The sequence below is a fragment of the Methylocella sp. genome, from assembly GCF_041905455.1.
Classification (GTDB): domain Bacteria; phylum Pseudomonadota; class Alphaproteobacteria; order Rhizobiales; family Beijerinckiaceae; genus Methylocapsa.
The window spans coordinates 55,581-110,174 of record NZ_JAYRLA010000012.1; the positions used below are offsets into that span (position 1 = coordinate 55,581).

The window sequence follows — 54,594 nt, forward strand, 5'->3', positions numbered from 1 at the left end:
GAAAGCCCGCGCGCGCGAGCCGCGCGAGGATCTGCGGCGCCGGCGCGCTCGCGCGCAGGAGCGGCGGCGCGCCCCGCTCGACGAAGGCGTCGGAGGCGAAGGCGCCGCGGGCGTCGGGACGCAGTCGCCCGATCCGGTTGCGCGCCACGGCCTCGACGCCGACGCGCGCCCGCCGCCGCGCGAGGCCGAAGCAGAGGATGGCGTCGGGCTCGAGCGCGCCGGCCGCCGCCTCCAGCGCGCGCCCGACTTCGGCGAACGATGCGGGCAGCACGCTCAACGAGAGCTCGACGCCGAGACGGGCGAGGCGCGGGCGTCGACGCTCCAGCGCCGCGACCATCGCCTGCGTCGGATTGCGCGGCGCGCCGGGAAAACCTGCGAAGCCCGTGACGAGGATGCGCGTCCGGCGCGCAGGAGGGCGCGGGGGAGCGTTCACGACTTCGCGCTCCGGCGCAGACGGCTTGCGCGCCGCAGGGCCGCATTGGCGACACGTTCGAGCGACATAGGAGAAGAGGAGCGCCTCGTTAAGGCTTCGTCAACGCGCCGGCGCTCAAACGGAGGCGGCCGGGCCCGAGGGATGCGGCGGTTCGAGAGGCCAGGATGCAGCTATTGCCCCAGACGCGCGGCGTTCGCGGCGCCTTCCTCGCCGCGCTCGCGGGGGCGGGATTTTGCGCGCTCGCCCTCGCCGGCTGCGGCGGCGGCGATTTCGACGGCGAGGCCGCCGGCCCGCGCCCGGTCGCGATGTTCGTCGTTTCGACCCGCAAGGGCGAGACGGACGCCCTGAGCGAAGCCTCCAACGACGGCGTCGGGCGGGCCTCGCTGCAGTTCATCGGCGTTCCGCCCGGCCACCGGACCGGCCAGCTCGAACGCCCCTCGATCGGCGCGCCGGATCCCGAGCGCCATTTCGCCCTCATGAAGCGCCGGCCGCTCGACGAGGCGGCCCTCTCCGCCGCGCTCGCCTCGCATCTGTCGGGCCGCGTCGGATCGAACCGCGACGTGCTTCTTTATGTCCACGGCTTCAACACGAGCTACGACGAGGCGCGCTTCCGCCTCGCGCAGATCGTCGTCGACGGCCGCTTCGGCGGCGCCCCTGCGCTGTTCACCTGGCCCTCGACCAACAATCTGCTCGACTATGGCGCGGCGAAGGAGAACGCGACGATCTCGCGCGACGCGCTGGCGCGGCTGATCCGCGACCTGACGCAGGTTCCCGACGTCGGGCGGGTGCATATCCTCGCCCATTCCATGGGCTCCTGGCTGACGATGGAGGCGCTGCGGCAAAACGCCATCGCCTACGGACCTTCGGCCGGCGACAAGCTCGGCGACGTGATGCTGGCCGCGCCCGACATCGACCTCAGCGTGTTCCGGCAGCAGCTGGCGCGCCTCGACCCGTCGCATATTTTCGTGCTGGTGGCGGCGAACGACCGCGCTCTGTCGCTCTCGCGCACCCTCGCCGGCGACCGGCAGCGCCTCGGCGCGCTCGATCCGAACGCCCCGGCCGACCGCGCCGCGCTCGAAGGGCTCGGCGTCAGGGTGTTCGACCTGACGCGCGAGGCGGACATCTTCATCGGACACGGTGCCTACGCCGACGCGCCGGACGCGGTGCGCACCATCGGCGCGCGGATCGCCGCGCCGCGCGCCGGGGAAGCCGGCGTGCAGGCCGTGCTCGGCGAGCGGCCGGTCGACAACCGCATCCTCAGCGAGCCGCTGGCGCCCCCGCCCCCCGCGCCGGCGCCGCCTCTCGCCGGGGCGGCCGCCGCTCCGGCCGAAGATCCCACGTCCGCGCCAGCGCTCGCGGCGGCGACGCCGGCGCAGTGAAATCGGCGTGACGATGGAACTTTTGAACGCGGCGCGCGTTGTATTCAAATTGTGGTGCGCGTCCGCACATTGTTTCCGTCAAGCTTGACCGATAAGCGCGAACCGGCGCGGCGATTTGAGACAAAGCTGAACGGAGATTCAAGTTTTATTGAAATTTTATTCGAGCTAGTCTTTGTCACGTGAATTTTTTCTCCTCCTGATAGTGTGGTGCACAATGAAATTCATAATTCTGTTGCATGGCAGCATGAATTATTCGCATTGACGGCGGGATGTGAATAGTATTAATTGGTGTGGCGAAGGCGTTGCGGCTGCTTCGCCCACGCCTTCCCAAATCCCAATCTTTCGTTGGCGCGTCGCGCCTAACCAAAGCGAGAGGCAAATAGCTGAAGCGAGGGTGTCATGTGCTTGATCGCTGAAGTCGTCCATTCGTGCTCGAACGAGAAAGTGGCCCAGGCCGCGGTCTCCTCGATCGGCTCCGATTTCGCTGGCAAGGTCAAGGCTACCGCCACCGTCTATGGCCTTTCGATGGGCGCGTTCGCCGCCCATACGGTCGAGCAATTCGGCCGCACATGCGACATTGAGGAGAAGCGCGTCCTTCGCGTCCTGATGAAAGGGACCGATCAGCCGATCCTCGTCGCGCTGGAGCATATTCTGCGTCCCGCCGTCGAGCGGACGCGCGCATTCGAGGCGGCCGACGGTTAAGCCACCGGTCCGGCCCGCGACCGTCCTTTGGGGGCGCTTCGGCGCTCCTTATTTTTATCCATGGTCTTAATGCGCCGCGGCGCGGCGAAACCGGTCAGCCCGTGCGCCCGACCGTCTCGGCCGGCGGGCGCACATGCAGGCCGCATTCGGTCTTCGCCTTGCCGCGCCAGCGCCCCGCGCGCGAGTCCTCGCCCGGCCGCACCTTCGACGTGCAGGGCACGCAGCCGATCGACGGATAGCCCTGCGCCACCAGTTCGTGGCGCGGCAGCCCGTGCAGGTCGAGATAGTCCGAGAGGCGCGTCGACGACCAATCGGCGAGCGGGTTGATCTTGACGCGGCCCTCGTCCACCTCGAACAGCGGCAGGGCGGCGCGCGTCGCCGCCTGGAAGCGCTTGCGGCCGCTGATCCACGCCTCGAACCCTTCGAGCGCGCGTTCGAGCGGCGCCACCTTGCGGATGTGGCAGCAATGGTCGGGATCGGATGACCACAGGAACGTCTCCGGGTCTTCGCTCCTCAGCGCCTCCGGGTCGGGCCCGATGGAGCGCACGTCGGTCAGTCCGAGCCGCTCGACGAGGGCGTCGCGGTAGCGGAGGGTCTCGGGGAACAGCACGCCGGTGTCGATGAACAGCACCGGCAGCGCACGATCGATCTGCGCGGCCATATGCAGCAGCGCCGCCGAATCGGCGCCGAAGCTCGAAACCAGGGCGATCCGTCCGGGGAAGAGGTCCTCGATCGCAAAGCGCAGGAGGCGGTTCGCGTCCAGCGCCCATATCCTGTCGGCGAGGCGCGCGATCGTCGCCGCGTCGCCAAGGCGCGCGCCAGCGTCCTGATCCTGATCCGCCATCGTCGTTCTCCTTCGTTTCGGGCCCGCGGCCCGACGGACATATAGGCTATTCCCTATCAAATTGCGACAATCGCCAAATTACACATATTGACTGCGTTAAATCTCTGCGCGGGCGCCTGATTTTAAGGCTGGCAACAGATCACAATATCTGTAGACAATAGCTTCTCTATGGATTTATAGGCCGCTGTCGGAACGGCAGCCGAAGGAACCAGCATTTGTCGTTGACCAGCTTTTCGATCAGACGCAGCTCCGTCGTGCCGGGGTTCGGGCTTTCGCTCGGCTATACGCTCGTCTACCTCAGCCTGATCGTCCTTCTGCCGCTCGGCGCGCTCGTCCTCAACGCCACCGGCCTCGGCTTGTCGGGCCTGATCAGCATCGGCCTCCAGCCGCGCGTCTTCGCCGCCCTGAAGACGAGCTTCACCCTCGCGCTGGCGGCGGCCGCGGTCAACGTCGTCTTCGGCCTCATCGTCGCGTGGGTGCTCACGCGCTATGATTTTCCCGGCCGGCGCCTGCTCGACGCCGCCGTCGATCTCCCCTTCGCCCTGCCGACCGCCGTCGCCGGCATCGCCCTGACCGCGATCTACGCCCCGACCGGCCCCATCGGCGCCCTCCTCGCGCCGCTCGGCTGGAAGATCGCCTTCACCCCGCTCGGAATCATCGTCGCGCTGGTGTTCATCGGCCTGCCGTTCATCGTGCGCACGGTGCAGCCGGTCATCCAGGATCTCGAGCGCGACGTCGAGGAGGCCTCCGCCTCGCTCGGCGCCGACCGCCTCGACACGCTTCGCCGCGTGGTCCTGCCGACGCTCGCCCCCGCGCTGCTCACCGGATTCGCGCTCGCCTTCGCACGCGGCGTCGGCGAGTACGGCTCGGTGATCTTCATCGCCGGCAACGTCCCCTTCGTGTCGGAGATCGCGCCGCTGCTCATCGTCGTGAAGCTCGAGGAGTTCAACTACGAAGGCGCGACGGCCATCGCGTTGTGGATGCTGGCGCTCTCTTTCCTCATCCTTCTTTCGATCAATCTCGTCCAGGGCTGGAGCCGCAGGAGATTCGGCAAATGACCGACGTGACCGCCGCCTTCCACGGCGCGCCCGAAATCGCCATGACGAAGGCGAGGCCTCGCCGCGCGCGCGGGCCGGCGACGAGCGAAAGCCCCCTCGTCGCCGCTGTCCTCATCGCCGTCGCCGTCGCCTTCCTCGGCCTGTTCCTGATCCTGCCGCTTGGAGTCGTCTTCGCCGAAGCGTTCAGGAACGGGGCGAAGGCCTATCTCGCCGCCCTCGCCAATCCGGACGCGCTCGCGGCGATGAGGCTCACGCTGATCGCCGCCGCGATCGCCGTGCCGGCGAACGTCGTCTTCGGCCTCGCGGCGGCGTGGGCGATCGCCAAGTTCCGCTTTCCCGGCCGCAGCTTCCTCATCACGCTGATCGACCTGCCGTTCTCCGTCTCTCCGGTCGTCGCGGGTCTGATGTTCGTGCTGCTGTTCGGCGCGCAGGGCCTGTTCGGACCGTTCCTGAAGGCGCATGACGTCGCGATCATCTTCGCCGTCCCCGGCGTCGTGCTGGCGACGATCTTCGTCACCTTCCCCTTCGTCGCGCGCGAGCTCATCGCGCTGATGGAGGACCAGGGAACGGCCGACGAGGAGACGGCGCTGTCGCTCGGCGCGAGCGGCTTCTCGACCTTCCTGCGCGTCACACTGCCCAACGTGAAATGGGCGCTGCTCTACGGCGTGCTGTTGTCCAACGCCCGCGCCATGGGCGAATTCGGCGCCGTCTCGGTGGTGTCGGGCCATATCCGCGGCGAGACCAACACGCTGCCGCTGCAGGTTGAGATTCTCTACAACGAATACGCCATCTCCGCCGCCTTCGCCGTCGCCTCGCTGCTCGCCCTGCTCGCGCTGGTGACGCTCGTCCTCAAGACCCTGCTCGAAAGCTTCGCCAGCGCCGGCCTGCCCGGCGGGCGCGGATGCTAGAGCCGAAGCGCAACAGGGAAAGCCGCCATGCAGATCCGCGCCCACGACATCTTCAAGTCCTTCCCCGGCGCCAGCCGCGCAGCCCTGAACGGCGTCAGCCTCAACGTCGGCTCCGGCGAGCTCGTCGCCCTGCTCGGCCCCTCGGGCGGCGGCAAGACGACGCTGCTGCGCATCATCGCCGGCCTCGACCTGCCCGATTCCGGCCAGGTGTTCTTCGGCGACGAGGACGCCTCGCAGAAATCCGTGCAGGAGCGGCGCGTCGGCTTCGTGTTCCAAAGCTACGCGCTGTTCAAGCACATGACGATCGAGGAGAACGTCAGCTTCGGCCTTTCCGTCCGCGCTCGCGCCGATCGTCCCGCGAAGGCCGAAATCCGCCGCCGCGCCCGCGAACTTCTCGATCTCGTCCAGCTCTCGGGCCTCGAGGGGCGGCGCCCGGCGCAGCTTTCCGGCGGCCAGCGCCAGCGCGTCGCGCTGGCGCGGGCGCTCGCCGTCGAGCCGCGCGTGCTGTTGCTCGACGAGCCCTTCGGCGCGCTCGACGCCAAGGTGCGGCGCGAGCTGCGCAGCTGGCTGCGCGAGCTGCACGGGCGCACCGGCCACACCACCCTGTTCGTCACCCACGATCAGGACGAGGCGCTCGAGCTCGCCGACCGCGTCGCCGTGCTGAGCGGCGGCCGGATCGAGCAGATCGGCACGCCCGACGAGATCTACGACCATCCGGCCACCGCCTTCGTGCATGGCTTCATCGGCGAGTCGACCGCCATTCCCGCCCAGCTGCGCGCCGGCGAGGTGTTCATCGGCGAGCATCGCGTCGAGCTGCCGGCCGCGGACCGGCTCGCCCGCGCCGCCGACGGCGAAGGGCGGCTGTTCGTGCGTCCGCAGGACGTGCTGATCGGCGACGAAGGCCCGGGCGCGCTGCCGGCCGAGATCATCTCGGTGCGCCGCTCCGGCCCGACGCGGCGCGCCGAGATCGGCTTCCCGTTCTCGCGCGCGAGCGTCGAGGCGGAGGCGCCGCCCTTCGCCGCCTTGACGCCGGGCGAGCGCGTGCCGGTGCGCTTCCGCCGCGGCGCCTTCTTCCTGCAGGAAGACGCGCGCGCCTGAGCGCGGCGCGTTTGACGCGCGCGGCCGCACGGGCGAGGCTTGGCGCAAATCCCTCCTGAGGGCCGCGCGCCGTGCCGCACGATGAGATCGCCGTCCTGCTGTCGCGCTACGGCGATCTCGCCGTTTTCTTCGGCGTCGCGATCGAAAGCGCCGGCGTCCCCTTCCCGGGAGAGGCGACCCTCCTCGCCGCCGCCATCGCTTCGGGCGCAGGGGCCGCGTCGGGCCTGCGCATCGAGGGCGTGATCGCCGCGGCGGCGGCCGGCGCGATGCTCGGCGACAACGTCGGCTTCTGGGCCGGTCGCAGGCTCGGCCTGCCGCTGCTCGCGCGCTATGGGCCGAAAATCGGGATCGACGCGCGCCGCCTCAAGATCGGCGAGCTTTTATTCGCCCGCCACGGCGGCAAGATCGTCTTCTTCGGCCGCTTCGTCGCCTTCCTGCGCGCCTTCGCCGCCCTGCTCGCCGGCGCGTGCGGCCTTGCTCCGCTGCGCTTTTTCCTGTTCAACGCGGCGGGCGCGATCGTTTGGGCGAGCCTCTTCGGCGGCCTCGGCTTCGCCTTCGGCCACGAGGCGCGCCGCCTCGCCGGTCCGATCGGACTCCTTGGCCTCGTCGGCGCGGCGGCGTTTTTTACTTTCGCATGGCGATTCTATAAGGTCGAGGAAACGCGTCTTTTAGCGGAGGCCGAGGCGGCGTCGAACCGCGCCGCTCAAGACGAGCCGTCTTGAGTTCGCCGCAGGAACGCCGCCCCATTCAGGAGCCTTCGTGTTCATCGAGCAGATCCAGCCGCTGATCGCCCAGCACGGTTACTGGGCCGTCTTCCTCATCGTCATGCTGGAAAGCGCCGGGCTTCCTCTCCCCGGCGAAACCGTCCTTCTGCTCGCCGCGGGCTACGCGGGCGCGACCGGCGAGCTCGACGTCGTCTTTGTGATCGGCGCGGCGGCGCTCGGCGCCGTCGTCGGCGACAACATCGGCTACTGGATCGGACGACGCTTCGGCGCCGGGCTTCTCGTGCGCTACGGCAAGTTCATCCATCTGCCGCCGCACCGGCTGCGGCTCGGCCAGCACCTGTTCGAGAAGCACGGCGGCAAGATCGTCTTCTTCGGCCGCTTCGTCGCCTTCCTGCGCGTGCTCGCCGCGCTGCTCGCCGGCGTCAATCAGTACGACTGGGGCAAGTTCCTGTTCTTCAACGCGACCGGCGGCCTTATCTGGGCCGGCGTGATGGGAACGGGCGCCTATATCTTCGGCGACGCCATGCACAGGGTGAGCGGCCCGCTCGGCCTCATCGCGCTCGGCGTCGTGGTGGTGGTCGCCGGCGTCGCGATCGTGCTCATGCGGCGCGAGGAGAAGCGCCTCGCCGCGCAGATCGCCGGGGACGCCGGACAGGAGGCCTGAGCGCGTCGGAACGATGAAGGCGGGGCGCCGTTGGCCGCACGCCGATCCATCGTTCAAGGAGACGTCGCCATGACGACCGGAACCGCAGCACGATGCGCATGGAGCTTCGCCGCGATCCTCGCGGGCGCGCTGGCCGCCGCGCCGACCGCCGCGCTCGCGCAGACTGCGCCCGGCGCGCCGGGAACGTCGCAGACGATTCCCGAAAAGGTCGACCCGCCGCTGCAGTCGGGGCGCAGCGAAAGCCTCAGCGACAAGCTGGACGCTACGAACGGCGTGGTGACGCCCAAGCCTGGCGTCGACCCCGGCATCGTCAAGCCGGCGCCCGTCCCCGAGCCCAACTCGACGCCGGTCATTCCGCCGCCCCCCGGAAACGGCGCGAAATAGCTCCCGCTTTTCCGGCGCGCGCGTCATGAGCGCGTCGGGCGGCTCCATAAGCTTTTCGCGCGGCTTCGACGCCGCGCCCGGCGTTCTCGAACGCGTCTCGCCGCTGACGCGGCGCATGGTCGCGCCCAATCCCTCGCCGATGACCTTCACCGGCACCTGCGCCTATATCGTCGGCGAAGGCGAGGTCCTGGTCATCGATCCGGGTCCCGCCGACGACGCGCATATCGAGGCGCTGGCGCGCGCGCTGGGGCGCGAGACGATCGCCGCCATCCTCGTCACCCACACTCACGGCGACCATTCGCCGGGCGCGCGCCGCCTCAAGGCGCTGACCGGCGCGCCGGTCCTTGGCTGCGCCCCGCATGCGCCGACCGGCGTCGAGGCGGCCGACCGCGCCCATGACCTCGCTCATGCGCCCGACCGCGTCCTGGCCGAAGGCGACGTAGTCGAGGCGGGCGGGGCGCGTCTCGAGACGGTCGGAACGCCCGGCCATACGCGCAACCACCTGTGCTTCGCGCTGGCGCAGGAAAAGGCGCTGTTCTCCGGCGATCACGTCATGGCCTGGTCGACGACCGTGGTCATTCCGCCCGACGGCGCGATGGGCGATTACATGGCCTCGCTCGAAAAGCTGCGCGCGCGCGACGATTCGGTGTTCTGGCCGGGTCACGGCGGCCCGGTCGTCGAGCCGCAGCGCTACCTGCGCGCGCTCGCCCACCACCGCCGCCAGCGCGAGCAGGCGATTCTCGCGCGTCTCGAAAGGGCGCCCGCGGCCGTCGCGGCCATCGTCGCCGACGTCTATCCCGGCCTCGACGCGGCTCTCGCGCGAGCCGCGCGCCTCTCCACCCTCGCCCATCTCGAAGACCTCGCGACGCGCGGCCTCGTCGTCGTCGAGGGCGCGCCATTCGAGGAGGGCGCGCGCTTCAGGCTGGCTTAAGCCTCATTGCTTGCGGTCCACCTGACGCTCGAGCGCCGCCTCGAAGGCCTTGATGTTGCGGGCGTTGACGCCGAAATCGACCGGCGCGAAGCGCGAGGCCGAGCGCACGTCGACGCGGGTCTGCTCGGTCACCGGGCGCACCCTGATCGTCACATAGGACGGCAGGCCGAGGATCGGGCTGCGCGCGATCGCCTCGATATGGCCGATGCGCATGCGCCCGCCGGGCGGGATCGCCTCGACGATGGTCCAGCCCGCCGCCTGCGCCGCCCGGCGCAGCGCGGCGAAGGCCTCGGGGACCTCGAGGTCGAGCAGCATCGGCAGAATCTTCGGATAGGCTTTCGCCTGCGCCAGCCTCTCGGCGACGGACGGGATCGGCGGCGGCGCGCCGCGCGCTGCGAAGGCGACGCGCGAGGCCGAGAAGACCGGCGGGTTCGAAAGATCCGTCGTCAGGTCGAGAAGCCGCGGCGCGCGCGCCGCCTGCGCCAGCACATAGGCCGGATAGGCGAGGAGCGCGAGCGCGAGAAGGAGGCCCGCGCCGGCGCGCCCCGCGCCGCGGCGCCCCGTGCGCCATACGACGACGAAAGCCGCGAGCGCGCAGACGACGGCGGCGAGGGCGAGGCCGAGCGAGCCGCCGAGCACGGCGAGGGCGGCCGGCGGGTCGAGGCCCGCGCGCGAGGCGAAGACGCCGATCAGGGCGACGGCGAGCGCGAAGGCGGCGAGCGCCCGGCTCGCCAGCGCCGGCCTCGCGTAGGGTTCCTCAAAGACCAGCGGCCGCATCGTGGCCTCGGTTGTTGCGCCGCGCGGAGCTTGCGCCTGAGAACGCCTTACGGCGCGACGTTGCCGCGCGTATGGTGGATCGCGTTGATCGCGTCCTCAAGCTGCGGCGAAATCGTGACGTCGAGCGAGGCGACGTCGGTCGCAAGCTGCGCCATGGTCGTCGCGCCGATGATGTTCGAGGTCACGAACGGCCGCGAGGTCACGAAGGCGAGCGCCATCTGGGCGGGGTCGAGCCCGTGCTCGCGCGCGAGGGCGAGATAGGCGTCGATCGCCTCCTCGACGCCGGGCTTCTCGTAGCGCTGGCCGCGCCCGAACAGCGTCGTGCGCGCGCCGGGCGGACGCGCCCCGCCCTGATATTTGCCGGTGAGATAGCCTTGCGCCAGCGGCGAATAGGCGAGCAGGCCGACGCTTTCGCGCAGGGCGATTTCCGCCAGCCCGATTTCAAAAGTGCGGTTCAGGAGATTGTAGGCGTTCTGGATCGAGACGACGCGCGGCCCTTTTCCCGCCTCCGCCGCGCCAAGGAAGCGCATGGTCCCCCACGAGGTCTCGTTGGAGAGCCCGACATGGCGGACCTTGCCCGCCTTCACGAGCCCTGCGAGCGCTTCGAGCGTCTCCTCGATCGGATGCTCCGGGCCGCGCTTCAGGTCGCGGAAGGTCGTCGTGCGCTCGGCGAACAGCGGCAGCGCGCGGTCTGGCCAATGCAGCTGATAGAGGTCGATATAATCGGTGCGCAGGCGCTTCAGCGAGGCGTCGACCGCGAAATTGATGTTCTTCGCGTCGAGCTCGGTCTTCGCGCCGTCCTCGCGCAGCCAGTTCGCCGAGCCGCGCCCCGCGACCTTGGTGGCGAGCACGACCTTGTCGCGGTTTTTTCGCGCGGCGAGCCAGCTTCCGATGATCCGCTCGGTCGAGCCTTGCGTCTCGGGCTTCGGCGGGACCGAATACATCTCCGCCGTGTCGATGAAGTTTATCCCGCGCTCGAAGGCGTAGTCGAGCTGCTGATGCCCCTCGCCTTCGGTGTTCTGCTGGCCCCATGTCATGGTGCCGAGGCAGATCGCGGACACTTGCAGATCAGTGCGGCCGAGCCGGCGCATCTCCATGGCGCGATCCTCCTTAAAGTCAGACGAGCCGCGACTGCTCCAGCGCCGCGGCGATGAAGCTCGCGAACAGCGGATGCGGCTCGAACGGGCGCGAGCGCAGCTCGGGGTGGTACTGCACGCCGATGAACCACGGGTGGTCCCGAAGCTCGATCGTCTCGGGCAGGAGGCCGTCGGGCGAGAGGCCGGCGAAGATCAGGCCCTTGCGCGCCAGCGCCTCGCGATAGGCGGTGTTGACCTCGTAGCGATGGCGGTGGCGCTCGGAGATCTCCGTCGCGCCGTAGATGGCGGCGATCTTCGAGCCCGGCTCGAGCGCGGCCCTGTAAGCGCCGAGCCGCATCGTGCCGCCAAGGTCGCCCTCGGCCGCGCGCACATGCAATTCGTCGCCGCGCATCCATTCCGTCATCAGGCCGACGACCGGCTCGCTGGTCGGGCCGAACTCCGTGGAATTGGCGTCCGCGACGCCGGCGAGCGCGCGCGCCGCCTCGATGACCGCCATCTGCATCCCGAAGCAGATGCCGAAATAGGGCACCCGCCGCTCGCGTGCGAACCGCGCCGCGAGGATCTTGCCCTCCGCGCCGCGCTGGCCGAAGCCGCCCGGCACCAGAATGCCGTGCACATGGTCGAGGCGGACGGCCGGGTCGTCCGTCTCGAAAATCTCCGATTCGATCCAGTCGATGCGCACCTTGACGCGATTGGCGATGCCGCCATGGGCGAGCGCCTCGATCAGCGACTTGTAGGCGTCCTTGAGCCCGGTGTACTTGCCGACGATGGCGATCGTCACCTCGCCTTCGGGGTTCTCTATCCGCTCCATCACCGCGTTCCAGCGGCTCATGTCGGGCTTGGGGGCGGGCTCGATGCCGAAGGCGGCGAGCACCTCCTGGTCGAGGCCGGCGGCGTGATAGGCGCGCGGAACGTCGTAGATCGAGGACACGTCGCGCGCCTCGATCACCGCGCTCTCGCGCACGTTGCAGAACAGCGCGAGCTTGCGCCGCTCCTCGCGCGGGATCTCGCGGTCGGTGCGGCAGAGCAGGATCTGCGGCTGGACGCCGATCGAGCGCAGCTCCTTGACCGAATGCTGGGTCGGCTTGGTCTTGAGCTCGCCGGCGCTCGGGATATAGGGCAGCAGCGTCAGATGGATGTAGATCGCGTGGCCGCGCGGCAGGTCGTTGCCGAGCTGGCGGATCGCCTCGAAGAACGGCAGCGCCTCGATGTCGCCGACCGTGCCGCCGATCTCGACCAGCACGAAGTCGACGCCCTCGTTGCCGGCGAGCACGAAGTCCTTGATGGCGTTGGTGACGTGCGGGATCACCTGCACCGTCGCGCCGAGATAGTCGCCGCGCCGCTCCTTGGCGATGATGTCCTGGTAGATGCGGCCGGTGGTGATGTTGTCCTCGCGCATCGCCGGCCGGCCGGTGAAGCGCTCGTAATGGCCGAGGTCGAGGTCGGTCTCGGCGCCGTCGTCGGTGACGAACACCTCGCCGTGCTGATAGGGGCTCATCGTCCCCGGATCGATGTTCAGATAGGGGTCGAGCTTGCGCAGCCGAACGGTGTAGCCGCGCGCCTGCAGCAGCGCCCCGAGCGCCGCCGAAGCCAGGCCTTTGCCGAGGGAGGACACCACGCCGCCGGTGATGAAGATATACCGCGCCATGGGCCCCGAGCTTTATCCGAGTTTCGCCGCAGGCGGAAGCTTGATTCCTTCCGCCCGTTCATCGTCCACAAAGGGGAAAGCCGCGTGTTACTGACCCGCGGGCGGCGTCGACTGGCGCTGGTTCTCCATCTGGCGCAGCTGGTCGAGCAGGCTGCCGCCCTGCGCCGGCGCAGGCGCCTGCGGCGCGGCGGGAGCGCTCTGCGTCGCGGCCGGCGGCGCCCCAACGATCGGCGAGCGCGCCTGGCCGAACTTGGCGACGATGGTGAGCGTCAGGCTGGTGAAGAAGAACAGCGCCGCGAGGATGGCCGTCGCCCGGGTGAGGACGTTGGCCTGCCCGCGTCCGGTCATGAAGCCGCCGCCGCCTCCGACGCCGAGCGCGCCGCCTTCGGACCGCTGCAAAAGCACGGTCACGACGAGCGCGATCACGATCATGAGGTGAATGACGATCAGCACCGTCTGCATCTAGACTCTCTTCGCAAGACCTGTTTGGCGGCGGACGCCGCGCCGCCTTCTACGCCGCGCGGCGCGCGAGGGCCAGTAAATAAACGCCGCGCCTCGCGCCGGCGCCGTCACGAGGCGAGGCGGCGATCCTGGAAGACGCCGGCGACGCCCATGAAATCCTTGGCGATCAGGCTGGCGCCGCCGACGAGCGCGCCGTCGACGTTGGGCGTGCTCAGGATATCGGCGGCGTTGCCCGGCTTGACCGAGCCGCCGTAGAGGATGCGGATGTTCCCGCCGACGCCCGGGATGTCCGCCTCGACGCGCTCGCGGATGAAGCGGTGCATGTCGGCGATGTCCTTGAGCGTCGGCGTGAGGCCGGTGCCGATCGCCCACACCGGCTCATAGGCGATGACGAGCGTCTCCGGCGTCGACTCGCCGGGGATCGATCCGGTGAGCTGCGAGCCGACGATGGCCATGGCGTCTCCCGCCTCGCGCTGGGCGCGCGTCTCGCCGACGCAGACGATGGCGACGAGCCCGGCGCGGAAAGCGGCGCGGGACTTTTCGCGGACGGAGGCGTTGCCCTCGTTGTGGCCGGCGCGACGCTCGGAGTGGCCGAGGATGACATAGGCCGCGCCGGCGTCCTTCAGCATCTCGGCCGATATGTCGCCGGTGAAGGGCCCCGCCGGCGCGCCGTGGCAGTGCTGGCCGCCGAGCCCGACGCCGGCGGCCTCGCAGCTCGCCGCCGCCGCCGCGAGCAGCGTCGCCGGCAGGCACAGCACGACCTCGGCGTCTCCCGCCTCGCCAGCCGCCGTCGCCGCGCAGATCTTGTCGGCCTCGGCGAGATCCTTGCGCAGGCCGTTCATCTTCCAGTTCCCGGCGACGAGCGGGCGGCGGCCCTGCGGGCGGGGAGCTTCGGTCATCGTGCGGCGTCCGGCGTTTCGGGCTCCGCGCGGAGCCCAATGCGTTGCAAGGGTCTGCGCACCTTCTTATAGTCCCGGCCGATTTTGTAAATGCGCGGCTCGACGCCGCCCCGAACGCCGCTCCCCACGGCGGAAGACGTGAGACCACATGCTTGAATCGATGCGCGCGGCGACGCAGGGCCGGCTCGGCCGCGCCGTTCTGACGGTCGTCCTCGGCCTCATCATCCTGAGCTTCGCGATCTGGGGAATCGGCGACATCTTCCGCGGGTTCGGCGCCAACAAGCTCGCCGAGGTCGGCCGCCAGGAGATTTCGACCGAGGCCTTCCGCGCCGCCTACCAGACCGAGCTGCAACGGCTGCAGCGCCAGGCGCGGCGCGCGATCACCAACGACGAGGCGCGGCGCTTCGGCGTCGACCGGCAAGTGCTCTCGCGGATGATCGGCGAGGCGGTCCTCGATCAGGAGACCCACGCGCTCGGCCTCGCCATCTCCGACGCCGAGATCGGCAAGGCGATCATGGACGATCCCGCGTTCAAGGGTCCGTCCGGCCAGTTCGACCGCGCCCGCTTCGACGAGGTCCTGCGCGACAACGGCTTCAACGAGAGCAGCTTCGTGCGCGAGCAGCGCGGCGTCTACCTGCGCCAGGAACTCGTCGGCGCGATGACCAACGGGCTCGACCTGCCCAAGGCCATGCTCGACGCCATCCACCGCTTTCAGGGCGAGGCGCGCGCGATCGACTATTTTCTCCTGCCCGCCTCCGCCGTCGGCGAGATCGCCGCGCCGCCCGAGGACGAGCTGCGCAAGTTCTTCGACGAGCGCCGGCAGGCCTACTCGACGCCCGAGCTGCGCAGCCTCGTCGTGCTCTCCCTCACGCCCGAAAGCGCGGCGAAGCCCGAGCTCGTCTCCGACGAAGACGCGCGCAAGCGCTACGAGGAGATCAAAGGCGAGAAATTCGGCGCGCCCGAGAAGCGGCGCGTCGACCAGCTCTTCTTCCCCGACGAGACCGCCGCCAAGGCCGCGCGCGACAAGCTTGACGGCGGCGCGACGTTCGAGGAGGTCGCCGCGCAGGCCGGCGCCTCGCCGAAGGATTTCGCCCTCGGACTCGTGAGCCGTGCGCAGATGGTCGATCCAGCCGCCGCCGACGTCGCCTTCCAGCTGCCGGACGGCGCCGTCAGCGCGCCCGTCAAGACGGCGTTCGGCTATGTCCTTCTTCGCGTGAGCGAGATCGAGCCGTCGACGGCCAAGCCGTTCGAGGAGGTCCGCGACGAGGTGAAGCGCGACGTCGCCGTCGCCCGCGCGCGCGGCGATATCACGCGGCTGCACGATGCGGTCGAGGACCAGCGCGCCTCCGGCCATTCCCTCGTGGAAGCCGCCAAGGCGGCGGGCCTCGAGGCGACGGCCCTGCCGCCGCTCGACGCCGCCGGCAAGGACGAAGCCGGAGCGCCGGTCGCGAGGCTCGTCAACGCCCCCGCCCTGCTCAAGGCGGCCTTCGCCTCGGACGTCGGCGTCGACAACGAGACCTTGAGCCTGCCGCAGGGCGGCTATCAGTGGTTCGAGGTGAGCAAGGTCGAGCGGGCGCGGGAAAAGAGCTTCGAGGAGGCGCGGGCGCAGGTCGAGAAGGACTGGCGCGACCGGGAGACGGCGAAGCGGATGGGCGAAAAAGCCGCCGACCTGACGAAGCAGCTCGACGGCGGCGCGCCGATCGCGGCGCTCGCCGCCGAAAGCGGCGCCGCGCTCAAGCGCGCCGAGGGCGTGACGCGCGGCGGCGGCGGCGACTTCCCGCAGCCCGCCGTGGCGCAGGTCTTCAACGTTCGCGTCGGCGGCGCCGGCGCGGCCGAGTTCGACGACGGACGGCTCGTCTTCAAGGTCGCGGGCTCGAGCGCGCCGCCGGTCGACTACGCGGCGCCGGGCCTCGCGAGCATCGCCGATCAGGTCAAGCGCTCCTATCTCGACGACCTGATGGGCGAATATCTCGCCGCGGCGCAGACGAAGCTCGGCGTCACGATCAACAGCCAGGCCTTCGCCGCCGCCACCGGCGCGGCGCAGGGCTATTGAGGCGGCGATGGACCAGCCCGCCCACGTCGACCTCGCCGCGGCCTACGCCGCCGGCCGCGCCTCGCTGGTCTCGGCCCGGCTGATCGCCGACCTCGAGACCCCCGTCTCCGCCTTCCTGAAGCTCGCCAGGGGGCGGGACGGGCGCGTCTTCCTGCTCGAATCGGTCGAGGGCGGGGCGACGCGCGGACGCTACTCGATGATCGGCCTCGACCCGGACGTCCTGTGGCGCGCCCATGGCGACGTCGCCGAGATCAACCGTTCGGCGCTTCTCGATCCGGACGCCTACGTCCCCTGCGTCGAGCCGCCGCTGCAATCCCTGCGCGCACTGATCGCCGAATCGGCCGTCGAGGCCGCCGAGGACCTGCCGCCTATGGCCGCCGGCGTGTTCGGCTATCTCGGCTACGACATGGCCCGCCAGATGGAGAGCCTCGACGCGGCGAAGCCCGACCCGATCGGCGTTCCCGACGCGATGATGATGCGCCCCACCGTCATGGTGGTGTTCGACGCCGTGCGCGAGGAGATCTTCATCGTCTCGCCGCTGCGCCCGAAGGAGGGCGTCCCCTTCCTCGCCGCCCTCGAGCACGCGCGCGAGCGGATCGACGCGGCGGCCCTGACGCTGGAGAGCCCGCTCGAGCACGACTGGGCGCCCGCTGAGGCCGCGCTCGCTTCGCCCGCGCCGCGCTCCAACACCGACGAGGCGCGCTTCCGCGAGATGGTCGAGCGCGCCAAGGCGTACATCGTCGCCGGCGACATCTTCCAGGTGGTGCTGTCGCAGCGCTTCTCCGCCCCCTTCGCGCTGCCGCCGTTCGCGCTCTACCGCGCGCTGCGCCGGGTCAACCCGTCGCCGTTCCTGTCCTTCCTCGATTTCGGCCCGTTCCAGATCGTCTGCTCCAGCCCGGAAATTCTCGTGCGGCTGCGCGAGGGCAAGGTGACGATCAGGCCGATCGCCGGCACGCGCTGGCGCGGCGCGACCAAGGCCGAGGACGAAGCGCTCGCCGCCGACCTGCTCGCCGACGAGAAGGAGCGCGCCGAGCACCTGATGCTGCTCGACCTCGGCCGCAACGACGTCGGGCGGGTCGCGCAGATCGGCTCGGTGAAGGTCACCGACCAGTTCGTGATCGAGCGCTACAGCCACGTGATGCACATCGTCTCCAACGTCGAGGGACGCGTCCGCGAGGGCCAGGACGCGATCGACGCGCTCTGCGCCGGCTTTCCGGCCGGCACGGTGTCGGGCGCGCCGAAGGTGCGGGCGATGGAGATCATCGACGAGCTCGAGGCCGACAAGCGCGGAGTTTATGGCGGCTGCATTGGCTATTTCGGCGCGGCCGGCGAGATGGACACCTGCATCATCCTGCGCACGGCCGTGCTCAAGGACGGCGTGATGCATGTGCAGGCGGGCGCCGGCGTCGTCTACGACAGCGATCCCGCCTATGAGCAGCGCGAATGCGTGAACAAGGCGCAGGCGCTGTTCCGCGCCGCCGACGAGGCGGTGCGCTTCGCGAGCCGGGCGCGGCGCGGCCAGTAGCGGGGCCATCAATCCGCTAACGTCAACTGTCGCTTCGCGTTATACTTCCAAGGCGGTTCTGAGTCGTTTCGGATTTGTCGATGGCCAAGAACAATCGAATTTTCTTAGCAAATAGCGAGGATCGAACGACTCGACTCGGCGCGGCTTCAATTTTTCATGGAGACGCACTCGAAGCCTACGATGAGTGGCTGAGACCCGCGTGCATAATTTCCGATGGACCTTACGGACTCGGAAAATTTCCAGGAGAGCCGCTTTCGCCGGACGGCCTCGCCGAATGGTATACGCCGCACGCTGCTGCATGGGCGCGCCTAGCAGAACCATTTACGACGCTTTGGTTTTGGAATTCGGAAATCGGCTGGGCGAAGTCCCACCCAGCACTCGAATTGAACGGCTGGCAATATGAAGAAACGGTCGTTTGGAACAAGGGCATTGCGCATATCGCCGGTAACGTAAACTCGCGGACGATACGCGGACTACCTGTGGTAACGGAGATCGCAGTTCGCTACACTCGCAAACTCACTCTACCAGCGGAAAGCGGTTGCCAAATTTCTTTGAAGGAATGGCTCCGCACAGAGTGGCTGCGTTCTGGTCTGCCGCTCTCTCAGTCGAACGAAGCATGCGGCGTCGCAAATGCCGCCACGCGGAAATATCTCACGCAAGATCATGTCTGGTATTTTCCACCCGGAGAAGCTGTCGTCGCTATGGCGAAGTGGTGTGCACTCAAAGGACGGAAAACAGAAAGACCTTATTTCTCTCTTGACGGCGTGAAGCCAATTCAAGCGGACGCTTGGGATCGCATGCGAGCAAAATGGAATCATGTCCACACACTTACTAATGTTTGGCAAGAGCCCCCCGTGCACGGCGCGGAGCGTGTGAAAAGTGTCACAGGCTCGGGCTACCTACATGCCAATCAGAAGCCGATAGCCTTAATGGAGCGCCAGATTGCTGCGTCGACTGATAATGGCGATGTGGTTTGGGAGCCGTTTGGAGGTTTATGTTCTGCTACCGTAGCTGCGATCCGCTTGGGAAGGCTTGCGCATGCGGCGGAAACTAACAACGATTTTTTCGTTGCCGCAACTAAACGCGTTCAGGAGGCTGCTAGAGCATCCCCCGACGCCGAGGCTTTGAAGCTCGCGACGTTGGTATGACTGTGACTGAACCTCTACGTACAGGCGGCCCTGATGCTGCAACTTGGAGACACCGCAAGCTCTATGATCGAATTTGTGATGCGCTTCATGCATTGCCGACGCGCTTTCATACCTCGCTTCGTATCGCGGGTATTTCGGCCACGGACCTGTTCACGCTAAACACTCCCCTTGGAGCCGCCATCGAACAGTCGGTTGTCGAAAGCTTAAACAACCTGCGCGAGCTTTGGGATCCGGATGACGAATATCAACTTTATAGCTTTGTTCGTCAGGCACAAGTTTTTCCAGATGTCCGCTTACAAACGAGTGCTCCCGGCGTAGACGCCTCGGATCGAATCATCCTTGGAATTGAACTAAAAGGATGGTTCATTCTCGCCAAAGAGGGTGAACCATCGTTCCGCTATAAAGCGTCTCCACTCGCATGTGCTCCACAAGACTTGCTCGTCGTCTTTCCCTGGGCGTTAGATGAGGTGTTATCAGGATCACCAAAGTTGCTTCGTCCTTTTATTGAGGAAGCAAGATTCGCGGCCGAGCAGCGGAATTATTATTGGGAAACGGGCCGAAGGACACCCGGGCCGGCCGCCAGCGTCACAAGAGCAACGACAGCGACGCCCTATCCCGCCAAGGGTAGTAAGTTCAATGACGAACCGGTTTCGGACCAAGGGAAGAATTTTGGCCGGATAGCGCGCTCGCGAATTATGGATGAATTCATTTCCACGCTTATGGCACAGCCCCTTTCTGGTATTCCAGCAAGCTACTGGCAAAAATTTATCTCGATTTTTGCTGAAGGCGTCGACGATAAACAAGTGGAACGGCGCCTTGCCGATTTGCGCAAAGCAGCAGAATTGGAGAAAATTAGCGGCCGTGGTTCCGAGGCGTTCGACAAGATCGAAGCTGGCTTGCGCGATCTACTCGTACGCCAATGACAAAATCTTTCGGTGATTCTACGCGCTTGACCTCGCCCCGCGCGGGCCGCAAAAGAACGGCCGTGCAGAGACGGACCGGCCGCGCGTGACCTCGCTCATCCTCATCGACAATTACGACAGCTTCACGTGGAATCTCGTCCACGGGATCGGCGCGCTCGGGCCCAGCATCGCCGTCCACCGCAACGACAAGGTGAGCGTCGGCGAGGTGATGGCGGCGGCGCCCGACGCCATCGTGCTGTCGCCCGGGCCCTGCGGGCCGCGCGAGGCGGGAATCTGCCTCGACCTTATCAAGGCGGCCGCGCCGACGATCCCGATCTTCGGCGTCTGCCTCGGTCATCAGGCGCTCGGCGAGGCTTATGGCGGCGAGGTGGTGCGCGCGCCCGTCCCGGTGCATGGCAAGATTTCGCTTGTCGAGCATGAGGGCGAGACGCTGTTCCACGGCGTCAACGGGCCGTTTCGCGCGGTGCGCTACCATTCTCTGGTGGTGCGGGCGGACACGGCGCCGGCGGAGCTCAAGGTGACCGCGCGGACCGACGGGCTCGTCATGGCGATGTCCCACGTCCGCTTCCCCGCCCATGGCGTGCAGTTCCACCCCGAGAGCGTCGCCTCCGAGCACGGCGCGCGGATCTTCGACAATTTCCTGACCCTCGCCGCGCGCTGGAACGAAACCCGCCGCGCCGGGGCCGCGTGAGGACTTCCCGAGCCTTGGACGCCCTGAAACCCCTGATCGCCCGGCTCTCGACCGGCGCGCGCCTCTCGCGGGACGAGGCGGCGCGCGCCTTCGAGCAGATTTTCGCCGGGGAGGCGACGCCGGCGCAGATCGGGGCGCTCCTGATGGCGCTGCGCCTGCGCGGCGAGACGATCGACGAGATCGTCGGCGCGGTCGGCGCGCTGCGCGAGCGCATGCTGCGCGTCGCGGCGCCGCCCGACGCCATCGACATCGTCGGCACGGGCGGCGACGGCCACGGCACCTATAATGTCTCGACGCTCGCGAGCGTCGTCGTCGCCGCGTGCGGGGTTCCCGTCGCCAAGCACGGCAACCGCGCCGCCTCCTCCCGCTCGGGCTCGAGCGACGTGCTCTCGGCGCTCGGCGTCAGGATCGGCCTCTCGCCCGCCGAGGTCGAGGCCTGCCTCGCGCGGACGGGCCTCGCCTTCATGAGCGCGCAAACCCATCACGCGGCGATGCGCCATGCGGCGCAGGCGCGCGCCGAGCTCGGCCATCGCACCATCTTCAACCTTATCGGCCCGCTCTCCAATCCCGCCGGGGTGACGCGCCAGCTGCTCGGCGTCTATTCGCCGGACTGGCTGCGCCCGCTCGCGCAGGCGCTGCGGACGCTGGGCTCCGAACGGGTCTGGCTCGTCCATGGCGCCGACGGCCTCGACGAGGCGACGCTGACCGGTCCGACCCATGTCGTGGAGCTCGCGGGCGGCGACATCCGCGCCTTCGAGATCACGCCGGAGGACGCGGGCCTTCCGCGCGCGGCGCTCGCCGACCTCAAGGGCGGCTCGCCCGCCGCCAACGCCGCCGCGCTCAGGGAGGCGCTCGAGGGCCGCAGATCCGCCTATCGCGACATCGCCGTGCTCAACGCCGCCGCGGCCCTCGTCGTCGCGGAGCGCGCCAGGGACCTGAAGGAAGGCGCCGCCCTCGCCGCTCAGGCCATTGACGACGGGCGCGCAGCCTCTACCCTGCAGAAGCTCGTCGCCGCCTCGCAGGGTTTGGACCTTCCCGCGGTTGCGGGCTGACGGGCGCTTCATCATGACCGACGTTCTGAAGGGCATCGAGCTCTACAAGCGCCGCGAGATCGCGCAGGCGAAGGTGCGCATGCCCTTTGAGGCGCTCGCCCGCAAGGCGCATGACCGCGACCCGCCGCGCGGATTCGTCAAGGCGATCGAGGCGCGCCACGCGGCGAACGGCCTCGCGCTGATCGCCGAGATCAAGAAGGCGAGTCCGTCGCAGGGCCTCATCCGCGCCGATTTCGACCCGCCCGCCCTCGCGTGCGCCTATGAGGACGGCGGGGCGACCTGCCTGTCGGTGCTGACCGACGGCCCCTCGTTCCAGGGCGACCTCTCCTATCTCGACGCCGCGCGCGCCGCCGTCCATCTTCCCTGCCTGCGCAAGGATTTCCTGTTCGACCCCTATCAGGTCTACGAGGCGCGCGCGCATGGCGCGGACTGCATCCTTATCATCATGGCCTGCGTCGACGACGCCACGGCGAGCGCCCTGACCCGGGCGGCGCACGACCTCTCCATGGACATTCTCGTCGAGGCCCATGACGAGGCCGAGCTCGAGCGCGCGCTGCGCCTCGAGACGCGGCTCGTCGGCGTCAACAACCGCGACCTGCGCAGCTTCAAGACGCAGCTCGCAGTCACGGAGCGGCTCGCCGCGAAAGTTCCCTCCGACCGCATCCTCGTCAGCGAGAGCGGCATTTTCACCCACGACGACTGCCTGCGGCTCAAGGCGCATGGCGTCTCGACCTTCCTCGTCGGCGAAAGCCTGATGCGGCGGGACGACGTCGCCGCGGCGACGCGTCTCCTCCTCGTCGGCGACCTGCCCGTCCATACGAAACACGCGCACGGCCTATGAGCGCGACCGAGCCGCGCCTCTCCCATCTCGCGCCGACCGGCGAGGCGGCGATGGTCGACGTCGGCGGCAAGGCGGAGACCGTCCGCGAGGCGATCGCGCGCGGGCGGGTCGTCATGGCGCCGCAGACCCTCGCGCTCGCGCTTTCGGGAAACGCGAAGAAGGGCGACGTGTTCGCCGTCGCCCGCATCGCCGGGATCATGGCGGCCAAGCGCACGCACGAGCTCATCCCGCTCTGCCACCAGTTGAATCTGACCAAGGCGGCGGTCGAGATCGAGGCCGACCCCGCCCTGCCCGGCCTCCTCGTCACGGCGCGCGCGCGGACGCGCGGCCAGACCGGCGTCGAGATGGAGGCGCTGACCGCCGTCTCGATCGCCTGCCTCACGATCTACGACATGCTGAAGGCGGTGGACCGGGGCATGCGCGTCGAAGCGGTGGAGCTCGTCGAGAAAAGCGGCGGGCGCTCGGGCGCCTGGCGCCGGAGCGAGGCGGAATGAGCGCGGACTCGCGGCTCACCGTCGGCGAGGCGCGTCGACGCATCCTCGAGCGCGTTCCGCGCGCGCCCGACGAGGAGATCGTGCCGCTCGGCGAGGCCGCCGGGCGCACGCTCGCAAGGGACGTCGCGGCGCGGCGCACCCAGCCGCCTTTCGCCGTCTCGGCCATGGACGGCTACGCCGTGCGGGCGGGCGACCTCGCCGCCCCGCCCGTCAGGCTGCGCGTCGTCGGCGAGAGCGCGGCCGGCCACGGCTTTGCGGGCGACGTCGGCGCGGGCGAGGCCGTGCGCATCTTCACCGGCGCGCCGGTCCCGCGCGGCGCCGACGCCATCCTGATCCAGGAGGAGGCGCGGCTCGTCGACGGCCATGTCGAGCCGACGGCCGGCGTGTCGCCGGGCCAGTTCGTGCGCCGTCGCGGCCTCGACTTCGCCGAGGGCGAGGCGCTGCTCTCGACGGGAACGCGGCTCACGCCCGCCGCGCTCGCGCTCGCCGCGGCGATGGATCATGCGAGCCTGCCGGTCGCGCGCCGTCCGCGCGTCGGCCTTTTCGCGACGGGGGACGAGCTCGTCCCGCCGGGCGGGACGGGAGGCGCGGACAAGATCGTCGCGTCCAATCTCTACGCCGTCGCCGCATTGGTCGAATGGGCCGGCGGAGCGGTCGTCAACCTCGGCCTCGTCGGCGACGATCTGGCGGCGATCGAGAACGCCGTCGCGCGCGCGCGCGCGCTCGACTGCGACGTGCTGACGACGAGCGGAGGCGCGTCGGTCGGCGACCATGACCTCGTGCGCCCTGCGCTCGAGCGGGCCGGCATGACGCTCGACTTCTGGCGCGTCAAGCTGCGGCCCGGCGCGCCGATGCTGCACGGAAGCCTCGGACGCATGTCGGTGCTCGGACTTCCCGGCAATCCGACCTCGGCGGTCGTCTGCGCGATTCTCTTTCTCGTTCCGCTGGTCCGGGCGCTTTCGGGAGATCCCGACGCCGGCGCGGACGCGGACGAGGCGGCGATTCTCGGCCTGCCGCTCAAGGCGAACGACGCCCGGCAGGAGTTCATGCGCGCGACGCTGGAGCGTCGGCCCGGCGCTCCGCCGCTCGCAATTCCCCTGCCCGCGCAGGATTCATCCATGCTGAGCACGCTCGCCAGGGCGCAATGCCTGATCGTGCGCGACGCGCACGCTCCCGAGGCGAAGGCGGGCGACCCGTGCCGCATCCTGCGCATGCCGGGCTGGTGAGCGGGGACGTCGTCCGCGCGATTGACAAGCGCCGCTCCCTCTGCCCAACTGCCGCGCTTCGGAGCTCCCTAGCTTTTTTGCGCCGCAAGGGGGCGGCGCGACGCCGGCTTTCGGCGTCTTTGCGTTCATGCATCTCAAGCTGACCTTCCCTTAACCTTCTTGCGCTCTTGATCGGCGCGCGTCCAAAGCCCCGGCGGCGGACGCGCAATGAGCGGAACGACTGAACGAACCGGCGGCCCCCGGAAGCTCCGAAGGCATTCGCTTTATCGACGTCACGTTTCTTGAGGTGGGATGATGAACTTTTCGCTGTCTCAACGGCTGCTGTCCGAATTTCTCGGCACATTCTGGCTGGTTTTCGGCGGCTGCGGCAGCGCCGTCCTCGCCGCCGCCTATCCGGCGCTCGGCATCGGCTTTCTCGGCGTCGCGTTCGCCTTCGGCCTGACCGTTCTGACGATGGTCTATGCGGTGGGCCCGATCTCGGGCGGCCATTTCAATCCGGCGGTCACGGTCGGCCTGTGGGCCGGCGGGCGCGTGCCGACCGGCATCGTCGTCCCCTATATCGTGACGCAGGTCGTCGCCGCGATCGCCGCCGCCGCGGTCCTCTACGTCATCGCCAGCGGCAAGCCCGGCTTCGAGCTCGGCGGCTTCGCCTCCAACGGCTACGGCGAGCTCAGCCCCGGCCATTACCCGCTGATCTCCGCCTTCCTGATCGAGACGCTGCTCACTTTCTTCTTTCTGGTGGTCATCCTTGGCGCGACGGCGCCTTCCGCTCCGGCCGGCTTCGCCGGCGTCGCGATCGGCCTCACGCTGACGCTGATCCATCTGATCTCGATCCCGGTGACCAACACCTCGGTCAACCCCGCCCGCAGCACCGGCCCCGCCCTGTTCGCCGGCGCGGCCTATATCAGCCAGCTCTGGCTGTTCTGGCTCGCGCCGATCGTCGGCGCGGCGATCGCCGGCGCGCTTTCGCGCACGCTCTACAAGCCGGAAGCCTGAGACGCCGTCGCGTTTCTGCGGCCCGCCGCGGCGCAAGCCCGGCGGGCTTTTTCGCGCCTGCGGCGACGTCTCCGCTTAAACTCGACTGAATTTATGGTCTAATTGGCAGGCCGGAACTTTCCGCCGGACCAGCCTGAAACGCGAGGGCCTATGGAGTTTGCGAAATCCGTCGTCGAGGCGATCGGGCGCACGCCGCTCATCAAGCTTCGGCGCGCCTCCGACGAAACCGGCTGCCTGATTCTCGGCAAGGCGGAGTTCCAGAATCCCGGCGGCTCGGTGAAGGACCGCGCGGCGCTCGCCATCGTCGAGGACGCGGTGAAGCGCGGCGCGCTCAAGCCGGGCGGCGTCATCGTCGAGGGCACCGCCGGCAACACCGGCATCGGCCTCTCTCTCGTCGCCAACGCGCTCGGCTACAGGACGGCGATCGTCATTCCGGAGACGCAGAGCCAGGAGAAGAAAGACCTGCTGCGCCTGCAGGGCGCGTCGCTGATCGAGGTTCCGGCCGTCCCCTACTCGAACCCCAACAATTACGTGAAGCTTTCGGGACGCCTCGCCGAGCGGCTCGCGCGCGAGCATCCCGCCGGCGCGATCTGGGCCAACCAGTTCGACAACGTCGCCAACCGCCGCGGCCATTACGAGACGACCGGCCCCGAAATCTTCGCGCAGACCGGCGGCGAGATCCACGGCTTCGTGTCGGCGGTCGGCACTGGCGGCACGCTCGCCGGCGTCGCCATGGCGCTGAAGGAGCGCAATCCTTCGATCGTCGCGGCGCTGGCCGATCCGCCGGGCGCCGCCCTCTACGCCTATTATACGACCGGCGCGCTCGCCGCGTCGGGATCGTCGATCACCGAAGGAATCGGCCAGGGGCGGATCACCGCCAATCTCGAAGGCGCCCCCGTCGACCGCGCCTATCAGATCCCCGATGAGGAGTCCGTGCGGATCGTGTTCGACCTCGCCGAGCATGAGGGGCTGCTGCTCGGCGGCTCGTCGGGCGTCAACGTCGCCGGGGCGATCCGCCTCGCGCGCGAGCTCGGCCCCGGCCACACCATCGTGACGATCCTGTGCGACTCCGGCGCGCGCTATCAGTCGAAGCTGTTCAACCCGGCCTTCCTGCGCGAGAAGAACCTGCCGGTTCCGGGCTGGCTCGAAAGCCCGCTGACGATCGCGCCGGACTTCGTCTGAGCCGCGGCGGCGGGTTTACGCGTCCCCGCCTTCGGCGCCCGCGTCCCCGACCTCGGGCGCGGCGCCTTCCTCCAGCGCGTCCTCGTCCTCGCGCAGGGCGCTGTCGTCGCTCGGCCGCGGCACGGCGAAGCCGGAGGGCAGGCGTCCGTCGAAGAGGCCCGCGCCCTTGAGCTCCTCGAGTCCCGGCAGGTCGGCGACGCCGTCGAGGCCGAAATGGATCAGGAACTCCGTCGTCGTGCCATAGGTCAGCGGCCGCCCGGGCGCGCGCCTGCGCCCGCGCAGCCGCACCCATCCCGTCTCGATCAGCACGTCGAGCGTGCCTCTGGAGATCGCGACGCCGCGGATGTCCTCGATCTCGGCGCGGGTGACCGGCTGGTGGTAGGCGACGATGGCGAGCGTCTCCAGCGCCGCGCGCGACAGGCGCTTCGGCTCGGCCTCCGCGCCGGCCAGCAGCCAGGCGAGATCGTTCGCCGTGCGGAAGAGATATTTTCCGCCGACGCGCGCGAGATTGACGCCGCGCCCGGCGTAGGCGGCGCGCAGCCCCTCGAGCGCGTCGGCCGCCTCGACGCCGCGCGGCATGCGCTTCTGGATATCCTCGAGCGCCATCGGTTCGGCGGCGGCGAACAGCAGCGCCTCGGCGATGCGCATCGCCTGCGACAGCGCCTCGCGCCCCTCCTCCGCCCCGTCCTCTTCCCTTTTCGTCGCCGGGAACAGCCGCGTCACCTCTCCCATCATCAGGGCTCCGCCGGCCGCGCGACGTCGGGCGTCCTGATCCACACCGGCGCGAAGGGCGCGTCCTGGCGGATGAGGATGACGCCCTCGCGCGCCATTTCGAGCGAGGCGGAGAGCGAAGAGGCGCGCACCGTGCGCCGCTGCTCGGGCGTGACGCAGAATTCGATCAGGAAGCCATCGAGCTCCGTCCAGTCGAGGCGCGGCCCGATCAGCCGCTCGAGCTCCTCCCGCGCCCTGGCGAGCGACCAGACGAAACGCTGCTTGAGGGTCACCCGCGCCAGCGCCTGCTTCTGGCGCTGGCGCGCATAGGCCGAAAGAAGGTCGAACAGCGAGGCGGTCCAGCGCGGCGCGCCGTTGGGATCGACGAGCTCGGGCCGCCCGCGCGCGAAGACGTCGCGTCCGAGCCGCGGGCGCGCGACGAGCGCCTGAGCGGCGGCGCGGATGGCTTCGAGCCGCCGCAGGCGCAGCTGCAGCGCCTCGGCCAGCTCTTCGGCCTGCGGCTCCTCGTCCTTCTCGGCCTTGGGCAGCAGGAGGCGCGACTTCAGATAGGCGAGCCAGGCGGCCATGACGAGATAATCGGCGGCGAGCTCGAGCCGCAGGCTGCGCGCGGCCTCGATGAATTCGAGATACTGCTCGGCCAGCGCGAGGACGGAGATCCGCTCGAGATCGACCTTCTGCCGGCGGGCGAGGTCGAGCAGCAGGTCGAGCGGGCCTTCGAAGCCTTCGACGTCGACGACGAAGGACCCGCCTTCCGCCTCCTCAGCCGCGCCGTCCGGGCGCCCGCCGTCCTCGAAATCCAGAGCCAAACGTCTCGCCTCTCGATGATTCTCCTGACCGCACAGTGGCCTCAAGACGGCGCCGCGGCAAGCCGCGCCGATCCGCTAGTTGCGGGCGACGAAGCAGGCGCCGCCGGCGCCCTGCACCTTCTGGCACACCCCTGTCGCCTGCTCCTTGGTGAGGCCGACGGCGCGCACGCGATAGACCGTCTTGTCGCCGGTCACGGCCTTGCGGACGACCGGCTTGAAGCCGGGGATCAGCGAGGCGTATTTCTTGATGAGGCGCGACTGGATCTCCTTCGCCTCGGCCTCCGAGGAGGGCGCGGCGAGCTGGGCGGCGTAGCCGCCTTCGCCGGCGGGCTCCGCCTCGCGAGCGGCGGTCTTCGTCTCGGCGGGCTTGGCCTCGGCGGACTTGGCCTCGGCGGACTTGGGCGCGGCGTGCGCCGGCGCCCTGGCCGCGTCGGCGTGGCCGGCGGCGATCACCGAGCCGTCGGGCCGCACCGACACCGTCTTGACCTTCTTGGGCTCGATCAGGTCGACGATGCTCTTCTGGTCGCCCGCCGCCTCCTCGGTCTGGACGGGCGCAGGCGCGCGCGCGCCCGCGTTCGCGCCGCTCATGGCGATGACGCGCGGCGCGCGGTCGGGCATGCGCGACAGGTCGATCGGCTGCTCGGCGCCGTCGGCGACGGCGACGGGCGCCGCCTGCGGCGTGCGCTCGAGGATCGACGGGTTTTCGCTCCGCACGTCGTCGGCGCCGGCGTTGTCGGGCTGAATCTTCACCGGCCCGTCGTGCGCCTTGATGGTGGCGACCTCGCGCGAGCCCGACCCGCCGCGCAGCGCGAAGCTGCCGGCGACGCCGCCGACGCCGAGCAGGATCACCGCCGCCATCACGTAGAGCGGGCGCTTCGAGCGCGGCGCGGGATCGTCGGGCCCGGCGGCGTAGGCGTCGTCGGCGTAGCGCCATTCGGCGTCGCGGTCGAAGGTCGGCGGATGCTCGGCGAAATCATCCTCCGGCTCCGGCGCGCGCGCGTAGGACGGCGCCTCATATCCGCGCGGGCCGGGGCGCGGCGCCGGCGCGGCGGCGGGCCGGCGCGGGTCGGCGTCGAAATCCTCGTCGTAGTCGTCGTAGGGCGCGCCCAGGGCCTCGCGCGCCGTGAAGCCGGCGGGTGGGGACCGATCGAAATCGGCGCGCGAATACGTTCGCCGGTCCTGCTCCGCCCGGTCGTAGGGGGCGCGGTCCGCGGGCGGCGTCGAGGCGCGCCGGCGCCCAAGGTCCTCGCCGAGGTCGCGCGCCGGCGCCCTGATGTCGCGATAGTCGAAATCCTCGCCCTGCGGCCAGGAAGGCTGCTCGTCGGACTCCCTCGGCGCGGGCGTCCTCGGTTCGAACACGGTCTTGTAGGGGTCGTCGCGCTCGCCAGGCAGGCGGGCGAGCTCGGCGAGCGGATCGCTCTTGCCGCGCGCGCCGGCCTCCGTCTGCCGCAGGCGCCTTTCGAATTGCTCGAGGTCGATCATCGGACGCTGTTTGGCGGCAGTCTCACGCATGGTCATGATACCTCCCGCGGCGTTCGCAGCCTTCGCGACCCGTCCGCTTGCCCAGCTCGCGCCCAAATGGCCGACCGCGCCAAGATCAGCGCAGTCTAGCGCATTTCATCAGGAGCGCTCACGCCAAGAATTCCAAGGCCCGTGGAGAGGACGCCAGCCAATACCTTGGCCAGCGCGAGCCGGGCGCTGGTTAGATTTGGCATTTCTTCATTAAGAAATCGTAATTGCGGCCTTTCCTTACCGCGCGTCCACTGCGCATGCAGGCTCGACGCGAGGTCATGCAAATAAAACGCGATCCGATGCGGCTCGTGCGCCGCCGCCGCAGCCTCGACGACGCGGGGAAACTGCGCGACGAGCCGGACGAGCTCCTGTTCTCCCGGATCGGCCAGAAGCGCGAAATCGGCCTGCTCGAAAGCCCGCGTCGTGAGCTGCGGCGCGGGAATGCCGACATGCGCCTGCCGCAGCACAGATTTCGCCCGCGCATGGGCGTATTGCACGTAGAAGACCGGATTCTCCTTCGACTGCTCGATCACCTTGGCGAGGTCGAACTCGAGCGTCGCGTCGTTCTTGCGGAACAGCATCATGAAGCGCACGGCGTCGCGGCCGACCTCGTCGACGACCTCGCGCAGCGTGACGAAATCGCCGGAGCGCTTCGACATCCTCACCGGCTCGCCGGCGCGCATCAGCCGCACGAGCTGACAGAGCTTGACGTCGAGCTCGGCCCCGCCGCCCGACAGCGCCGCGACCGCCGCCCGCATGCGCGCGACGTAGCCGCCGTGGTCGGCGCCCCAGACGTCGATGAGCGTATCGAAGCCGCGGTCGATCTTCGACTTGTGATAGGCGACGTCGGAGGCGAAATAGGTATAGCCGCCGTCCGACTTGAGGAGCGGGCGGTCGACGTCGTCGCCGAAGGCGGTCGAGCGGAACAAGGTCTGCTCGCGGTCCTCCCAATCCTCGGACGGCTGGCCCTTGGGCGGGGGCAGCCGCCCTTCGTAGACGAGCCCCTGCCCCCGCAGCGCGGCGATGGCGGCGGCGACCTGGTCGCCCTCCCGCCCGTAAACCAGCGAGCGCTCGGAGAAGAACTCCTCATGCGTGATGGCGAGCGCTTCGAGGTCGGCGCGGATCATCGCCATCATCGCCTCGATCGCCGCGGCGCGGACGATCGGCAGCCAGTCGGCCTCGGGCGCGTCGCGCAGGCTCCCGCCATGGGTCTGCGCCAGCGAGCGGCCGACCTCCTTCAGATAGTCGCCCGGATAGAGCCCCTCGGGAATCTCGCCGATCGTTTCGCCAAGCGCCTCGCGGTAGCGCAGGAAGGCCGAGCGGGCGAGGACGTCGACCTGCGCGCCGGCGTCGTTGACGTAATATTCGCGCGTGACGTCGGCGCCCGAAAATTCGAGCAGATTGGCCAGCGCGTCGCCGAACACCGCGCCGCGCCCATGGCCGACATGCATCGGCCCGGTCGGATTGGCGGAGACATATTCGACATTGACCTTGCCGCCCGTCCCGCCGGGGCCGCGGCCGAAGTCGGAGCCAAGGTCGAGCGCCGCGCGCAGCACGCGCCCGAAGACCTCGGGCTTCACGACGACGTTGATGAAGCCGGGGCCTGCGACCTCCGCGCGTGCGACGTCCGCGTCTTCGGCGAGCGCGAAGGCGATCTCGGCCGCGAGCTGGCGCGGGTTGGAGAAGGACGTCTTCGCCTCCTTGGCGTAGACCATGGCGGCGTTGACGGCGAGGTCGCCGTGCGAGGCCTCGCGCGGCGGCTCGACGACGAAGCGCGCGAGGTCGAGATCGGCCGGCAGCCGCCCCGAGGCGACGATGGAGGAGAGGATCGCCGCGACGCGCTGGCGGAAATCGGCGTAAATGTTCATCGGGTTCAACTTTGCAGGATGTCGGCGCATGGCGAGCGGCGCGGCGGCGGGACCGGACGAGGCGTCGGCCCGACCGAAGATCGCCAGAAACTTCAAGCGATTGCGCCAGCGGCTCTAGCGCAAGTCCGGCGCCTCGTCAAAAAGCCGGCGGTGCTCGGCGATGGCGAAGCGGTCGGTCATCCCGGCGATGTAGTCGCAGACCGCCCGCGCCCGCTTCGCCTCGTCCTGGCGGGCGGCCAGCGCCGTCTTCGCCCATTCGGGCGGCAGGCTCGACGCGTTCGCGAAATAGCGCTCGAACAGGGCGCACACGACGCGCCCCGCCTGCGCGCGCATGCGCATCAGCGGATCGCTCCTGTAGAGGCTCTTCATCAGGAAATGCTTGATCTCCCGCTCGGCCTGCGCCATCGCTGGCGAGAAGGCGACGAGCTGCGCGCCGAATGCGCGCGCCTCCTCGACGCTCGCCACGCCCGAGGCTGCGATGAGGCGGCGGCTTTCGTCGATGGCGTCCTCGATGAAGCGGGTGATGAGGCGGCGCACCAGCTCATGGACGAAGCGCGCCGGCTCGAGGCCGGGATGCAGCGCCTCGACCTCGGCGCCGAGCCCGCGCAGCAGCGGCGCCTCGAGGATCTGCTCCACGTCGAGAAGCCCCGAGCGCAGCCCGTCGTCGATGTCGTGCGCGTCATAGGCGATGTCGTCGGCGAGCGCCGCCGCCTGCGCCTCGAGGCTCGCATGGCTCGCAAGATCGAGGGGAAACAGCGCGTCGAATTCGAGGATCGCCGCCGGAACGCCGCGCCCGCCGGCGGGCGGCGTGGGCGATCCGTCGGCGCGCAGCAGCGGACCATTGTGCTTGACGAGCCCCTCCAGCGTCTCGAACGTGAGGTTCAGCCCGTCGAACGCGGCGTATCGCCGCTCGAGCTTGGTCACGATGCGCAGCGTCTGGGAGTTGTGGTCGAAGCCGCCGTAAGGCGCCATCGCCGCGTCGAGCGCGTCCTCGCCCGCGTGCCCGAACGGCGTGTGGCCAAGATCGTGCGCGAGCGCGATCGCCTCGGCGAGATCGTCGTCGAGGCCGAGGGCCCTGGCGAGCGCGCGCGAAATCTGCCCGACCTCGATCGAATGGGTGAGCCGCGTGCGGAAATGATCGCCCTCGTGCGGGATGAAGACTTGCGTCTTGTGCGCGAGCCGGCGAAAGGCGGTCGAGTGGATGATGCGGTCGCGGTCGCGCTGGAACGGCGTGCGCGAGGGCGAATCCGGCTCGGCGACGAGCCGGCCGCGGCTCCTTGCGGCGTCGGCGGCCCAGGGCGCGCGCGCCGGGCGAAAGGGCGTCGCCTGCGTCATCCGTCGAAGGCCCACCGTTCAAGTCTGTTGCGGCCGCGGCCGGCGAGACTTATCTTCCATGCTCAACAGGCGAGCATCGCGCGCTTTGCGCCCCATTGCGCGGCGACGGCCGAATCCACTCAAAGTCTTAAGAGGCGAACCATGAGCGAAGCCGCCGTCGAGGCGCCCGTCGCCCCTGTCGAAATGACCGACAGTGCGGTCGCACGGATCGCGGAAATTCTCAAGTCGGAGCCGGACGGCTCGTTCCTGCGGGTCGGCGTCGACGGCGGCGGCTGCTCCGGCTTCACCTACACCTACAAGATCGACAGCGAGAAGGCGGACGACGACCTCGTGCTCGACCGCGACGGCGCGCTCGTGCTGATCGATCCGGTCTCGCTGCAATTCCTGCAGGGCTGCCGCATCGACTTCATCAACAATCTGATGGGCCGCATGTTCAAGATCGACAATCCGGCCGCGACCGCCTCCTGCGGGTGCGGATCGAGCTTCGCCGTCTGACGCCGGCGCGCCCTTCAACTTTGCGCGCGTCCTGAAGCGGCGGCGCCCGAAGGCGTTGCCTGCGCGCGCCCAATCGACCATATCGGGAGCGCGCCGCGCGTCGACGGCGCGCGGCGAGGGTTCATGAACGTCAGGTCTTCCTTCGCCGCGCTCGGCGTCCTTCTCGCCGCGGCGTCCCTCCAGCCGTTCGCCTCCGTCGCCGTCGCGCCGGCGCGGGCCGAGCCCGCCGCCGCAAACCTCGACGACGTCGTCTTCTCGTTGGGCTCGACGACTTTCCGGCTGAAGCGGATCGAGGTCCTGGGCGGCCCGGCCTCGAACGCCGAGCTTGCGAAGCTCTTCGATCCCGCCGCGCCTCTTCCCCTCGCCGAGCGGCTCGCGGGCCTGTCGGCGGCGTCGGTGAAGATCCCCGAGCTCGCCATCGAGACGAAGATCGGCGAGCGCACGCAGAGCTTCGTCTATCGCGACGTCGTGCTCGAGGGCGTCGAGCATGGCGCCGCGCGCGCCGCGAAGGCGCAGGGCGCGAGCTTCCGCCTCAGCGATCCGAACGAGGGCGAAGCGCGGGGCGCCTATGGCGAGATCGACGCCAAAAATTTCGATCTCGCGCTCGCCGCCCGCATGGCGCAGGGCGCGCCGCCTGCGCAGGGCGCCGCCAAGGCGCAGCTTTATGAAGCGCTCTCCGTGCAGGGCGTCCATTTCGAATCGGCGCGCGCCGAGCTCGACGCGCAGTCGGTGACGGCCGATCGCGCCTTCGGCCGTCCGCCGGCGCAAGCGCCCGCAAAGCCAGCCGAGAGCTCCCCGCAGGCCGAACGGCGCCTCGAGCAGGCCGAGCTGCTGCGCTGGCTCGACGCGATCCGGCTCGAGGGCGTCGGCGTGAGCGAAGCGCGGCTCAGCCTGCGCCTTGGCGACTCGCCCGTCGACGTCAAGGCCGCGCGCGTCGCCTTGCCGCAGCTCGACGGCGCCCGCATCGACTCCCTGCGCGCCGACAACCTGACCTATGCGCGCGACGATCGCACGATCGCCGTCTCGGCGGCGGAGTTCAAGGCGATCGACCTCGAAGCCCTGACGGACCGCGAGAGGCGCGGCGACCCGAGCTCCCCCGCTTTCGGCGCGCTCGTCCTCAGCAAAATCGCCGGGACCAGCGCGGAGCGGCCCGAGGAGAAGGATTTTACGCTCGAGCGGCTCGAAATCGACAATGGCGCGCAGGCCGCTTCCGGCGACCTGACGCTCGACGTGGCCTTCGACCGCCTGCGGGCGCAGGCCGCGCGCGTTCCCGCCGTCGCCGCGCTCGGCTATTCGGACATAGACGCCAGCGGGCGCTTCAGCGCGCTCTGGCGGCGCGAGGCGCGCGAGCTCGCCGTCTCCGGCCTTTCGCTCGACGTCGCGGACATGGGCGCGTTCAAGCTCACCGCGCTCTTCGCCGGATTCGGCCCTGACCTCGCCTCCTCCGACTCCGCGACCTCCGCCGCCGCCTTGCGCAGCGTGCGGCTCAAGACCTTCGACATGAACTTCGTCAATCGCGGCCTGGTCGAGCGGGCGCTCGCCGCCCAGGCCGAGCGCGCCGGCGTGAGCGTCGACGAAGCGCGGCAATCCGACATGCAGAACGCGAGCCTCCTGCTGCCGGCGCTCGGGGGCAATGCGCCGCCGCTGCGCGTCATCGGCTCCGAGGCGGCGAAATTTCTCGCCGACCCCAGGAACTTCACGCTCGTCGGACGCTCGGCGGACGGAGTCGGCCTGCACGACCTCGAGCTCGTCTCGACGCCCGCCGCCTTCTTCAAGAAGATGGAGGTGACCGCCTACGCCAACCGCTGAGCCGCGTCAGCGCCGCCCGCCCGCGATCAGCTTCGCCTGCGGCAGCCGGCGCAGGGCGAGCATGGCGAGGACGCCGACGAGCGGTCCGGGCGCCAGCAGGAGGAAGCTCCAGCGCCAGCCGATCTCGCCGGCGAGCCACGGAACGAGGCGGATCGAGACGATCGTCAGGGCGAAGCCGCAGCCCGTCTGCAGCGCGAGCGCGGCGCCGATCGTCTCGCGGTCGCTGAGCTCGGAGATCATCGCCGAGAATTGCGCCGAATCGCCGATCACGGAAAAGCCCCAGACGAGGGCGATGAGCGCGAACAGCCAGCCCGGACCGTCGAAGGCCGCCCCGACGAGGAGCGCGCACAGGCCCGAGACGGCCATCATCCACGCCGTCGCGGCGGTGCGGCCGATCCGGTCGGCGATGAGCCCGCCGCAGACGCAGCCGAGCGCGCCGACGCCGATGACGGCGAAGGTGAGCAGCGCCGCCGCGACGGACGCGCCCCAGCCGGCCGCGAGCGCGTAGGAGTAGAACCACGCCCACATGGCGTAGAGCTCCCACATGTGCCCGAAATAGCCGAGATTGGCGAGAAGCACGGGCCGGTCGCGCATGACCGACAGGATGCGCCCGAAATGGAATTTCGGCCGCGGCCCGGCGTAAGGCCCCTCCGCAATGAACATAAGCGCCAGCGCGGCGCTGGCCAGCGCCGCCAGCGAGGAGACGACGACGATCGCGCGCCAGTCGATCCCGCCGCCGAGCGCCCTGATGAGGAAGGACGACGCCGAGCCGAGCGTCAGCGCGCCGACCGCCGCGCCCATGGCGAAGCCGCGGCCGACGGCGAACCAGCCGGCGATCACCTTCAGCGCCGGCGGATAGACGCCGGCGAGCGCCAGGCCCGTGACGAAGCGGGCGACGATGAGCGCGGTGAAATCGGGGACGACGAGCAGGGCGAGATTGGAGAGCGCGGCGAGAAGCGCGCAGGACGCGATCAGCCGGCGCGATTCGATCGAGTCGGCGAGGCCGGTGACGCTGAGGCCGACGGCGCCGGTGACGAAGCCGAGCTGCACGGCGTTGGTGATCCACGACGCCTCGACGTCGGAAAGGCTCAATGCGCGCCGCAGCTCGGCGAGAATGGCCGTCGCCGAGAACCACGTCGCCATCGACAGAACGAGCGCGAGGCCGACGAGGAACAGCATGCGGGCGCGACCGCCCGCCGATCCGTCCCCGGCCGAGGCCGACATGGCCGCCATTTCCGCCCCTGTTTCCGTCCGCCGTCCCGCGCGGCTTCCCTTGAGCTTAACCGCGTCCGGCCGCGCCGCAAGCACGGCGCGTCTTCCGCGCTCAGCCTGTTTTCGCGAAGAAGGCCTTGAACGCCGCCTGCGCGCACGGCGCGCCGCGCAACGCCGCGAACGCCTCGGCCTCGCGCCGCATCGCGCTCGCGACCTCGTCCATGAGGCCGCGCCTCAGAAGAGCCTTCGTCGCGGCGAGCGCCGCGGGCGGCATGCCCGCAAGCCGCGCCGCCTTCTCGAGGACGACGCCGAGGGCTTCGCCGTCAGCGACGACGCCGGTGACAAGGCCGGCCTCGGCCGCTTCGCGCGCGCCGAACGGCTCGCCGAGCATCAAAAGCTCGGCGGCGCGCTTGGCGCCGGCGACGCGCGGCAGAAGCAGGCTCGATCCGCCTTCCGGGCAAAGACCGAGCGGGACGAAGGGCAGGCGGAAGCGCGCCTCGCGCCCGGCGTAGGCGAAATCGCAATGAAGCAGCAGCGTCGTCCCCACGCCGACGGCGAAGCCTTCGACGGCCGCGAGCAGCGGCTTTGGAAAGACGCGCAAGACGTTCAGGAATTCGAACGCCGCGGCGAGGGCGCCCTCCCCCGCCTCGAGCTGAAAGTCCGCAAGGTCGGCGCCGCTGGTGAACACGCCGCCCGCGCCGGTCAACGCGACGACGCGCGCGCCATCGTCCGTCGCGGCGCTCGACAACGCCTCGGCGAGCGTCTTGAAGGCGCGTTCGTCGAGCGCGTTGCGCCGCGCCGGGCGGGAGATGGTGATGAGGCGCACCCCCTCGCCGCGCTCCTCGACGAGGATCGGGCCGGCCTCGCGCGGTTCGTCGGCTCCCGCCCGCCAGGTCATGCGCGCCCCTTCCGACGTTCCTCGCACTCAGAAATCGGCGTCCTCGAGCGCCATGAGCGCGCCGGCGCCGGCCATGATCGCGGCGTGCAGCGCGCCCGTTTGCGGCAGCAGGCGCTGCATGAAGAAGCGGGCCACGGCGATCTTGCCCGCATAGAAGCGGTCTTCGTCGCCGGCGGCGATCTTCGCGAGGCTGACCTCGGCCATGCGCGCCCACAGATAGGCGAGCGCGACGAGCCCAAAGAGGCGCAGGTAGTCGGTCGCCGCCGCGCCCGCCTCGTCCGGGTCGCGCAGCCCGGCGCGGGCGATCTGCGCGGTCGCCTGCTGCAGCCGCGTGAACGCCTTGGCCAGCGGCTCGACGAATTCGCGCAGCGCCTTGTCGCCCTTCCTGGCCTCGACATAATCCGACACGGGGTGAAAGAAGCTGCGCAGCAGCCGGCCGAAATCCGCCGGCAGCTTGCGCCCGACGAGGTCGAGCGCCTGAATCCCGTTGGCGCCTTCGTAGATCTGCGCGATGCGCGCGTCGCGCGCATATTGCTCCATGCCGTGCTCGCGGATGTAGCCATGGCCGCCCAGCACCTGCATGCCGAGATTGGCCGCCTCGAAGCCGAGATCGGTCAGCAGGGCCTTCACGATCGGCGTCATCAGCGCGACGAAATCCTCCGCCTCGCGCCGACGCGCCGGATCAGGGTCGCGGCGCGCCGCATCGAGCGCCTGCGCCGTCCAGGCGGCGAGCGCCCTGCCGCCCTCGGCGTAGGCGCGTTGCGTCAGCAGCATGCGCCGCACGTCCGGGTGGACGACGATCGGATCGGCGGGTTTGGCCGGATATTTCGCGCCCTTGAGCGAGCGCCCTTGCAGGCGCTCGCGGGCGTAGGCCGAGGCGCCCTGATATGAGGCTTCCGCGACGCCGAGCCCCTGCAGGCCGACGGCCACGCGCTCCATGTTCATCATCGAGAACATCGCGCGCAGGCCTTTGTGCGGCTCGCCGACCAGCCAGCCCGTCGCGCCGTCGAAGTTCATGACGCAGGTCGCCGACGCCTTGATCCCCATCTTGTGTTCGAGCGCGCCGCAGGCGACGCCGTTGCGGGCGCCGGGCGCGCCGTCCTCGCGCGGCAGGAATTTCGGAACGAGGAACAGGCTGATGCCCTTGACGCCCTTCGGCGCGTCGGGCAGGCGGGCGAGCACGAGATGGACGATGTTCTCGGTGAGGTCGTGCTCGCCGGCCGAGATGAACATCTTGGAGCCGGTCAGCCTGTAGGAGCCGTCCGGCTGCGGCTCCGCCTTCGTGCGCAACAGGCCGAGGTCGGTGCCGCAATGGGGCTCGGTGAGGCACATGGTGCCGGACCACGAGCCCTCGACCATCTTCGGCAGGTAGGCGTCCTTGAGCTCCTGCGAGCCATAGGCCGTGAGCGCGACGCAGGCGCCATGGGTCAGACCCGGATAGAGCCCGAAAGAGAGATTGGCCGAGCAGATCATCTCGGTGATGAAGACGTCGACGAGATGCGGCAGGCCCTGGCCGCCATATTCGGGATCGCCTGCGAGCGAGGGCCAGCCGCCCTCGCGAAACAGGCGATAGGCCTCCGGGAATCCCGCCGGCGTGCGCACGACGCCGTTCTCGAGCCGGCAACCCTCCTCGTCGCCGCTGCGGTTCAACGGATGCAGCACCTCCTCGCAGAATCGCGCGCCCTCCTCGAGGATCGGGTCGATGAGGTCGCGCGTAAACTCCTCGTAGCCGGGCAGGCGCGCGAGCCCCTCGCCGTCGAACAGTTCAAAGAGCACGAAGCGCATGTCGCGCAGCGGAGCCTTGTAGTCGGCCATGGCGTCACACCCCGTGTCATCGCGCGTAATCGCGCCTAGTTGCGCAGCGGCTTGCCGGTGGAGAGCATGTGTCCTATCCGCTCGAGCGTGCGCCTGTCGCGCGCGAGCTTCATGAAGTTCTCGCGCTCGAGCCGCAGCAGCGCGTCCTCGTCGACGGGACGCGTCACATCCGTCTCGCCGCCGGAAAGAACGTCGGCGAGCGCGCCGCAGACCACGACGTCATAGGGCGTCGCCTTGCCGAGCCGCGCGAAGCCCGCGACCGCGAGGTCGAGCGCAAATCTGCCGGACGGCCCCGGCAGGCTGAGCGATTGCGGCTCGGGCGGCTTATAGCCTTCGACAAGCGACAGCGCCTTCGCCTTGGCGTCGGCGAGCAGCCGGTAGCGGTTCATGGTCACGCCGTCCGTCGGCCGGAGAAAGAGAAGCTCTTTCGCTTCGGCCGCCGATTTCGCCACCGTCGCGACGCTCACCGTCTCGAACACTTTCGCGACCGGCGGCATCGGGCCCTTCGGCAGGCGCCCGGGCGCCGACCAGCGCCGCAGCATCTCCTTGCAGCCGCCCCAGCCCGGAATGAGGCCGACGCCGACCTCGACCAGCCCCATGTAGGTTTCGACGTGCGCCTGCACGGCGTCGCAATGGAGCAGGATCTCGCAGCCGCCGCCAAGCGCGAGGCCGGACGGCGCGCCGACCACCGGGAACGGCGCGTATTTCAGCATGCGGTAGACGGTCTGGCCGAGCGAGACGAGATTTTCGATCTCGCTCCAGGCGGCGATATTGGCCGCGAACGCCGCCAGCCCGAGATTGGCGCCGGCGGAGAAATTCGTTCCCTCGTTATAGATGACGAGCGCCCTGAAATCGGCGACGACACGATGGACCGTCCGCATCAGGAGATCCAGCGCATCGGGGTCGATCGCGTTCATCTTGGTCGTGAACTCGAAGCAGGCGACGCCGTCGCCGATGTCCCACAACGCGGCCGAGCCGTTCTTCATCACCGGCGCGGCGCGGAGCCTCAAGTCGGCGAGCAGCAGCGCGCCCTCGGGCCGCGCGACGTCGTGATAGAGCCCGTCGAGCCCGAGCTCCTGTCGACGGCCCGCCTCCACCCTGTAGAAGGGGCGCCCATCGGCGACGCGCAGGATGCGCGGAATGGGCGCGCCGTCAGCTTCGAGCGCGCGCCGCAGCCACGCGCCGCCGAGCTGGTCGATCAGCTCGAACGGCCCATATTTCCAGTTGTAGCCGAGGCGCATCGCCTCGTCGATCGAGGCGACGTCATCGGCCGCCTCTCCGACCAGCGAGGCGGCGTAGGCGAGGGTCGCGACAAGCACGCGGGCGGCGTAGCGGCCGTGCCTCGAGTCATGCGCAAGGAGGCTCGCGAGCCGCCGCTCCTCGAGCGCCTCGATCTGCGGTTCGCGCGCCGGCCTGTAGACGCCGGAGACGAGATCGATCGCCTCCTTGCGTTTTCCCGCCTCGCGGTTGATCCGGTAGAATCCACCCTTGCCCTTGCGGCCTGTGTAGCCTTCCGCGATCATCCGGCCGACGAGCGGAAACGGCCTGTCGACGGCGTGAAAGGGATCGTCCTTCGGCAGCGTCGCGGCGAGGCTCGCGGTGACATGCGGCATGAGGTCGAGGCCGACGAGGTCGAGCAGGCCGAAGACACCGGTCTTCGGGATTCCCATCGGCCGGCCGACGATAGCGTCGACCTCCTCGACCTCGAGCCCGGCGTCGAGCGCTTCGGTCACGGCGCGCTGCAGCCAGTAGACGCCGAGCCGGTTGGCGACGAAGCCCGGCCGGTCCTTGCAGTAGACGACGCTCTTGCCGAGAAAGACGTCGGCGAAGCGCGCGACCGTCTCGACCGCCTCCGCGCGCGTCGCCGGCCCGCGCACGATCTCGAGCAGGCGCATGTAGCGCGGCGGATTGAAGAAATGGGTGATGAGGAAATCCCGCGCGAAGCTCTCCGGCAGGCCGGCGACGAGCGCCGAAAGCGGGATCGTCGAGGTGTTGGACGAGACGACGCTTCCCGGCTTGCGCGCGCCCTCGATCTTCGCGTAGAGCGCCTGCTTGACGTCGAGGCGCTCCACCACCGCCTCGACGATCCAGCCGCACTCGCCGAGAAGATCAAGATGATCCTCGACATTTCCTGTCGTGACGAGTTTCGCCGCCGCCCTGCTCATGAAAGGCGCGGGGTCGGTCTTCAGCAATCTGGCGACCGCCCCTTCCGCGATCGCGCTGCGGTTGGAGCTGTCCCTAGCTACGACGTCGAGCAGGACGACGGGAACGCCGGCGTTGGCGACCTGGGCGGCGATCCCGGCCCCCATCACGCCCGCGCCGACCACCCCAACCTTTTTTATTTCCTGCGTCATCAAATCGCCTCCAGCACGGTGGCGATCCCCTGCCCTCCGCCGACGCATTGCGTCGCCAGCGCGAAGCGGGCGCCCTCGCGCTTCAAGAGCGAGGCCGCCTTGCCGACGATGCGCGCGCCGGTCGCGCCGAGCGGATGGCCGAGCGCGATCGCTCCGCCGTCGAGGTTGACCTTCTCCGGGTCGAGGCCGAGCTCGTGGACGCAGACGATCGCTTGCGAGGCGAACGCCTCGTTGAGCTCCACGACGCCAAGGTCCTTCGCCGTGATTCCGGCGCGCTCCAGCGCCTTGCGCGAGGCGGCGATCGGGCCGATCCCCATGATCTCCGGCGCGCAGCCGGCGACGGCGACGGACCTCACTGCGGCGATCACGTCGAGCCCGCGCGCGGCGGCGTAGTCCTGCGCGCACACGACCAGCGCCGCGGCGCCGTCGGTCAGCGGCGAGGACGTTCCCGCCGTCACGACGCCGTTTTCGTCGAACGCCGGCTTCAGCTCGGCGAGCGCCTCGAGCGTCGTTTCGGGACGCGGGCAGCCGTCGTCGGCGACTACGCCGTCGCGTCCCTCGATCGGGACGATTTCGTCCCTGAGCTTGCCCGCCGCCTGCGCCGCCGCGGCGCGCCGCTGCGAACGCAGCGCGAACTCCTCCTGCTCGCGCCGCGAGACGCCCCATTTCGCGGCGACGTTCTCGGCCGTCTCGCCCATGCCCATGTAGGCGGCGGGCGAGGCTCCGCCGAAGACGGGGTTCGGCAGCGGGTTGAAGCCCATCATCGGCACGCGCGACATGCTCTCGACGCCGCCGGCGACGAAGACTTCGCCGGCGCCCATGAGGATGGCTCCTGCGGCGACATGGACGCTGGTCATGGACGAGCCGCAGAAGCGGTTGATCGTCGCGCCGGCGACGGACTGCGGCAGGCCCGCCATCAGCGCGACGAGGCGGGCGAGGTTCAGCCCCTGCTCGCCCTCGGGGAAGGCGCAGCCGAGCAGCAGGTCCTCGACGTCGGCGGGGGCGACGCGCGAGCGCTCGACGAGGGCGCGCACGACCTGCGCCGCGAGATCGTCGGGCCGGACGCCGGCGAGGCCCCCCTTCTTCGCAAGCGTGAACGGCGAACGCGCGTAGCCCGCTATGACCGCCTTCTTCATCCCTGCGCCTCCATCGTTCCCGCCCTGGGCCGGCGCTTCGCCGCGCCGTCGCGTCTCATCCGTCGCCGGCTCCCGGTCCGACTCAAGCCCGGCGCGCCGGGCCCGCCCAATTGAGCGCCCCAGCCGCCCCGGCGCAAGGGCATGGCGCGTCAGGGCCGCCCGGGATCGACGACGGCGGCGCGAAACGGGCTCTCGCGCGGGACGCCGGCCAGCCCCGGCGCGCCTCCGCATGGCGGAAGCGCCGTGAGCGAAGCCGGGGCGGCCGATGCGGCGCAGAGGGTCGTTTAAAGTATAAATTATATTTTAGTTTGCGATTCCCAAACTAAGCGCCCTAAAACAAGTTTTATACTGCGCATACTTGCAGTATTCCTCTGGCCGGCTCATGTTTTCGTCATAGGCGGACAAACGATTTGGTCCCCATCGAACGGAGCAACAAAATGGCCAACAAATTTTCGGCGGCGGGAAACACGGGCGTGCGCGTCCTCGCTTTTGCGGCCGCCCTCGCGCTTCCCATGGGCTACGCCGTCGCCAAGCCGCGCCATACGCATGAGGCGGCGCCGTCCTCGCGCGAATATGTCGGCCTCTATCAGAATCCGGCGCAGGCGCTGAACGTCGACCAGCAGGACCATCGCCTGTTCGACCGCTCTGGCACCGTCGGCCGCGAAGGCCTCGGCGAGAGCCCGTTCCATCCCGAAGGTCCCGGCAACGTCGCCAACTGAAGACAGTCCTTCTCGGGGTCCGGCGCCCGCGCCGGACCCCGACGGAAGGACGCGCGCTTCGGCTTCCGCGCCATGGCCCCCGGCGCCTGACTGGATTGTCACGATGACCGACAGCAAGTGTCCATCCGCGGCGGACGCGTTCGCGTCCGCCGGTTTTTCCATTGGCGCCTCGAAATGAGCGCGCCCTGGCGCAGCCGCCTCGCCGCGGCGCTGGGGGCGGCCGTGCTGGCGGCGCACGCCCCCTCCCCCCACGCTCCCTCCCCCTATGACGGCCTCCCGCCCGCGCTCTCCTGGCTGAAGCCGCTCGACGGCGACGGCCCCACGCCGCGCAAGCCGTGCTTCTCGCGCGACGACTGCGACCGCAAGGCCTATGACGAATCGGGGACCCGCGGGCGCATGGGTCTTGGCGCCGACCCGGCGCATCCCGAAGGGCCGGGCAACGTGTCGAACTGACGCCTCACGCCCGCCTGCCCCAGTCTACCTGCCCCAGCCTACATGAATCCGGAGCCCGGCGTGAATGCGCCGGGCTTTTTGCGTCGGGCTCGTCATGCGCGCCAGGAGGCGCTTCAGGGAATGGCGCCGGCCGCCGGATTGCGGCCCTCGAGCATCGCGCCGAGGCTTCCGCTCGCCGGCCCCTTGACGTAGCCGTACTGCACCTTCCAGTCCGGCGGGCCGCTCCACATCTCGCCCGGCGGCCGCGCGGCGCGCTCCGGCGCCGCAGACGCCGAGACGCGGCGTCGCCACGCTGGATGACGGATGTCATGCGCGCTTGCGCGCGCGAGGCAGGCGGCCGGCGCGAGGAAAAGGGCGCCGGCGAGAAGAATTCGGTCAAGCATAGCGTTTCGCCTTGTCTTTGCGCCGGCGCGCGGCCGGCGCCGTTCATGTTCCACGACGCGCCGTCAGGGCGTCGCGGGCGTCGCCCGCGCGTCCTGCGCCGACGCCGTCTCCTCGCCGACCGGACGCACCAGATCGCCGGAGGCGAGCGTCTCGGAGGGATTGTCGACGACGCGATCGGCGCGGGTCAGCCCCGACTTGATCTCGATCTCGGGGCCGAGGTTGCGGTCGATAGCCACCGGCTTGATCTCGACCCGGTCGTTCGCGTTGACCGTCGCGACGCTCAGTCCCTTGTCGTCGAAGATCAGCGCCGAAGCCGGCAGCCGCAGCGCGTCGGCGTCGCCCGGAATCTGGAAATGGACCTCGACGAAAGCGCCGGGCCAGAGCTTGCCGTCGGGATTTGGGGCGGACAGCTCGACGAGCGCGGTGCGCGAGGCTTCGGCCACGGCGTTCGACGTCGAGACGAGAGTCGCTTTGAAGCGCTCACGGCGCCCCGGCAGTTCGAGCGTCGCCTTGAGGCCCGGAGTGAGCGACTTGAGATAGGCTTGCGGCGCGCGCACGTAGATCCGCATCCGGCTGAGGTCGCTGACCTTGAACAGCGGCTTGCCCGCCTTGCTGCCGGAGTCGACGAGGTCGCCGATCTCGACGTTCCGCGCCGTCACGACGCCGTCGAACGGCGCCTCCAGGTTCTCGAACGAGGCCAGGGATTCGAGGCGCGCCACATTGGCTTTCGCGGCTGTTTCGGCCGCGCGCTTGGCGGCGAGATCCGCCGACTTCTCGTCGTTCGCCTGCTGCGAGACGATGGCGCGCTGCGCGAGGGACTTCCAGCGCTGCGCCGTCACTTCGGCGAGCTGGACGTCGGCCTCGACGCGCGTGAGGTCGGCGCGCGCCTGGGCGAGCTGCTGGTCGAGCTCCGGCGACTCGATCGTCGCCAGCACGTCGCCCTTCTTCACATGGGCGCCGATGTCCTTGTTCCAGGCGGCGACATAGCCCGAGGCGCGCGCATAGATCGAGCCGGCGTTGAGCGCCGCGGCGTCGCCCGGCAGCACGAGCTCGGCGTCTTTCGGCGCGTCGGCGGGACGAACGAGCCGCACCCGCGGCGTGGCGAGATCGAGCGTCGTCCGCGCGGCTTCCTGCTCGCTGCGCGCGCGGCTGACGAGGCCGGATGCGACCAGGCCGGCGGCCGCCGCGAGGACGCAGCCGGCGGCGATGGCGGCGCGGCGGGAGGATTGGCGGCTTGCGGGACGAAGGGTCGGCATGGGATCTCCGCTGGAGGCGAGGAAGGACGCGCCCGCCGGCCGGGCGCGATGGAGCAGCGCGAACAGCGCGGGTCCGAGAAGCAGGGTGGCGAAGGTCGCGAAGGCGAGGCCGCCGATCACCGCCCGGCCGAGCGGCATGTTCTGGCCGGGCTCGAGCGCGGTCGGCGCCATGCCGATGATCATCGCGAGCGCCGTCATCATCACCGGGCGGAAGCGCGTCGCGCCGGCCGCGAGCGCGGCGGAGGCCGCGTCCTTGCCGGCGGCGAGCTCGCTGCGGGCGAAATTGATGACGAGGATGCTGTTGGCGGTGGCGACGCCCATGCACATGATCGCGCCGGTCAGCGCCGGCGCCGAAAGCGTCGTGCCGGTGACGAACAGCATCCACGCGATGCCGGCGAGCGCGGCGGGAAGCGCGAGGATGATGATGAACGGGTCGAGCCAGGACTGGAAGTTGACGACCATCAGCAGATAGATGAGCAGGATCGAGAATCCGAGGCCGACCGCGAGCTGCGCGTAGGCGTCCTGCATCGCCGCCGCCTGGCCGCGGACCGCGACGGTGGCTCCCTTCGGCAGATCGGCGCGCATCGACTGGATGACGGCCTCGACGTCGCCGGCGACGGCGCCGAGCGGACGACCGGCCGCGCTCGCGTAGATGTCGATCGTCGGGCGGATGTCGTAATGCGTGACGACCTCGTCATGCGCCTCGGGCGTCACCTTGGCGAGGGCGCCGAGAAGCTGCGTCGAGCCGCCGTTGGACAGGAGCACGTTGCTCAGCTTCTGGGTCGAGTCGATGTCATATTGCGGCGCCTGCACCGAGATCGGATAGGAGACGCCGTTGCGCGGATTGAGCCAGAAGCTCGGCGTGCTTTGAGCGCTTCCCGAAAGCGTCGTCTGCAGGCTCGTCGCAGCGTCCCGCTCGGTCAGGCCGACGACGCCGGCGAGGTCGCGATCGACGTCGACGCGCAGCGCCGGCGCACGGAATTCCTGCTGCAGCCGCGCGTCGGCGACGCCCGGCGTGCGGCGGATCGCGGCGAGAAGCTTCGCGGCGAAGGCGCGGTCCGCCTGCTGGTCGAAGCCGGCGATCTGCACGTCGATCTGCGCCGGCTGGCCGAAGCTCAGGATCTGGCTCACCATGTCGGCCGGCAGGAACGCGAAGGAGACGCCCGGAAACGCCCCGTTGAGCTTCTTGCGCAGCAGACCTTCGAACTCCTTGGCCGGCGGCTCGCCGTCCGTGAGGCTGACCCAGATGTCCGCGTCGCTCACGCCGATGGTGCCCGAAGAGCCGTAGGAGAGGTTGATGCCGCTGTTGGGCAGTCCGATGTTGGAGACGACGCCGGCGACGCGCCCGGGCGGAAGCGTTTCGCGGATCTTCGCCTCGACCTGGTCGACGATCGCCGACGTCGTTTCGATGCGCGAGCCGGGAGGCGCGCGCATGTGGATCTTGATCGCTCCCGCGTCGACGCGGGGAAAGAAATTCTCCCCGAGCGCCGGAAGCAGCGCGAGCGAGGCCGCGCAAAACGCGAAGAAGCACGCGGCGAACAGGCCGCGCCGCGTCAGAATCGCCGAAAGCAGCCGCACGTAGGCGGCGCACAGCGCGTCGAAACGCGCCTCGAACGTCCTCTGGAGCTTCGTGAACGCGCTGACCTTCGCGTCAAGATCGTGGCCGGCGCGCGCGCGCAACAAAGCGCGCGCCATGGTCGGAACGAGCGTGTATGTCAGCACGTAGGAGGCGATCATCGCCGCCGCCACCGCCTCGGCGAGCGGCCGGAACAGGAAGCCCGCGACCCCTCCGAGCGCGAGCAGCGGCGCGAAGGCGGCGCAGATGCACAACAGCGAGACCGTCGCCGGCGGCATGATCTCGCGCGCGCCGGAAAGAATCGCCACGTCGAGCCCTTCGCCATGCTCGAGGTGGCGATTGACGTTCTCGATGGTGACGGTCGCGTCGTCGACGAGGATGCCGACGGCGAGCGCGAGGCCGCCGAGCGTCATGACGTTGATCGTCTGGCCGCGCAGCGACAGGAAGATCAGCGCGCTCAGGATGGCGAGCGGGATCGTCGTCGCGATGATCAGCGTCGAGCGCCAGCTGCCGAGGAACAGAAGAATCATGAGCCCGGTGAGCGAGGCCGCGATCGCGCCTTCCCGCAGGACGTTGGCGACCGACGCCTTGACGAAGCCGGACTGGTCGTTGACGAGCTCGAGGCGCACGCCGGGCGGAAGCCCCGCCTCGATCGTCGGCAGCGCCTTCTTCACCCCGTCGATGACGTCGAGCGTCGAGGCCGAGCCGTTCTTCACGACGGAGATCAACACGCCCTTGCGGCCGTCGATCTGCGCGACATTGGTCTGCGGCGGCGCGCCGTCGTGCACATAGGCGACGTCGCGCATGAAGACGACGGCGCCGTTCACGACCTTGACCGGGACGTCGTTGAAGTCGGCGACCTTCTTCGGCGAATCGACGAGATCGACGGTGTATTCGAAGACGCCGATCTTCTGCGTGCCGACCGGCGTGATGAGGTTCTGGCGCGCCAGCGCGTCGACGACGTCCTGGGCCGAGAGCCCGTGCGCGCGCAGCGCCTTCTCGTCGAGGTCGACCTGCACCTCCCGCGACGAGCCGCCGTAAGGCGAAGGCATCTGCGCGCCCGGAACGTTGACGAGCTGCGGCCTGATGAAATTGGCGGCGAGGTCGTTGAGGCGCGTCTGCGACAGCGTGTCGCTCGAGAGCGCGATCTGGATCAGCGGCACGCTCGAGGCGTTGTAGACGAGGATCTGCGGCGGGTTCATTCCCGCCGGAAGCTGCTTCAGCATCGTCTGCGAGATCGCCGTCACCTGCGCCTGCGCGGCGTTGATGTCGACGCTCGGCTGGAAGGTGATCTTGACGACGCCATAGGTCGTGTAGGACTGCGACTCGATGTGCGCGATGTCGTTGACCGTGGTCGAGACGGACCTCTCGTAGGGCGCGATGACGCGTCCCGCCATGTCGTCGGGCGGCAGGCCGTTGTAGGTCCACACGACGCTGATCACGGGAATGCCGATGTTGGGGAAGATGTCGGTCGGCGTGCGCACGGCGGCGAGGACGCCGAAGATGGTGATCAGGATCGCCATGACGACGAACGTCAGCGGACGGGCGAGGGAAAGGCGGACGATCGACAGCATAGGGACGCTGGCCTCCACGCGCGAAACGCCGCGCGGCCGGAAGTGAGCGGCGCCTCTTCGATACGCCCGCCGGGGAGGCCGGCCAATTATAAATAGTTTTAAGGGGATAGCGGCGCCCGGGCCTTGTCGCCGGGCGAATGACGATCACATGATCCAGCTCATAGACGAGCGACGCCGGGAGCGGCCGCCGCCGTCTCGGATACTGGGTCGCTCGGCTGCGGCGAGACGATGAAGCGCGCGCCCGGATGATTGTCCGTCACCGCGACGGCGAGCCCGTGCAGGCGGAAGATGGTCGCCGCGAGATTGAGGCCAAGACCTGTGCCGGAGACGCCTCCGGCGGATTTCGACCGGTGGAACCGCTTGAAAATGAGGTCGCGCTCGGCCGGGTCGACGCCTGGCCCGTCGTCGGCGACGACGATCTCGGGCCCGCAATGAGAATTGCGCGCGCTCAAGACCACAGTTCCCTTTTCGGGCGCGAACTTCAGCGCGTTGTCGACGAGGTTGGCGACGGCCTCGACGAGAAGGTCGCGATCTCCCGGAAGCGCCACGGGCCCGCGCGCCTCGAAGGCGAAGGAGATGGAGCGAAGCTCGGCCAGCGGCTCGTAGAGCTCGCGCACCGTGGCGCAGACGGCCGCAAGGTCGATCGGAGCGAACTCATGGCGTCGCCTTCCCGCCTCGATTTCGGAAATCCGCAGCAGCGCGGCGGCCGTGGCCGTGGCGCGGTCGATCTCGGCGAGGGCGCGGCCGATCGCTTTGCGCGCGCCCGCGGGGTCCGGCGCCGCCAGCCCGCGTTCGAGGCTGAGGCGCGCGACGGCGAGCGGCGCGCGCAGGTCGTGAGCGATGTTGTCGTTGACGCTGCGCATCTGGTCGAGCAGGCGCACGATCTCGTCGAGCATCGAATTGACGCCGGCGGAGATATTGTCCACGTCGTCCTTCAGCCGGCCGACCGGCAGCCGGTCGTGCAGATCGCCCTGCACGACCCGGCGTATGGCGGCGTCGACCTTATGCAGGCGCCTCAGCGTGCGCAGGCTGAAGACCAGGCCGATGCCGAGGGCCGAGAAGACCATCGGCGCGACGCCGAGCGCCAGCGCGCGCAGCACCAGCTTGCGAAGGGCGTAGACCTCATAGAGGCTGCGTCCGATCATGACGACGCTTCCGTCCGCGCGCCGCCGCGCGGCGACCAGCGCCGGTTCGCTCGCCGCGCCCTCGACGCGCGGCGTGACCTCGGCCTGACGCACCGAGCCGTCGAGCGGCGTCCCGGGCGGCAGCGCCGCGACGTTGCCGAACACCGGCGCGCCCGCGGCGTCGAAAAGGCCGACGTAGTCCAGCTTGCGCAGGTCGCTGGTGAGGCGCAGGCGCAGCTTGCGCAGCAATTGCTCGTCGGGCTCGGCGGCGGCGCGCGCCACCTCCTCCGGCAGGCGCGCGTCGACCCGGCGCATGTCGAAAGTCGCGACATGCCAATAGATGAACACGAAGACGACCGTGGTGGCGGCGGCGACCGCGAGGGCGAACAACAACGCAAGTCGAAACGAGGCCGTGCGGAAGAGATCCCCGACGCGCATCGGGGCCGTTTCCGGCTTCGCCTCGAGTGAAATGGCCGCGCCTCCATGAATGTCGCGGGAGAAAGCGTGCAGCGTTCGGGACATGATGCGGGACCTGAGGCGGCCCGCCGCGAAAGCGGGTTGGTCGACCGGAGTCTTCGGCGCCCGCACGCCGCTGCGCCGGCGTCATGCAAGGCTCTACCATCGCTTCCGCTCGCCGAAACATGAATTCGCGTTCATGCGTCTAAAATCAATTTTAAACCGCTCGCCACAGCGTGCGACGCAGGAAATTAGCCAATATTTTTCAATGCGATATACGCGAACGCGCGATGTAGACGGGGCGCCCGCCCGCATTCGTTCAAACAATTTTCATTCTGTCGGTCGCGAATTCGACGGGCGTCGGACGTATTTGTAGCGCGAGGGCACAGCGCGGCGTTCGCCGCGTCTTGAACGGAGTCGTCAACACCATGCGCGTTGAACACGAAGCGGGCGACGCGAGCGGCGCAGCGCGGCGCAAGCCGATCCTGATCCTTGAGGACGAATCCTTTCTCGCCAGGGCGATCAGGGATGAATTGAGCGCTGAAGGCTATGAGACCGTGACGGCGAACACGGTCTCGGACGGGCTCGAGGCGGCGCGAACGCTCGACCCGGCGCTGATCGTCGCCGACCGCATGGTCGCCGACGTCGACAGCCTCTCGATGATCGAGAGCTTCCGTCAGGGGCGGTCAGGGCCTCCGGTGCTGTTCGTCAGCGGACTGTCCTCGGTCGACGAGCGCATTCGCGCCCTGAAGGGCGGCGGCGACGATTATCTGACGAAGCCTTTCTCGCTCGGCGAGCTTTCCGCCCGCGTCAGCGCGCTGTTGCGCCGCACCGGCGGCGGCGCGGCGCAGACGCACCTCGCCGTCGGGCCGCTGAAGCTCGACCTGCTCGCCCGCGAGGCGACGCGCGGCGAGCGCGCGATCGAGCTTCTCCCGGCCGAATTCAAGCTGCTCGAATATATGATGCGCCATGCGGGACAGGCGGTGACGCGCGCCATGCTGCTCGAGGATGTCTGGGGCTATCGCTCCATGCCGCGAACCAATCTCGTCGACGTGCATGTCGGCAAGCTCAGGCGCAAGGTCGACGCGGACGGCGAGCCGCCGCTGCTGCACAGCCTGCGCGGCGTCGGCTTCATGCTGCGCGTCGACGAGCGCGAAAGCGGATTGGGCTGAACAGGCTTTCGCCCGTCGGCGCGCGCCCTGATCAAGCAGCCGGAGATCGCCGAAGCGGAGCGGCTCGGTGAGAACGCGGCAGGAGCGCTCGTCGTCGCGGTCCTCGCATGCGACCTGCGCGCCGTCCGGATAGAAGCTCGCGTTGGAGCAGGCCGCGAAGACGGCGTGGCCCTGTCGCGTCCGAACGGTCCTCGACGCGCAGCGGCTCGCAGTCCGTCGTGTAGCTCTGAAGGCGCATGATCTGATAGTTGTGAATCGCCGCGCGCGCCGGCCGTCATGATCGCGCAGGCGAGAAGCGACGCAAGGAGCTTCAGCGCGCGCCCGCGGCGCGTTGCGGCTCGATCCAGATACGCCATGTGTCCGCGCCGTTGACCTGAAGCGTGTAGAGTCCCGGCGAGGCGAAGGGGAAGCTCCTCTCGCCTCCTCCGCCAGGATGTAGATTCTGCACGACGACGCCCTGTTCGTCCTTCAGATACATGACGAACGCCGGTCCGTCGCTCTGGTAGCGGATGACGACGGGACCAACGACGCGGAAGGGCTTCGTCGTCTCGGACAGGCGGCCCTCGAAGATCGGCCGCTCGAGCTGGCCCTGCAACGCGTCATAGCAGGCGAGGCGCTCGTCCGCGTCAGGCTTCGCGCGGCACGCGGCGAACTGGGCGCGCAGCGTGTCGATCGCGGCGTCCTGCGCCCATGCCGCGCCGGCGCGCGCCGCGAGGATGAAGGCGGCGAGGACACGTGTCATTTCTGGCGCGGATGCGCCGCCTCGAAATTCTTCTGCTTGGCGGCGGGATACTCCTCCCTCACCGGCTTGTCGGCCTGCCAGTCGAGGGGGCGGCCGCGACAGTCCTGCATCCAGGCGTTCTCGAACAGCGCGTAGCGGATTTGCGCGCCGTCCATGAAGGCGCCGGCGAGGTTCGCCTCTACGCCGGGCAGGAGATGTTGGACCAAGCGTTGATATTCATAGCGCGCGACGGCTATCGCGTCCGTCCGGTCCGGGAGCGGAACCTCGCTCATTTCAAAAACGTCGAAGCCCTGCCCGAAGCCCTCGCCGACGCGTGCTTCGATCATGTCGAGCCAGCGTCGCGTCTGCGCGATTCCGCGCCCGCCCGGCTCGACGGGGCCATGGCCCGGAACGAGCAGCCGGTGCGGGACGCCTGCGAGCGCGTCGAGCGAGGCGCGCCATTTATCGAGGTCCGCATCCGGCGTCGTCGCGGCGCGGTCGAGAAAGACGAGGTCTCCGGCGAAGAGCAGCCCCGACGTCTCCTCGAACAGACAAAGGTCGACGGAGGTATGGCCGGAGAGGGCGATATGTCGGAAGCGGCGGCCGCCGACGTCCTCCGCTCCGTCCTGCGCGACGACGTAAGGCGCGGGAACGGACGTGCCGCGCATCCAGTCGCCGACCGCCCGGTACATGGCGGCGGCGATGTCCTCGCCGCGCCGCTTGAGGTCTTCGGGCAGGCCGGCGCCGACGCGCAGCGCGGCGGCGTCGAAGGCCGACGCGCCGAACAGATGGTCGGAATGGATATGGGTGACGTAGACGCGGACCGCCGGCTTGCCGGTCAGATTCTCGACGAGCGCGGCGAGCTCGAGGCCGTAGCAATCCGGGCGTCGATCACTACGGCGCCCTCGCTGGTGTCGAGGATCGTCGCGTTGGCGATGGCGCCGCCGTTGGCGGGCGTGATCGGCTCGTTCGCGCCATAGACGATCCACACGCCTTCGCCGATCGCGACGGGGCGCAGGCCATAGGTCCGGCCGACCGGCTGAGGCGCCGCGGCCGCGCGCCAGGGAAAAGCGGCCGACGCGGCGGCCATGGCCGCCGCTCCGGCGAGCGCCGCGCGCCGGGTGAGGCGCAGGCTCATCGCAGGCCCTCCCCTGCGCCGCTGGAGAGCGTCGACGCCGCAGGCGTCGGCAGCGTCGCCTCGCAGCGGCGCCCGTCGGTGTCGCGGGCGGCGACGCGGAGCCTGTCGGCGCCCGTGTCCTCGACAAGGAAGGTGAGGGTCGGATTGGCGGCGATCGGCTCCTTGAGCTCGACCTCGAGGATATCGCGGCCGTCGGCCGCTATGGCGAGGCGCTCGAGGATGAACAGGGGCTCGGCGTGCAGGCCGTTGTCCATGGGATGGACGACGCGCAGCCGCATGCGCAGCAGGCCGCCGCTCTCGCGCCAGGCGCGGCCGCGAATCTCCCCGACGCTCGACCAGTCCACGGCGGAGACGACCTTGGGCTTCGCCGAGCAGCCGCCGCCGGCCGCGTCGAGATAGTCGCCGCCGACGCGCCAGCTTCCATCCTTGAGCGCGGCCGCGCGGATCGGCGTGCCCTGCTCGATGCGCATGCGGAAAGATGCGAACGGAGGGCTGGCCCCCGGCCGCAGCCGCATCGCGACAGGAAACGGATTGAGCTCGCCGAATACGACGAGCTCGTCGACATGGCCAAGGCGGCGCGCGTCGACCGCTATTGGAACCTGCGTCTGGTCTTCGTTCACCGGCGGCAGGATGACCCTCACCGCCTCGTCGAAGACGATCGGCGCATCGGTCAGATGGTCTCTCGCGAGCCCCGGCCAGATCGGCGAGGCGAGCGGATCGACGGCCGTCACGACCGGCGCCGGTTCGCCGACAGATCGTCTCGCGCCTGCTTCCGCGCCCGTCATTTTTGTCGCGCGCCCTTGTTTCCTCGCCTTCCTGAGTGAAGGAGGCGCCGGGGAATGTCAACACGAGCTTCGATCATTATGACCATCGTCATTTAATAAGCTCCAGCGGAGGCGGAGCGGCCTCGACGAGCGGACGCCCGGCCTCGCTCCAGCCGTCGGTTCCCTCGCTGAACCAGTAGAGGCCGCTGTAGCCGAGCGAGGCGGCGCGCTTCACTGCGTTCCACGACATCCAGCAGTCGGCGAGGCAGTAGAAAATCAGCGGCCGACCGACGTCGCCGTCTGAAACGATGCGCAACTGCGTGGCGAAATAGGACTGCAGCGGCGCCTCGAGCGCGCCGAGGCCGGTGTTGGGAAGCCAGGTCGAGCCGGGTATGTCCATGCGCTTTTCGACGAGCCGCCAGACGCCGGTCGTCGGATCATAGCCGGCGCGCGCGGGCATGACGTCGATACCTAGGCAGTATTCAGCAAACTCTCAGGACTTTCTCATAATACAGCGGTATGAGATCGCAAAATGCGTCAAGAGCCGGCGAGCTGGGCGACGCGGACTACGCAAGTCCGCGCCTTCAGGCGCATGCGCCGGACAAGGGGAGGTCGAAGCGATCATGAGCAAAGGAAGGGCGGCTTTCACGGCTGTCGCGCTGGCGGCGGCGCTGGCGGGCGCGACCACGGCGTTCGGCGACGGCGACATGGCCCCTCAGCCGGTTGAGACGAAAGGCCTTCCCGATCTCGACCCGGACTGGAAGAGCGACAATCCCTATCGCGGCAACGCGCGCGCGCTCGAGGTCGGCGCCTCCGGCTACAATCAGAATTACGCCCGCTGCCACGGCCTCGACGTGAAGTCCGGCGGCATCGCCCCGGACTTGCGCTACCTCGCCGTGGGCGACGAAGGCGACGTGTGGTTCTCCTACCGCGTCATCAACGGCGCCGAGCGCGACGGCCGCATCTACATGCCGAAATTCTACGGCGTCTTGAGCCAGGAAGCGCTGTGGGCGATTCGCACTTAGAGCGCCTAACAAAACCGTCTCAAGGCCCTGAAGCAAATGATAGCGGCGGCGAGGACGATAAAGGCGCGGTAGAGGTCGGCGTGTCGCTCATAGCGGACGACGAGGCGACGGAACTGATTG

At 69.4% G+C, this 54,594-nt stretch carries 51 protein-coding genes (1 of these 51 cut by a window edge); 26 read left to right on the forward strand and 25 right to left on the reverse strand.

The window, feature by feature from the left end; all coding sequences use genetic code 11:
* Window positions 1-433 carry the 5' portion of a hypothetical protein gene (locus ACE3OG_RS11380; RefSeq protein WP_374308681.1) on the reverse strand. It extends 224 nt beyond the left edge of the window, so the window shows 433 of its 657 coding nt (coding positions 1-433); the start codon lies at window positions 431-433; its stop codon lies off the left edge, out of view.
* A gap of 164 nt (window positions 434-597) precedes the next feature.
* Between ACE3OG_RS11380 and ACE3OG_RS11385 the strand changes: the two genes are divergently transcribed.
* Together ACE3OG_RS11385 and ACE3OG_RS11390 are read left to right on the forward strand one after the other, a co-directional pair.
* Window positions 598-1,812 (forward strand): alpha/beta hydrolase, encoded by a 1,215-nt coding sequence (locus tag ACE3OG_RS11385; RefSeq protein ID WP_374308684.1) that lies wholly within the window; start codon window positions 598-600, stop codon window positions 1,810-1,812.
* Between the two features lie 399 nt (window positions 1,813-2,211).
* On the forward strand, window positions 2,212-2,514 hold the full coding sequence (locus tag ACE3OG_RS11390) for a hypothetical protein (RefSeq protein WP_374308686.1): 303 nt from the start codon (window positions 2,212-2,214) through the stop codon (window positions 2,512-2,514).
* A 94-nt stretch (window positions 2,515-2,608) separates the two neighbouring features.
* On the opposite strand, the gene ACE3OG_RS11395 is transcribed toward ACE3OG_RS11390, so the two are convergent.
* Entirely contained in the window at window positions 2,609-3,358 is a 750-nt protein-coding gene (locus tag ACE3OG_RS11395; RefSeq protein WP_374308688.1) for a phosphoadenylyl-sulfate reductase, read from the reverse strand.
* 215 nt (window positions 3,359-3,573) lie between these two features.
* Here ACE3OG_RS11395 and cysT point away from each other — a divergent pair, with 215 nt between their 5' ends.
* The 7 genes from cysT to ACE3OG_RS11430 all read left to right on the forward strand — a co-directional run bounded on the left by cysT (window position 3,574) and on the right by ACE3OG_RS11430 (window position 9,126).
* The gene (gene cysT / locus ACE3OG_RS11400; protein WP_374308690.1) at window positions 3,574-4,416 is read left to right on the forward strand and encodes a sulfate ABC transporter permease subunit CysT; all 843 of its coding nucleotides are present in this window, start codon (window positions 3,574-3,576) and stop codon (window positions 4,414-4,416) included.
* A complete protein-coding gene (cysW, locus tag ACE3OG_RS11405) occupies window positions 4,413-5,324 on the forward strand; it encodes a sulfate ABC transporter permease subunit CysW (protein ID WP_374308692.1) in 912 nt (303 codons plus the stop codon). Before cysT ends, cysW begins: the two co-directional genes overlap by 4 nt.
* A 27-nt stretch (window positions 5,325-5,351) precedes the next feature.
* A complete protein-coding gene (locus tag ACE3OG_RS11410; protein WP_374308694.1) occupies window positions 5,352-6,422 on the forward strand; it encodes a sulfate/molybdate ABC transporter ATP-binding protein in 1,071 nt (356 codons plus the stop codon).
* Window positions 6,423-6,493: 71 nt separating this feature from the next.
* Window positions 6,494-7,144 (forward strand): DedA family protein, encoded by a 651-nt coding sequence (locus ACE3OG_RS11415; RefSeq protein WP_374308696.1) that lies wholly within the window; start codon window positions 6,494-6,496, stop codon window positions 7,142-7,144.
* A 37-nt stretch (window positions 7,145-7,181) separates the two neighbouring features.
* On the forward strand, window positions 7,182-7,811 hold the full coding sequence (locus ACE3OG_RS11420) for a DedA family protein (protein ID WP_374308698.1): 630 nt from the start codon (window positions 7,182-7,184) through the stop codon (window positions 7,809-7,811).
* A 69-nt stretch (window positions 7,812-7,880) separates the two neighbouring features.
* Entirely contained in the window at window positions 7,881-8,195 is a 315-nt protein-coding gene (locus ACE3OG_RS11425; RefSeq protein WP_374308700.1) for a hypothetical protein, read from the forward strand.
* Window positions 8,196-8,220: 25 nt separating this feature from the next.
* On the forward strand, window positions 8,221-9,126 hold the full coding sequence (locus ACE3OG_RS11430) for an MBL fold metallo-hydrolase (protein WP_374308702.1): 906 nt from the start codon (window positions 8,221-8,223) through the stop codon (window positions 9,124-9,126).
* A 3-nt stretch (window positions 9,127-9,129) separates the two neighbouring features.
* On the opposite strand, the gene ACE3OG_RS11435 is transcribed toward ACE3OG_RS11430, so the two are convergent.
* From ACE3OG_RS11435 to tpiA, 5 genes are all read right to left on the reverse strand, one after another.
* Window positions 9,130-9,903 carry a DUF1499 domain-containing protein gene (locus ACE3OG_RS11435; protein WP_374308704.1) on the reverse strand — a complete coding sequence of 258 codons (774 nt, stop codon included), beginning with the start codon at window positions 9,901-9,903 and terminating at the stop codon, window positions 9,130-9,132.
* A gap of 47 nt (window positions 9,904-9,950) precedes the next feature.
* The gene (locus ACE3OG_RS11440) at window positions 9,951-11,000 is read right to left on the reverse strand and encodes an aldo/keto reductase (protein ID WP_374308706.1); all 1,050 of its coding nucleotides are present in this window, start codon (window positions 10,998-11,000) and stop codon (window positions 9,951-9,953) included.
* A 19-nt stretch (window positions 11,001-11,019) separates the two neighbouring features.
* Window positions 11,020-12,648: a CTP synthase gene (locus tag ACE3OG_RS11445; RefSeq protein ID WP_374308708.1), complete on the reverse strand. Its 1,629-nt coding sequence runs from the start codon at window positions 12,646-12,648 to the stop codon at window positions 11,020-11,022.
* An 87-nt stretch (window positions 12,649-12,735) separates the two neighbouring features.
* The gene (gene secG, locus ACE3OG_RS11450) at window positions 12,736-13,110 is read right to left on the reverse strand and encodes a preprotein translocase subunit SecG (protein WP_374308710.1); all 375 of its coding nucleotides are present in this window, start codon (window positions 13,108-13,110) and stop codon (window positions 12,736-12,738) included.
* A 107-nt stretch (window positions 13,111-13,217) separates the two neighbouring features.
* Window positions 13,218-14,009: a triose-phosphate isomerase gene (tpiA, locus tag ACE3OG_RS11455; protein WP_374308712.1), complete on the reverse strand. Its 792-nt coding sequence runs from the start codon at window positions 14,007-14,009 to the stop codon at window positions 13,218-13,220.
* A 148-nt stretch (window positions 14,010-14,157) separates the two neighbouring features.
* Here tpiA and ACE3OG_RS11460 point away from each other — a divergent pair, with 148 nt between their 5' ends.
* The 11 genes from ACE3OG_RS11460 to ACE3OG_RS11510 all read left to right on the forward strand — a co-directional run bounded on the left by ACE3OG_RS11460 (window position 14,158) and on the right by ACE3OG_RS11510 (window position 26,140).
* Window positions 14,158-16,062, forward strand: coding sequence for a SurA N-terminal domain-containing protein (locus tag ACE3OG_RS11460; RefSeq protein WP_374308714.1), 1,905 nt, complete (start codon window positions 14,158-14,160; stop codon window positions 16,060-16,062).
* 7 nt (window positions 16,063-16,069) lie between these two features.
* Entirely contained in the window at window positions 16,070-17,587 is a 1,518-nt protein-coding gene (gene trpE, locus ACE3OG_RS11465; protein ID WP_374308716.1) for an anthranilate synthase component I, read from the forward strand.
* A gap of 80 nt (window positions 17,588-17,667) precedes the next feature.
* A complete protein-coding gene (locus ACE3OG_RS11470) occupies window positions 17,668-18,735 on the forward strand; it encodes a DNA methyltransferase (protein WP_374308718.1) in 1,068 nt (355 codons plus the stop codon).
* Window positions 18,732-19,658 carry a hypothetical protein gene (locus tag ACE3OG_RS11475; protein WP_374308721.1) on the forward strand — a complete coding sequence of 309 codons (927 nt, stop codon included), beginning with the start codon at window positions 18,732-18,734 and terminating at the stop codon, window positions 19,656-19,658. The genes ACE3OG_RS11470 and ACE3OG_RS11475 overlap by 4 nt, the downstream gene beginning before the upstream one ends.
* An 85-nt stretch (window positions 19,659-19,743) precedes the next feature.
* Window positions 19,744-20,349 carry an aminodeoxychorismate/anthranilate synthase component II gene (locus ACE3OG_RS11480; RefSeq protein WP_374308723.1) on the forward strand — a complete coding sequence of 202 codons (606 nt, stop codon included), beginning with the start codon at window positions 19,744-19,746 and terminating at the stop codon, window positions 20,347-20,349.
* Window positions 20,350-20,363: 14 nt separating this feature from the next.
* Entirely contained in the window at window positions 20,364-21,401 is a 1,038-nt protein-coding gene (gene trpD, locus ACE3OG_RS11485) for an anthranilate phosphoribosyltransferase (RefSeq protein WP_374308725.1), read from the forward strand.
* A gap of 13 nt (window positions 21,402-21,414) precedes the next feature.
* Window positions 21,415-22,242, forward strand: coding sequence for an indole-3-glycerol phosphate synthase TrpC (gene trpC / locus ACE3OG_RS11490; RefSeq protein WP_374308727.1), 828 nt, complete (start codon window positions 21,415-21,417; stop codon window positions 22,240-22,242).
* Window positions 22,239-22,736, forward strand: coding sequence for a cyclic pyranopterin monophosphate synthase MoaC (gene moaC / locus ACE3OG_RS11495; RefSeq protein ID WP_374308729.1), 498 nt, complete (start codon window positions 22,239-22,241; stop codon window positions 22,734-22,736). The genes trpC and moaC overlap by 4 nt, the downstream gene beginning before the upstream one ends.
* Entirely contained in the window at window positions 22,733-23,962 is a 1,230-nt protein-coding gene (glp, locus tag ACE3OG_RS11500; RefSeq protein ID WP_374308731.1) for a gephyrin-like molybdotransferase Glp, read from the forward strand. Before moaC ends, glp begins: the two co-directional genes overlap by 4 nt.
* A 294-nt stretch (window positions 23,963-24,256) precedes the next feature.
* Window positions 24,257-24,958 (forward strand): aquaporin Z, encoded by a 702-nt coding sequence (gene aqpZ / locus ACE3OG_RS11505; RefSeq protein WP_374308773.1) that lies wholly within the window; start codon window positions 24,257-24,259, stop codon window positions 24,956-24,958.
* A gap of 150 nt (window positions 24,959-25,108) precedes the next feature.
* Window positions 25,109-26,140, forward strand: a complete 1,032-nt coding sequence (locus ACE3OG_RS11510; protein WP_374308733.1) for a cysteine synthase A — start codon at window positions 25,109-25,111, stop codon at window positions 26,138-26,140.
* 15 nt (window positions 26,141-26,155) lie between these two features.
* Here ACE3OG_RS11510 and scpB read toward each other — a convergent pair whose 3' ends face one another.
* The 5 genes from scpB to ACE3OG_RS11535 form a co-directional block, all read right to left on the reverse strand.
* The gene (scpB, locus tag ACE3OG_RS11515; protein WP_374308775.1) at window positions 26,156-26,872 is read right to left on the reverse strand and encodes an SMC-Scp complex subunit ScpB; all 717 of its coding nucleotides are present in this window, start codon (window positions 26,870-26,872) and stop codon (window positions 26,156-26,158) included.
* A gap of 2 nt (window positions 26,873-26,874) precedes the next feature.
* Window positions 26,875-27,672: a ScpA family protein gene (locus ACE3OG_RS11520; RefSeq protein WP_374308777.1), complete on the reverse strand. Its 798-nt coding sequence runs from the start codon at window positions 27,670-27,672 to the stop codon at window positions 26,875-26,877.
* Between the two features lie 81 nt (window positions 27,673-27,753).
* Window positions 27,754-29,190 (reverse strand): SPOR domain-containing protein, encoded by a 1,437-nt coding sequence (locus tag ACE3OG_RS11525; RefSeq protein WP_374308735.1) that lies wholly within the window; start codon window positions 29,188-29,190, stop codon window positions 27,754-27,756.
* Window positions 29,191-29,285: 95 nt separating this feature from the next.
* Window positions 29,286-31,058, reverse strand: coding sequence for an arginine--tRNA ligase (gene argS / locus ACE3OG_RS11530; protein ID WP_374308779.1), 1,773 nt, complete (start codon window positions 31,056-31,058; stop codon window positions 29,286-29,288).
* A 114-nt stretch (window positions 31,059-31,172) separates the two neighbouring features.
* Window positions 31,173-32,393 (reverse strand): deoxyguanosinetriphosphate triphosphohydrolase, encoded by a 1,221-nt coding sequence (locus ACE3OG_RS11535; protein ID WP_374308781.1) that lies wholly within the window; start codon window positions 32,391-32,393, stop codon window positions 31,173-31,175.
* 141 nt (window positions 32,394-32,534) lie between these two features.
* On the opposite strand from ACE3OG_RS11535, the gene erpA reads away from it, so the two are divergent.
* Both erpA and ACE3OG_RS11545 read left to right on the forward strand, forming a co-directional pair.
* Window positions 32,535-32,888, forward strand: a complete 354-nt coding sequence (gene erpA / locus ACE3OG_RS11540) for an iron-sulfur cluster insertion protein ErpA (RefSeq protein ID WP_374308737.1) — start codon at window positions 32,535-32,537, stop codon at window positions 32,886-32,888.
* A 123-nt stretch (window positions 32,889-33,011) separates the two neighbouring features.
* Complete coding sequence (locus ACE3OG_RS11545; RefSeq protein WP_374308739.1) at window positions 33,012-34,697, forward strand: hypothetical protein; 1,686 nt, start codon at window positions 33,012-33,014, stop codon at window positions 34,695-34,697.
* A 6-nt stretch (window positions 34,698-34,703) separates the two neighbouring features.
* On the opposite strand, the gene ACE3OG_RS11550 is transcribed toward ACE3OG_RS11545, so the two are convergent.
* From ACE3OG_RS11550 to ACE3OG_RS11570, 5 genes are all read right to left on the reverse strand, one after another.
* Entirely contained in the window at window positions 34,704-35,930 is a 1,227-nt protein-coding gene (locus ACE3OG_RS11550; RefSeq protein ID WP_374308741.1) for a nitrate/nitrite transporter, read from the reverse strand.
* A gap of 91 nt (window positions 35,931-36,021) precedes the next feature.
* Window positions 36,022-36,807, reverse strand: a complete 786-nt coding sequence (locus tag ACE3OG_RS11555) for an enoyl-CoA hydratase-related protein (RefSeq protein WP_374308743.1) — start codon at window positions 36,805-36,807, stop codon at window positions 36,022-36,024.
* 27 nt (window positions 36,808-36,834) lie between these two features.
* The gene (locus ACE3OG_RS11560) at window positions 36,835-38,622 is read right to left on the reverse strand and encodes an acyl-CoA dehydrogenase C-terminal domain-containing protein (protein ID WP_374308745.1); all 1,788 of its coding nucleotides are present in this window, start codon (window positions 38,620-38,622) and stop codon (window positions 36,835-36,837) included.
* A gap of 35 nt (window positions 38,623-38,657) precedes the next feature.
* The gene (locus ACE3OG_RS11565) at window positions 38,658-40,976 is read right to left on the reverse strand and encodes a 3-hydroxyacyl-CoA dehydrogenase NAD-binding domain-containing protein (protein WP_374308747.1); all 2,319 of its coding nucleotides are present in this window, start codon (window positions 40,974-40,976) and stop codon (window positions 38,658-38,660) included.
* Window positions 40,976-42,112, reverse strand: coding sequence for an acetyl-CoA C-acyltransferase (locus ACE3OG_RS11570; RefSeq protein WP_374308749.1), 1,137 nt, complete (start codon window positions 42,110-42,112; stop codon window positions 40,976-40,978). Before ACE3OG_RS11570 ends, ACE3OG_RS11565 begins: the two co-directional genes overlap by 1 nt.
* Window positions 42,113-42,549: 437 nt before the next feature.
* On the opposite strand from ACE3OG_RS11570, the gene ACE3OG_RS11575 reads away from it, so the two are divergent.
* Window positions 42,550-42,831 carry a hypothetical protein gene (locus ACE3OG_RS11575; protein ID WP_374308751.1) on the forward strand — a complete coding sequence of 94 codons (282 nt, stop codon included), beginning with the start codon at window positions 42,550-42,552 and terminating at the stop codon, window positions 42,829-42,831.
* A gap of 174 nt (window positions 42,832-43,005) precedes the next feature.
* Window positions 43,006-43,284 carry a hypothetical protein gene (locus ACE3OG_RS11580; protein ID WP_374308753.1) on the forward strand — a complete coding sequence of 93 codons (279 nt, stop codon included), beginning with the start codon at window positions 43,006-43,008 and terminating at the stop codon, window positions 43,282-43,284.
* Between the two features lie 113 nt (window positions 43,285-43,397).
* On the opposite strand, the gene ACE3OG_RS11585 is transcribed toward ACE3OG_RS11580, so the two are convergent.
* The 3 genes from ACE3OG_RS11585 to ACE3OG_RS11595 form a co-directional block, all read right to left on the reverse strand.
* Window positions 43,398-43,667 carry a hypothetical protein gene (locus ACE3OG_RS11585; protein WP_374308755.1) on the reverse strand — a complete coding sequence of 90 codons (270 nt, stop codon included), beginning with the start codon at window positions 43,665-43,667 and terminating at the stop codon, window positions 43,398-43,400.
* 63 nt (window positions 43,668-43,730) lie between these two features.
* Entirely contained in the window at window positions 43,731-48,074 is a 4,344-nt protein-coding gene (locus ACE3OG_RS11590) for an efflux RND transporter permease subunit (RefSeq protein WP_374308757.1), read from the reverse strand.
* 158 nt (window positions 48,075-48,232) lie between these two features.
* Window positions 48,233-49,636 (reverse strand): sensor histidine kinase, encoded by a 1,404-nt coding sequence (locus ACE3OG_RS11595; RefSeq protein ID WP_374308759.1) that lies wholly within the window; start codon window positions 49,634-49,636, stop codon window positions 48,233-48,235.
* Between the two features lie 446 nt (window positions 49,637-50,082).
* Here ACE3OG_RS11595 and ACE3OG_RS11600 point away from each other — a divergent pair, with 446 nt between their 5' ends.
* On the forward strand, window positions 50,083-50,826 hold the full coding sequence (locus ACE3OG_RS11600; RefSeq protein ID WP_374308761.1) for a response regulator transcription factor: 744 nt from the start codon (window positions 50,083-50,085) through the stop codon (window positions 50,824-50,826).
* A 310-nt stretch (window positions 50,827-51,136) separates the two neighbouring features.
* Here ACE3OG_RS11600 and ACE3OG_RS11605 read toward each other — a convergent pair whose 3' ends face one another.
* From ACE3OG_RS11605 to ACE3OG_RS11625, 5 genes are all read right to left on the reverse strand, one after another.
* Window positions 51,137-51,568: a hypothetical protein gene (locus tag ACE3OG_RS11605; RefSeq protein ID WP_374308763.1), complete on the reverse strand. Its 432-nt coding sequence runs from the start codon at window positions 51,566-51,568 to the stop codon at window positions 51,137-51,139.
* The gene (locus ACE3OG_RS11610; RefSeq protein WP_374308783.1) at window positions 51,565-52,389 is read right to left on the reverse strand and encodes an MBL fold metallo-hydrolase; all 825 of its coding nucleotides are present in this window, start codon (window positions 52,387-52,389) and stop codon (window positions 51,565-51,567) included. The genes ACE3OG_RS11605 and ACE3OG_RS11610 overlap by 4 nt, the downstream gene beginning before the upstream one ends.
* Window positions 52,386-52,685 (reverse strand): hypothetical protein, encoded by a 300-nt coding sequence (locus ACE3OG_RS11615; RefSeq protein WP_374308765.1) that lies wholly within the window; start codon window positions 52,683-52,685, stop codon window positions 52,386-52,388. Before ACE3OG_RS11615 ends, ACE3OG_RS11610 begins: the two co-directional genes overlap by 4 nt.
* Window positions 52,682-53,470: a quinoprotein dehydrogenase-associated SoxYZ-like carrier gene (locus tag ACE3OG_RS11620; protein WP_374308767.1), complete on the reverse strand. Its 789-nt coding sequence runs from the start codon at window positions 53,468-53,470 to the stop codon at window positions 52,682-52,684. Before ACE3OG_RS11620 ends, ACE3OG_RS11615 begins: the two co-directional genes overlap by 4 nt.
* A gap of 88 nt (window positions 53,471-53,558) precedes the next feature.
* On the reverse strand, window positions 53,559-53,909 hold the full coding sequence (locus ACE3OG_RS11625) for a hypothetical protein (protein WP_374308769.1): 351 nt from the start codon (window positions 53,907-53,909) through the stop codon (window positions 53,559-53,561).
* A 163-nt stretch (window positions 53,910-54,072) separates the two neighbouring features.
* Here ACE3OG_RS11625 and pedF point away from each other — a divergent pair, with 163 nt between their 5' ends.
* Entirely contained in the window at window positions 54,073-54,474 is a 402-nt protein-coding gene (pedF, locus tag ACE3OG_RS11630; protein ID WP_374308771.1) for a cytochrome c-550 PedF, read from the forward strand.
* Window positions 54,475-54,594 lie beyond the last annotated feature (120 nt).

What these genes read in the sequence shown, in the direction of transcription:
- erpA (WP_374308737.1), top strand. Translation starts at nt 32,535, where the DNA reads ATGAGCGAAGCCGCCGTCGAGGCGCCCGTCGCCCCTGTCGAAATGACC.
- argS (WP_374308779.1), bottom strand. Translation starts at nt 31,058, where the DNA reads ATGAACATTTACGCCGATTTCCGCCAGCGCGTCGCGGCGATCCTCTCC.
- ACE3OG_RS11620 (WP_374308767.1), bottom strand. Translation starts at nt 53,470, where the DNA reads ATGACGGGCGCGGAAGCAGGCGCGAGACGATCTGTCGGCGAACCGGCG.
- ACE3OG_RS11605 (WP_374308763.1), bottom strand. Translation starts at nt 51,568, where the DNA reads ATGACACGTGTCCTCGCCGCCTTCATCCTCGCGGCGCGCGCCGGCGCG.
- ACE3OG_RS11550 (WP_374308741.1), bottom strand. Translation starts at nt 35,930, where the DNA reads ATGGCGGCCATGTCGGCCTCGGCCGGGGACGGATCGGCGGGCGGTCGC.
- ACE3OG_RS11475 (WP_374308721.1), top strand. Translation starts at nt 18,732, where the DNA reads ATGACTGTGACTGAACCTCTACGTACAGGCGGCCCTGATGCTGCAACT.
- ACE3OG_RS11570 (WP_374308749.1), bottom strand. Translation starts at nt 42,112, where the DNA reads ATGAAGAAGGCGGTCATAGCGGGCTACGCGCGTTCGCCGTTCACGCTT.
- ACE3OG_RS11385 (WP_374308684.1), top strand. Translation starts at nt 598, where the DNA reads ATGCAGCTATTGCCCCAGACGCGCGGCGTTCGCGGCGCCTTCCTCGCC.
- pedF (WP_374308771.1), top strand. Translation starts at nt 54,073, where the DNA reads ATGAGCAAAGGAAGGGCGGCTTTCACGGCTGTCGCGCTGGCGGCGGCG.
- ACE3OG_RS11555 (WP_374308743.1), bottom strand. Translation starts at nt 36,807, where the DNA reads ATGACCTGGCGGGCGGGAGCCGACGAACCGCGCGAGGCCGGCCCGATC.
- ACE3OG_RS11575 (WP_374308751.1), top strand. Translation starts at nt 42,550, where the DNA reads ATGGCCAACAAATTTTCGGCGGCGGGAAACACGGGCGTGCGCGTCCTC.
- ACE3OG_RS11545 (WP_374308739.1), top strand. Translation starts at nt 33,012, where the DNA reads ATGAACGTCAGGTCTTCCTTCGCCGCGCTCGGCGTCCTTCTCGCCGCG.
- ACE3OG_RS11460 (WP_374308714.1), top strand. Translation starts at nt 14,158, where the DNA reads ATGCTTGAATCGATGCGCGCGGCGACGCAGGGCCGGCTCGGCCGCGCC.
- ACE3OG_RS11390 (WP_374308686.1), top strand. Translation starts at nt 2,212, where the DNA reads ATGTGCTTGATCGCTGAAGTCGTCCATTCGTGCTCGAACGAGAAAGTG.
- ACE3OG_RS11600 (WP_374308761.1), top strand. Translation starts at nt 50,083, where the DNA reads ATGCGCGTTGAACACGAAGCGGGCGACGCGAGCGGCGCAGCGCGGCGC.
- ACE3OG_RS11430 (WP_374308702.1), top strand. Translation starts at nt 8,221, where the DNA reads ATGAGCGCGTCGGGCGGCTCCATAAGCTTTTCGCGCGGCTTCGACGCC.
- tpiA (WP_374308712.1), bottom strand. Translation starts at nt 14,009, where the DNA reads ATGACCGAAGCTCCCCGCCCGCAGGGCCGCCGCCCGCTCGTCGCCGGG.
- ACE3OG_RS11535 (WP_374308781.1), bottom strand. Translation starts at nt 32,393, where the DNA reads ATGACGCAGGCGACGCCCTTTCGCCCGGCGCGCGCGCCCTGGGCCGCC.
- ACE3OG_RS11560 (WP_374308745.1), bottom strand. Translation starts at nt 38,622, where the DNA reads ATGGCCGACTACAAGGCTCCGCTGCGCGACATGCGCTTCGTGCTCTTT.
- ACE3OG_RS11525 (WP_374308735.1), bottom strand. Translation starts at nt 29,190, where the DNA reads ATGCGTGAGACTGCCGCCAAACAGCGTCCGATGATCGACCTCGAGCAA.
- cysW (WP_374308692.1), top strand. Translation starts at nt 4,413, where the DNA reads ATGACCGACGTGACCGCCGCCTTCCACGGCGCGCCCGAAATCGCCATG.
- ACE3OG_RS11625 (WP_374308769.1), bottom strand. Translation starts at nt 53,909, where the DNA reads ATGCCCGCGCGCGCCGGCTATGATCCGACGACCGGCGTCTGGCGGCTC.
- ACE3OG_RS11395 (WP_374308688.1), bottom strand. Translation starts at nt 3,358, where the DNA reads ATGGCGGATCAGGATCAGGACGCTGGCGCGCGCCTTGGCGACGCGGCG.
- ACE3OG_RS11410 (WP_374308694.1), top strand. Translation starts at nt 5,352, where the DNA reads ATGCAGATCCGCGCCCACGACATCTTCAAGTCCTTCCCCGGCGCCAGC.
- trpE (WP_374308716.1), top strand. Translation starts at nt 16,070, where the DNA reads ATGGACCAGCCCGCCCACGTCGACCTCGCCGCGGCCTACGCCGCCGGC.
- ACE3OG_RS11585 (WP_374308755.1), bottom strand. Translation starts at nt 43,667, where the DNA reads ATGCTTGACCGAATTCTTCTCGCCGGCGCCCTTTTCCTCGCGCCGGCC.
- ACE3OG_RS11470 (WP_374308718.1), top strand. Translation starts at nt 17,668, where the DNA reads ATGGCCAAGAACAATCGAATTTTCTTAGCAAATAGCGAGGATCGAACG.
- ACE3OG_RS11590 (WP_374308757.1), bottom strand. Translation starts at nt 48,074, where the DNA reads ATGCTGTCGATCGTCCGCCTTTCCCTCGCCCGTCCGCTGACGTTCGTC.
- moaC (WP_374308729.1), top strand. Translation starts at nt 22,239, where the DNA reads ATGAGCGCGACCGAGCCGCGCCTCTCCCATCTCGCGCCGACCGGCGAG.
- ACE3OG_RS11580 (WP_374308753.1), top strand. Translation starts at nt 43,006, where the DNA reads ATGAGCGCGCCCTGGCGCAGCCGCCTCGCCGCGGCGCTGGGGGCGGCC.
- ACE3OG_RS11615 (WP_374308765.1), bottom strand. Translation starts at nt 52,685, where the DNA reads ATGAGCCTGCGCCTCACCCGGCGCGCGGCGCTCGCCGGAGCGGCGGCC.
- secG (WP_374308710.1), bottom strand. Translation starts at nt 13,110, where the DNA reads ATGCAGACGGTGCTGATCGTCATTCACCTCATGATCGTGATCGCGCTC.
- ACE3OG_RS11445 (WP_374308708.1), bottom strand. Translation starts at nt 12,648, where the DNA reads ATGGCGCGGTATATCTTCATCACCGGCGGCGTGGTGTCCTCCCTCGGC.
- ACE3OG_RS11435 (WP_374308704.1), bottom strand. Translation starts at nt 9,903, where the DNA reads ATGCGGCCGCTGGTCTTTGAGGAACCCTACGCGAGGCCGGCGCTGGCG.
- ACE3OG_RS11510 (WP_374308733.1), top strand. Translation starts at nt 25,109, where the DNA reads ATGGAGTTTGCGAAATCCGTCGTCGAGGCGATCGGGCGCACGCCGCTC.
- ACE3OG_RS11565 (WP_374308747.1), bottom strand. Translation starts at nt 40,976, where the DNA reads ATGACGCAGGAAATAAAAAAGGTTGGGGTGGTCGGCGCGGGCGTGATG.
- ACE3OG_RS11425 (WP_374308700.1), top strand. Translation starts at nt 7,881, where the DNA reads ATGACGACCGGAACCGCAGCACGATGCGCATGGAGCTTCGCCGCGATC.
- aqpZ (WP_374308773.1), top strand. Translation starts at nt 24,257, where the DNA reads ATGAACTTTTCGCTGTCTCAACGGCTGCTGTCCGAATTTCTCGGCACA.
- glp (WP_374308731.1), top strand. Translation starts at nt 22,733, where the DNA reads ATGAGCGCGGACTCGCGGCTCACCGTCGGCGAGGCGCGTCGACGCATC.
- ACE3OG_RS11595 (WP_374308759.1), bottom strand. Translation starts at nt 49,636, where the DNA reads ATGCGCGTCGGGGATCTCTTCCGCACGGCCTCGTTTCGACTTGCGTTG.
- trpC (WP_374308727.1), top strand. Translation starts at nt 21,415, where the DNA reads ATGACCGACGTTCTGAAGGGCATCGAGCTCTACAAGCGCCGCGAGATC.
- ACE3OG_RS11440 (WP_374308706.1), bottom strand. Translation starts at nt 11,000, where the DNA reads ATGGAGATGCGCCGGCTCGGCCGCACTGATCTGCAAGTGTCCGCGATC.
- scpB (WP_374308775.1), bottom strand. Translation starts at nt 26,872, where the DNA reads ATGGGAGAGGTGACGCGGCTGTTCCCGGCGACGAAAAGGGAAGAGGAC.